Annotated in this window: 44 protein-coding genes, 2 tRNA genes and 2 pseudogenes; 35 read left to right on the top strand and 13 right to left on the bottom strand. The window is 46.9% G+C overall.

Annotated features, from left to right (window positions below; translation table 11 throughout):
• Nucleotides 1-10: 10 nt before the first annotated feature.
• The gene (locus QUW60_RS10450; RefSeq protein WP_289560309.1) at nt 11-2,059 is read right to left on the bottom strand and encodes a TonB-dependent receptor; all 2,049 of its coding nucleotides are present in this window, start codon (nt 2,057-2,059) and stop codon (nt 11-13) included.
• A gap of 61 nt (nt 2,060-2,120) precedes the next feature.
• Nucleotides 2,121-2,999: a helix-turn-helix domain-containing protein gene (locus QUW60_RS10445; protein WP_289560307.1), complete on the bottom strand. Its 879-nt coding sequence runs from the start codon at nt 2,997-2,999 to the stop codon at nt 2,121-2,123.
• Between the two features lie 295 nt (nt 3,000-3,294).
• Here QUW60_RS10445 and QUW60_RS10440 point away from each other — a divergent pair, with 295 nt between their 5' ends.
• The 10 genes from QUW60_RS10440 (at nt 3,295) to QUW60_RS10395 (ending at nt 13,890) form a co-directional block, all read left to right on the top strand.
• Nucleotides 3,295-3,864, top strand: coding sequence for a YqiA/YcfP family alpha/beta fold hydrolase (locus QUW60_RS10440; protein WP_289560306.1), 570 nt, complete (start codon nt 3,295-3,297; stop codon nt 3,862-3,864).
• Between the two features lie 363 nt (nt 3,865-4,227).
• A complete protein-coding gene (locus QUW60_RS10435; protein ID WP_258338539.1) occupies nt 4,228-4,974 on the top strand; it encodes a DUF5036 family protein in 747 nt (248 codons plus the stop codon).
• 377 nt (nt 4,975-5,351) lie between these two features.
• Nucleotides 5,352-6,632, top strand: a complete 1,281-nt coding sequence (locus QUW60_RS10430) for a site-specific integrase (protein WP_005795594.1) — start codon at nt 5,352-5,354, stop codon at nt 6,630-6,632.
• Between the two features lie 66 nt (nt 6,633-6,698).
• The gene (locus QUW60_RS10425) at nt 6,699-7,991 is read left to right on the top strand and encodes a PDDEXK nuclease domain-containing protein (RefSeq protein ID WP_122334452.1); all 1,293 of its coding nucleotides are present in this window, start codon (nt 6,699-6,701) and stop codon (nt 7,989-7,991) included.
• 10 nt (nt 7,992-8,001) lie between these two features.
• On the top strand, nt 8,002-9,021 hold the full coding sequence (locus QUW60_RS10420; RefSeq protein ID WP_118442040.1) for a hypothetical protein: 1,020 nt from the start codon (nt 8,002-8,004) through the stop codon (nt 9,019-9,021).
• 223 nt (nt 9,022-9,244) lie between these two features.
• Nucleotides 9,245-9,553: a DUF3853 family protein gene (locus tag QUW60_RS10415; RefSeq protein ID WP_007842330.1), complete on the top strand. Its 309-nt coding sequence runs from the start codon at nt 9,245-9,247 to the stop codon at nt 9,551-9,553.
• Nucleotides 9,554-9,567: 14 nt separating this feature from the next.
• The gene (locus QUW60_RS10410; protein ID WP_289560302.1) at nt 9,568-10,644 is read left to right on the top strand and encodes an AAA family ATPase; all 1,077 of its coding nucleotides are present in this window, start codon (nt 9,568-9,570) and stop codon (nt 10,642-10,644) included.
• Nucleotides 10,645-10,860: 216 nt separating this feature from the next.
• Nucleotides 10,861-11,820, top strand: coding sequence for a DUF8464 domain-containing protein (locus QUW60_RS10405; protein ID WP_289560300.1), 960 nt, complete (start codon nt 10,861-10,863; stop codon nt 11,818-11,820).
• Nucleotides 11,821-12,044: 224 nt separating this feature from the next.
• The gene (locus QUW60_RS10400; RefSeq protein WP_122334454.1) at nt 12,045-13,448 is read left to right on the top strand and encodes a mobilization protein; all 1,404 of its coding nucleotides are present in this window, start codon (nt 12,045-12,047) and stop codon (nt 13,446-13,448) included.
• A gap of 88 nt (nt 13,449-13,536) precedes the next feature.
• The gene (locus QUW60_RS10395) at nt 13,537-13,890 is read left to right on the top strand and encodes a nuclear transport factor 2 family protein (protein WP_004308780.1); all 354 of its coding nucleotides are present in this window, start codon (nt 13,537-13,539) and stop codon (nt 13,888-13,890) included.
• A gap of 445 nt (nt 13,891-14,335) precedes the next feature.
• Here QUW60_RS10395 and lnu(AN2) read toward each other — a convergent pair whose 3' ends face one another.
• The 4 genes and pseudogenes from lnu(AN2) to QUW60_RS10375 form a co-directional block, all read right to left on the bottom strand.
• The gene (gene lnu(AN2) / locus QUW60_RS10390; RefSeq protein ID WP_009038171.1) at nt 14,336-14,848 is read right to left on the bottom strand and encodes a lincosamide nucleotidyltransferase Lnu(AN2); all 513 of its coding nucleotides are present in this window, start codon (nt 14,846-14,848) and stop codon (nt 14,336-14,338) included.
• A gap of 24 nt (nt 14,849-14,872) precedes the next feature.
• Entirely contained in the window at nt 14,873-16,078 is a 1,206-nt protein-coding gene (gene mef(En2) / locus QUW60_RS10385; protein WP_005786079.1) for a macrolide efflux MFS transporter Mef(En2), read from the bottom strand.
• A 327-nt stretch (nt 16,079-16,405) separates the two neighbouring features.
• A tRNA-Ser gene (locus QUW60_RS10380) sits at nt 16,406-16,492 on the bottom strand.
• A gap of 191 nt (nt 16,493-16,683) precedes the next feature.
• A pseudogene (locus QUW60_RS10375) lies at nt 16,684-17,247 on the bottom strand (transposase); the annotation flags it as partial.
• Between the two features lie 258 nt (nt 17,248-17,505).
• Between QUW60_RS10375 and QUW60_RS10370 the strand changes: the two are divergent.
• Both QUW60_RS10370 and QUW60_RS10365 read left to right on the top strand, forming a co-directional pair.
• Complete coding sequence (locus QUW60_RS10370; RefSeq protein WP_289560295.1) at nt 17,506-18,909, top strand: coiled-coil domain-containing protein; 1,404 nt, start codon at nt 17,506-17,508, stop codon at nt 18,907-18,909.
• 74 nt (nt 18,910-18,983) lie between these two features.
• Nucleotides 18,984-19,748, top strand: a complete 765-nt coding sequence (locus tag QUW60_RS10365) for a response regulator transcription factor (RefSeq protein ID WP_258338542.1) — start codon at nt 18,984-18,986, stop codon at nt 19,746-19,748.
• 294 nt (nt 19,749-20,042) lie between these two features.
• On the opposite strand, the gene QUW60_RS10360 is transcribed toward QUW60_RS10365, so the two are convergent.
• Nucleotides 20,043-22,370, bottom strand: coding sequence for a TonB-dependent receptor domain-containing protein (locus QUW60_RS10360; protein WP_289560292.1), 2,328 nt, complete (start codon nt 22,368-22,370; stop codon nt 20,043-20,045).
• Nucleotides 22,371-22,599: 229 nt separating this feature from the next.
• A tRNA-Ser gene (locus QUW60_RS10355) sits at nt 22,600-22,684 on the bottom strand.
• Between the two features lie 147 nt (nt 22,685-22,831).
• Here QUW60_RS10355 and QUW60_RS10350 point away from each other — a divergent pair.
• Nucleotides 22,832-25,351 carry an endonuclease MutS2 gene (locus tag QUW60_RS10350; protein WP_258339433.1) on the top strand — a complete coding sequence of 840 codons (2,520 nt, stop codon included), beginning with the start codon at nt 22,832-22,834 and terminating at the stop codon, nt 25,349-25,351.
• A gap of 507 nt (nt 25,352-25,858) precedes the next feature.
• Here the strand turns inward: QUW60_RS10350 and QUW60_RS10345 are convergent.
• Nucleotides 25,859-27,514 carry an IS1182 family transposase gene (locus tag QUW60_RS10345; RefSeq protein ID WP_289560290.1) on the bottom strand — a complete coding sequence of 552 codons (1,656 nt, stop codon included), beginning with the start codon at nt 27,512-27,514 and terminating at the stop codon, nt 25,859-25,861.
• Between the two features lie 13 nt (nt 27,515-27,527).
• Between QUW60_RS10345 and QUW60_RS10340 the strand changes: the two genes are divergently transcribed.
• Nucleotides 27,528-27,695, top strand: a complete 168-nt coding sequence (locus QUW60_RS10340) for a hypothetical protein (RefSeq protein ID WP_289560288.1) — start codon at nt 27,528-27,530, stop codon at nt 27,693-27,695.
• Here QUW60_RS10340 and QUW60_RS10335 read toward each other — a convergent pair.
• Complete coding sequence (locus QUW60_RS10335) at nt 27,676-30,468, bottom strand: hypothetical protein (RefSeq protein WP_289560286.1); 2,793 nt, start codon at nt 30,466-30,468, stop codon at nt 27,676-27,678. The genes QUW60_RS10340 and QUW60_RS10335 overlap by 20 nt on opposite strands.
• Nucleotides 30,469-30,723: 255 nt before the next feature.
• On the opposite strand from QUW60_RS10335, the gene QUW60_RS10330 reads away from it, so the two are divergent.
• From QUW60_RS10330 to QUW60_RS10285, 10 genes are all read left to right on the top strand, one after another.
• A complete protein-coding gene (locus QUW60_RS10330) occupies nt 30,724-31,098 on the top strand; it encodes a helix-turn-helix domain-containing protein (RefSeq protein WP_258337618.1) in 375 nt (124 codons plus the stop codon).
• 106 nt (nt 31,099-31,204) lie between these two features.
• Nucleotides 31,205-32,413, top strand: a complete 1,209-nt coding sequence (locus tag QUW60_RS10325; protein WP_258337617.1) for an L-serine ammonia-lyase — start codon at nt 31,205-31,207, stop codon at nt 32,411-32,413.
• Nucleotides 32,414-32,721: 308 nt separating this feature from the next.
• Complete coding sequence (locus QUW60_RS10320; RefSeq protein ID WP_289560283.1) at nt 32,722-33,576, top strand: calycin-like domain-containing protein; 855 nt, start codon at nt 32,722-32,724, stop codon at nt 33,574-33,576.
• Nucleotides 33,577-33,599: 23 nt separating this feature from the next.
• Nucleotides 33,600-34,268 (top strand): HmuY family protein, encoded by a 669-nt coding sequence (locus QUW60_RS10315; RefSeq protein WP_258337615.1) that lies wholly within the window; start codon nt 33,600-33,602, stop codon nt 34,266-34,268.
• Between the two features lie 19 nt (nt 34,269-34,287).
• Complete coding sequence (locus QUW60_RS10310; RefSeq protein WP_289560280.1) at nt 34,288-36,435, top strand: TonB-dependent receptor; 2,148 nt, start codon at nt 34,288-34,290, stop codon at nt 36,433-36,435.
• 37 nt (nt 36,436-36,472) lie between these two features.
• Entirely contained in the window at nt 36,473-40,894 is a 4,422-nt protein-coding gene (locus QUW60_RS10305) for a cobaltochelatase subunit CobN (RefSeq protein ID WP_289560278.1), read from the top strand.
• A gap of 1 nt (nt 40,895) precedes the next feature.
• The gene (locus QUW60_RS10300) at nt 40,896-41,618 is read left to right on the top strand and encodes an HmuT family protein (RefSeq protein WP_289560275.1); all 723 of its coding nucleotides are present in this window, start codon (nt 40,896-40,898) and stop codon (nt 41,616-41,618) included.
• 15 nt (nt 41,619-41,633) lie between these two features.
• Nucleotides 41,634-42,227 (top strand): MotA/TolQ/ExbB proton channel family protein, encoded by a 594-nt coding sequence (locus QUW60_RS10295; protein ID WP_289560273.1) that lies wholly within the window; start codon nt 41,634-41,636, stop codon nt 42,225-42,227.
• Entirely contained in the window at nt 42,224-42,568 is a 345-nt protein-coding gene (locus QUW60_RS10290) for a DUF2149 domain-containing protein (protein ID WP_289560271.1), read from the top strand. The genes QUW60_RS10295 and QUW60_RS10290 overlap by 4 nt, the downstream gene beginning before the upstream one ends.
• A 63-nt stretch (nt 42,569-42,631) precedes the next feature.
• Nucleotides 42,632-42,961 carry a hypothetical protein gene (locus QUW60_RS10285; protein WP_258337609.1) on the top strand — a complete coding sequence of 110 codons (330 nt, stop codon included), beginning with the start codon at nt 42,632-42,634 and terminating at the stop codon, nt 42,959-42,961.
• A gap of 597 nt (nt 42,962-43,558) precedes the next feature.
• Here the strand turns inward: QUW60_RS10285 and QUW60_RS10280 are convergent.
• Both QUW60_RS10280 and QUW60_RS15120 read right to left on the bottom strand, forming a co-directional pair.
• Nucleotides 43,559-44,920, bottom strand: coding sequence for an MFS transporter (locus tag QUW60_RS10280; RefSeq protein ID WP_289560331.1), 1,362 nt, complete (start codon nt 44,918-44,920; stop codon nt 43,559-43,561).
• A 23-nt stretch (nt 44,921-44,943) separates the two neighbouring features.
• Nucleotides 44,944-46,174 (bottom strand): annotated as a pseudogene (locus tag QUW60_RS15120) (TolC family protein); the annotation flags it as partial.
• Between the two features lie 365 nt (nt 46,175-46,539).
• Between QUW60_RS15120 and QUW60_RS10265 the strand changes: the two are divergent.
• The 3 genes from QUW60_RS10265 to rpmA all read left to right on the top strand — a co-directional run bounded on the left by QUW60_RS10265 (nt 46,540) and on the right by rpmA (nt 48,002).
• A complete protein-coding gene (locus QUW60_RS10265; protein ID WP_289560265.1) occupies nt 46,540-47,178 on the top strand; it encodes an HAD-IA family hydrolase in 639 nt (212 codons plus the stop codon).
• 215 nt (nt 47,179-47,393) lie between these two features.
• Nucleotides 47,394-47,711 carry a 50S ribosomal protein L21 gene (gene rplU, locus QUW60_RS10260; RefSeq protein ID WP_258337606.1) on the top strand — a complete coding sequence of 106 codons (318 nt, stop codon included), beginning with the start codon at nt 47,394-47,396 and terminating at the stop codon, nt 47,709-47,711.
• 21 nt (nt 47,712-47,732) lie between these two features.
• Complete coding sequence (gene rpmA / locus QUW60_RS10255) at nt 47,733-48,002, top strand: 50S ribosomal protein L27 (protein WP_258337605.1); 270 nt, start codon at nt 47,733-47,735, stop codon at nt 48,000-48,002.
• 90 nt (nt 48,003-48,092) lie between these two features.
• Here rpmA and QUW60_RS10250 read toward each other — a convergent pair whose 3' ends face one another.
• Nucleotides 48,093-48,971 (bottom strand): AraC family transcriptional regulator, encoded by an 879-nt coding sequence (locus tag QUW60_RS10250; protein ID WP_289560262.1) that lies wholly within the window; start codon nt 48,969-48,971, stop codon nt 48,093-48,095.
• A gap of 172 nt (nt 48,972-49,143) precedes the next feature.
• Here QUW60_RS10250 and QUW60_RS10245 point away from each other — a divergent pair, with 172 nt between their 5' ends.
• From QUW60_RS10245 to susR, 8 genes are all read left to right on the top strand, one after another.
• Complete coding sequence (locus tag QUW60_RS10245) at nt 49,144-50,172, top strand: aldo/keto reductase (protein ID WP_289560260.1); 1,029 nt, start codon at nt 49,144-49,146, stop codon at nt 50,170-50,172.
• Nucleotides 50,173-50,182: 10 nt separating this feature from the next.
• Nucleotides 50,183-50,689, top strand: a complete 507-nt coding sequence (locus tag QUW60_RS10240; protein WP_289560258.1) for a PPC domain-containing DNA-binding protein — start codon at nt 50,183-50,185, stop codon at nt 50,687-50,689.
• Nucleotides 50,690-50,695: 6 nt separating this feature from the next.
• Nucleotides 50,696-51,280 carry a DUF2271 domain-containing protein gene (locus QUW60_RS10235; RefSeq protein ID WP_289560256.1) on the top strand — a complete coding sequence of 195 codons (585 nt, stop codon included), beginning with the start codon at nt 50,696-50,698 and terminating at the stop codon, nt 51,278-51,280.
• A gap of 136 nt (nt 51,281-51,416) precedes the next feature.
• Complete coding sequence (locus QUW60_RS10230) at nt 51,417-52,019, top strand: FKBP-type peptidyl-prolyl cis-trans isomerase (protein ID WP_258337600.1); 603 nt, start codon at nt 51,417-51,419, stop codon at nt 52,017-52,019.
• Between the two features lie 15 nt (nt 52,020-52,034).
• A complete protein-coding gene (locus tag QUW60_RS10225) occupies nt 52,035-52,880 on the top strand; it encodes an ATPase (RefSeq protein WP_289560253.1) in 846 nt (281 codons plus the stop codon).
• A 16-nt stretch (nt 52,881-52,896) separates the two neighbouring features.
• A complete protein-coding gene (locus tag QUW60_RS10220; protein WP_289560251.1) occupies nt 52,897-53,598 on the top strand; it encodes an SIMPL domain-containing protein in 702 nt (233 codons plus the stop codon).
• Nucleotides 53,599-53,759: 161 nt separating this feature from the next.
• Nucleotides 53,760-55,541, top strand: a complete 1,782-nt coding sequence (gene rpsA, locus QUW60_RS10215) for a 30S ribosomal protein S1 (protein WP_258337597.1) — start codon at nt 53,760-53,762, stop codon at nt 55,539-55,541.
• A 172-nt stretch (nt 55,542-55,713) separates the two neighbouring features.
• Nucleotides 55,714-57,372 carry a SusR family glycan utilization regulator gene (gene susR, locus QUW60_RS10210; protein ID WP_258337596.1) on the top strand — a complete coding sequence of 553 codons (1,659 nt, stop codon included), beginning with the start codon at nt 55,714-55,716 and terminating at the stop codon, nt 57,370-57,372.
• Nucleotides 57,373-57,671 lie beyond the last annotated feature (299 nt).

Raw genomic sequence — 57,671 nt, 5'->3', positions numbered from 1 at the left:
ATCCGGCCTGTCAGCGCAGAATGCCCGCATCCGTATCGACTTTCGGCTGTATTCCCCGCTTTATTTCCCGAAATTTCCGCCCTTTCGAGATCCGCCAGGAAATGCTGACGCTGACCAGATTGCCCAGGTCCGGACAATGAAGCATGGTGGTTTTGCGCACATAGCGGTTGTACACATCCGACAGGAACTGCCTGTTGAGGCCGGCGAAAGGCTGCTGCCAACTGACAGAAACATTCAGATCCTTATGGCGATACGAGGCAGAAAACTGGGCAAACGAACCATTGAAGCTTTCGGTTTCGCCCTCCATAAAACGCCAGCCGCTGTCAAAGGCAGCCGAGAAGGAGAACTTTCCCCAATACGCCTGCATATTGGCGCTTCCCATATAAAACGTGCGGCAATGCGTATAGTCGTTGCCGAAATTAAAGCACCTGAACATCGTGCCCGAAGCACCCAGCGACAATTTCTCAGGAACAACCCAGCAGTTGGCATAAAGCATCAGATGGAGCACGTCGATTTCTTTCTGGTTGATCTGCGTATAGACAAACTGGTTGTCGCTCGTGGGAATGTAGGTAGCCATGTTCGGGCGGCGGCAGATTTTCCCATATGCATGGACAAACGACTGAAACCGCGGGCGGGTGTAAGACACCTGAAAAGTATGCTCCTGCTCACTGTTCGGACGGATATCCGGATTCCCCAATGTCCACTCCATGCTGTTGTTCCGGACAGCCGTATTGCTGATCATCGCCACTTGCGAAACATGCTCGCTGATCTGGAAATCATACTTCAGCTGCAGTTCCCGGAAAGGACTGTAGCCGACGGTAACCTTCGGACGGAAGAGCCAGAAGCGGTACGAATGCTCCTGCTGGCGATAATCGAGGTAACTCCCTCCCAAGCCCGCCACGTAGCTGAAAGGACCGGCCGTCCCCTTGATTTCCGCAAAAGCGTATGCCTTGCGGTTGTGCATCGGATTTGAAGACGTGACGTCCCCCGAATATGTATTGGCCGTATACTTCAGCATGCAGTTCACCCCGGCGGTAAAAGAAAAAGGCTTGAAACGGTTTTCATAGACAGCCTCACCCGTCAGCGAACACGTCTTGCCGTCTACATTATATATATAGGGCGAGCCTTCATCGTATCTGCTCTCAAACGAAGTGGATATATACGTTCCGACAGCACTCAGAGTCAGGGACTGGCGGGCGGAAAGCTGCTTGAAGAAATACAGATCAAGCGTCGGAGATAAGCTGGCATCATCTTTATACTGGGTGGCAATATAAGCCTCGTCCCCGTCTGCAACCTGCTTGCGGTTGAAGTTGTCCGGAACATGCGAAAACCGGGCGCCCAGCGAAACCTGGAAAACATAACCGGCAGAATCGGCAAGATTATACTTCAACTGCAAGTCGTTGCTGAAACTCCGGCTGCGCGAAGTGATGTCATTGCGCCGGATGGCATATGTTGAGCCGTCATTGAGGCGATAGTCCGCCGTTTCGCTCATGCGGTTTCCCTTAAAGTCCTTATATCCGAAGCTGTAGCTAAGAGAAACTTCACTTTTCTTCCTGTTCCATTTTCCATAAACCAGATCATTGCCGATTTTAGAGGTAAGGGCGTTGGTCAGACTGACTCCTGCCGTATAGCCTTCATCATCACGCCTGGTGCGGATGTCGATAACATACACAATCCCTTCACCGTATCTCACCCCGGGATTATCAATGAAGTCGATCCGGGTTACAGACGAAGGATCTGCAGCCAGCATTTCATCACGCCCGACGATGATTCCGTTGATACGCAACTGTACGGTCCCTCTCCCGTCGACGGCCGATACGCTGCACGAGGTTTCATCCACCCGGATGTTCGGCAGAGCCAGCTTCTGAAGAATGCTGTAACCGGACGAGGATGAGTTTTTCTGCACTTCCGTAGGATAGATTGTCTGGCGGTCAGCCTTGCGGATGACTCTTGCCGCTTTCACCTCCACTTCCTGAAGGGATATTTCACGGTCGACGTGCTGGGCCGGCAAATGAACGGACAATGCCAGCAGCACATAAAGCATACAAGTACGTTTCATTGCGCTTCTGTTTTTATGATTCAGCGCAAAAGTATGTCCTTCTTCCGCAGAAAGTCAGAAACTATACCGACATCTTCCTGACATTTTCCTGACAATCGGACAGCTGTTTGATTTCCAGCGAATAGCTCCGTCCCCTGTAAGCCACAATCCTCAGGTCGCTGCAACCTTCTATCACCGGCTTCAGACGCTTCACAAGCGTGTAGAGCGTATCGCTGGCATCCTCTTTCTTAGGCCATAAGGCCGCACATATCTCTTCTTTGGCAAGCGAGTGCGAAGGAGCCTCCCACAGCATCAGCAGAAGCCGCTGCTGCATCGGGGTAAGGCGGACAGGCATGTGGCAAGCGTCGCGGAAACAGCAATCTTCAGAAGAATAATAGATTCCGCCATAGACGGCCGAATCCGCCAACACTTCTGCTCTCCGTCTGTGCAGGACAACCCACGAACAGAGCAGCCATGCCAAGGCAGACAGCGCAAGAGCAAACGACAGACGCTGGTCGGACAGGCTGAACACGGAGGCAGCCGAAAGACGGACATACCCTTTGACAGCCAAGGTGTCGCCCGTAGCCTTGTCGCTGACCAGCATGGTGTCGCCGGCAATGACGCCTGCTTCCTGCATTCCGTTCAGACAATGTCTGTCTGCAGCATCAAAAGCTATAAAAGCTTTCTTCCTCAGCCGCCCGTCAATAAGGTTTCTGCAGAAACGTTCGTCAGCCACGGCAAACAAAACTTTCCCCTTCGCCGTTTCACGAAGACATCTATATGCCCTGATTGTATCTTGAGAAACAAAATTATCACGTTTTTCTTCCAGTGTGCGGACCAATGCTTGATTCAGGTCTGCCGCTATCGCCTCTTTGGCGCAACAATATCCATGATGCCCAGCCAGCAATGACGAAAGCATCAAGGCCATAAATACTCCCGCTGATAAGAACCTGCCATTCATATTCTGTTGGTTTTATTGAACACTGCGAATATACGGATTTTTCTCCACTAAACTTTCAATCGGCCGATTTCCTTTTCCAAGTCGTCCAGAAAAACGGCTGGATGCGCCCCGTCCATCTGATTCATCCGGCTTTCGGCCACTTGCAGCCATGTCCGCACACCAGCTTATCGAACTTCAGCTTCTTCCGCCGGCTCACCCCGCCAAATGTTAAAAAACAGATTTCACGCAATTTTCTTATAAAGATTGAATATAATTACAGAAAAATCAAGAAACCATTCAAACACAACGCCGATACATGAAAAACAAAATATTGTACATCCATGGGCTGTCCTCATCTGGAGCATCGTCCACCGCACAAAAACTGCGGGAAGACCTTCCCGATTTCAATGTCCTGTCCCCCGATCTTCCCATACACCCCGACGAAGCGCTGGCATTGCTGCATAGCGTATGCGAAGCAGAGAAGCCTCAAATCCTGATAGGCACTTCCATGGGAGGAATGTTCGCACAGCAAATCAGGGGATTCAAGAAAATACTGGTCAATCCGGCCTTCCACGTTTCCGACATCATGCGCACCCAGCCAGGACCGCACCCGTTCCTTTCTCCGCGGCAGGACGGAGAAACCACGTACACCATCACACCGGAACTGTGTGAAGCGTACCGGGAAACAGAAGCGAACCAGTTCACAAACATTACCGACTTTGACAGGGAAAACACACATGCGCTTTTCGGCACTTACGATACCCTTGTGCACGGCTACAACGAATACATCAGGCATTATCGGAACGCCGCATGGTTCGAAGGCGAACACCGGCTGAACTTAAAGAACATCCAAACGGTCGTCATCCCCCTGATCAGGCAAATGTAAAAGACTGATTCAAGAACAAAAGGCTTGCAGGATACAATGCGCCAAAGAAAATCATAGTAATGACAAAAATATCTCGCAGAAATTGGCTACCTTTGCAGTCAGCTGCGGGACGACCCGCCTAAAGACATAAGAAAGAAAAGAAAAAGAAGCGTTATGCTTATCTTGTAAGTGAAAACGTAGGAAATTTTCAGACCGATGCAAGAGATAGCATAGTGGTTCTCCCGCATATAGCGTGAGCTGCTATCGTTACATCTGCATCAAAGGTTTCCTACGACCTTCACTTAAGAGGTGGCATAGCTGGCTCACGCTTCTGCAATATAACCCTAACATCTCAGCAGAGCCGGTAGAGAAACAAAACAAACTATGAATAAACTTGCAACTACATTCCTGTTCATGGCTGCCCTCTTCATTTCAGCCTGCAGCAACGACGACGAACCGCAAATTCCGGCCAATGCCATCACGGTCAATCTGGTAAATAATGATCAGCAGAAAACCATCGGAGGATCTGATGTGTACATCAACAACGCGAACAATTTTACAACCAATGAGTGCGGCATCGTTGATTTCGGCAGCAAAGGCGGCTTCAACCAAAATCCCAATCTTACACAAATAGCGCAAGAGGTAGCCGTAACTCCCGGCAACTATTACCAAATCGTTCTCGCCAGCGATGTAAAAAACATTGCCGGACAACGCGCCTATCCGATAAACACGAATTTCTACAATGTATTTGTAGACTCGTGGATTTACAATGCCGACAACGAAATATCCGGAGCAAAGATTATGTATGCTGAATGTTATCCCGACAAGAAAGAGCTTCCGGAATGGGATTCTGCCATCAACGTTGACTTAAAACCGGTCACGCATGAAGAATATGTTGAGTCTGTTGCCTATTCGTTTGCAAACGGCGTGAAAATTGACTCCAATTATGACATCTCTGACTTTGAAGGTTCGGAACTCAGCAGGTATATGGATATTGACATACAGGACAACACAATCACTTTTTCTTCACGTTCGGCATTCGGAGCCAGCGGTAAAACAGAAATCATAGCCTTTGTCAGACACGAAAGTGTTTTTTCACGCGTCCGCTTCATTGTCAAATCGGCACAATAAAATAGTTATGCAAAAGGAAAATACGGGATTCAGAAATAAGTTCCGTATTTTTTTATTCTGTCATCTATACAATTCAAGAAGAGGAGAATCCCTCAGGTTTTTACGTTGATCCACAACGCCACAAATCCGTCTTCCCGAACAAAAAAATAGGAATCAAGTTTTCACGCTTAATTCCTATAACTTGCTAATCTCTAAAAGATTATCAGCGGAGAGACAGGCTCTCGAACCTACATATTCAAGAAATATCATAAAATTGCAAATCATTAATAATCAAGCACTATTTGGAGTACATAGTAAATCTAAATCTTTCTGAATATCTTTTGCTATTCCAAATATTGGGTGTATATTTGGGTGTAGAATTTCAAACACACCCAATTATGAATATCAAACGAAACATCATTTTTGCATTGGAAAGCCGGAAGAAGAACGGTGTGCCAATCGTGGAGAACGTGCCTATCCGTATGCGTGTCATATACGCAAGTCAGCGTATTGAGTTTACAACGGGTTACCGCATTGATGTAGCCAAGTGGGATGCTGACAAGCAGCGAGTGAAGAACGGGTGTACCAACAAACTAAAGCAAAGTGCATCTGAAATCAATGCCGATCTGCTGAAATACTATACCGAAATTCAAAACGTGTTCAAGGAATTTGAGGTACAGGAAGCCATGCCCACTACCCAACAGCTAAAGGACGCATTCAACCTGCGGATGAAAGATACAAGTGAAGACCAGGAAGACGTAAAGATAAGTTTTTGGGAGGTATTCGATGAATTTGTAAAAGAATGCGGCAACCAGAATAACTGGACTGAATCCACATACGAAAAGTTTGCAGCCGTTAAAAATCACCTCAAGGAGTTCAAGGAAGATTTAACCTTTGAATATTTCAATGAATTCGGACTGAACGAATATGTCAATTTCCTGCGCGACAAAAAGGATATGAGGAACAGTACCATCGGTAAACAAATGGGATTCCTCAAATGGTTCCTGCGGTGGAGCTTCAAGAAAGACTATCACCAGAATATAGCATACGATACGTTCAAACCGAAATTGAAAACCACCCCCAAGAAGGTAATCTTCCTGACATGGGAAGAACTGAACAGACTTAAAGACTATCAGATACCCAAAGACAAACAGTATCTGGAACGTGTCCGGGATGTTTTCCTGTTCTGTTGCTTTACCAGTCTGCGTTATTCAGATGTTCGCAACCTAAAGAGAAGTGATGTCAAGTCCGACCATATAGAAGTCACCACCGTTAAAACGGCAGATAGTCTGAGTATTGAACTGAACAAGTACAGTAAAGCCATACTTGAAAAATACAAGGACATCCATTTTGAAAACCACATGGTATTGCCTGTTATCAGCAATCAGAAAATGAATGATTATCTGAAAGAACTGGGAGAACTGGCAGAAATTAACGAACCTATACGTGAAACCTACTATAAAGGGAATGAGCGCATAGATGAAGTTACCCCGAAATACGCATTGCTCAGTACTCATGCAGGAAGAAGAACATTCATCTGTAATGCGCTGGCTCTAGGTATTCCGGCACAGGTTGTAATGAAATGGACAGGACACAGTGATTATAAAGCCATGAAGCCCTACATTGACATAGCCGATGATATTAAGGCTAATGCAATGAACAAGTTTAACCAACTATAAAAGTATCAGTCTGTTTCACAGATTATCCATTATTAGAGTTATCTTTGTTAAGTAATAGTTAGTAATATGGAAAATAACAACGAACATAATATAAAGAAAGGTCATTTTGATGCCTTTGTCCATGCTGTCGGTTCGGAAATAGAACAGGCACAAGTCCGGCTCATTACCGCAGCCAATGCCCAGATGTTGTTCCATTACTGGAAAATGGGCAATTATATACTGTACCACCAAAACCTGCATGGCTGGGGTGGTAAAATTATCAAGAAGTTGGCACAGGCAATCAGATTCAATTATCCTGAAAAGAAGGGATATTCGGAGCGTAATCTTACTTATATGTGCCAGTTTGCCCGTTTATATCCGTTAAATGTACTTCGTAGTTTTATTGAAACAGATTCAATACTGTCAGTCCCTAATATTCAAAACATTACTAATGAAGTCCTTAAACTCAACAGCGGGCAATTTACGCAGGAGCTTACTGCGCAAATACAATCAGCTGATAATCAATCTTTAGAAATTACGCAGGAGGTTCCTGCGCAATTTCAGAATGTAGAAAAAACAGTAGCAACCATCTATAAAATAAAAATAGAGGATATAGAAGATTTATTCTTGGCGTCACCGATTGCAAGAATAAATTGGGCAAGCCATATGGTCATACTCAATAATCCGCTACCATTAGGTGTAAGGTATTGGTATATGAAACAATCTGTAGAAATGGGTTGGAGCAGTAATGTGCTGAAAATGCAGATTGAAAGTAATCTGTATGACAGACAAATCAAGAGTAACAAGGTAAACAACTTCACTGCCACACTTCCGGCACCTCAAAGCGATCTTGCCAATTATCTGTTAAAAGACCCGTATATCTTTGACTTGGCAGGAGCAAAGGAAAAGGCTGACGAAAGGGATATAGAAGAACAGCTGGTAAAGCATGTAACCCGTTACTTGCTGGAAATGGGTAACGGCTTTGCTTTCGTTGCCAGACAGAAACATTTCCAGATTGGGGACAGTGACTTTTTCGCCGACCTGATCCTATATAATATCAAGCTCCACGCCTATGTCGTCGTGGAATTGAAAGCAACGCCATTCAAACCGGAATATGCAGGGCAGTTAAATTTCTATATCAATGTTGTAGATGATAAACTGAGGGGAGAAAATGATAACAAGACCATCGGTCTTTTGCTGTGCAGGGGTAAGGATGAGGTCGTGGCACAATATGCCTTGGCTGGATATGACCAGCCGATAGGTATCAGCGACTATCAATTGAGCAAGGCAGTACCCGAAAATCTGAAATCTGCCCTACCGAGTATAGAAGAAGTGGAAGAAGAACTGACCTTATTCCTTGACAAGGACAAGAACCCATAATATAAAGTATATGGCAGGAAAGATACAGACGATGATTCCCCAATATGGAGAACTCAACAGAATATACAGAGACTATATAGATAATTACGCTTTTTCTTTTGACAGGCAGAAATTCATATCGGATTTCTATCAGGAGTATAATGACATGAAATCCTTTGAAGCCGCTATCCTTGAACTGGTGCTTGACAAGCAAAAAGAGCAATACACCTTGATACTCAACAGCCTGAAAACTGAAATAGAAAAGAGCATACAGGCTTATGAGATACGCCCGTTAAGTGACAGAGCCATAGAACGTGCTTGCTATCAGCACATGGAAAGGTATTCTCAGGAAATTGAAGCCCAGCTGGATGTTACAAGAAGTCTGAGCAAGCCGCTGAATGAAGCCAACAACAGGTATGATTCCATTGGTTACAGGGAGCATACAGCCGAAGAGGAAAAACAGGCAGAGAAAGAATATGAACGCTGCAAGGCTGAATATGACAGGGAAAAAGCCAAACTGAACAAACTCTATGATCAGCAAAAGGCTGCAAGAACAGAGGCATTCCAATACATGAAGAACTGTTGTGCGGACATATACCGTCAAAGCTGCCTTTTTCTGGATATATTGAAGAAATACATTCCTGACGGAAAGCAAGAGAATAAATCAAGCGAGCCAATCAGTCAGCAGGAAACGACAGAAGAACAACAGGAATATTTCAGCATGAAATTACTTTCGCTCATTCATGAGGTGTGCATAGGAGAACAGTTCGAAGAAATTTCCGCACCGGATTTCTATGCCAATATGAATCTTCACCCCTGCAACTGTAAGCTGAAAATAAAACCGAGAGAGAAAATACGTGTATGCTATCTGATATTCCTGATGAGCGAGAAACTCTCCAAACAGGACAGGGACAAATGGAAAGACAGAATACTGAAACTGCTGGATATTGACGACAGCTACTACAAATCCAAGTACAAGGAGCCTGTTTCAGATTTCCCCAGTGACAGCAACCAAAATTTCGCCAAGGAAATGGAACATATATTCAGATAATCCGTGATATATCCTGATACTTTACGAAAGTTCCACTTTTACCACTCAAAATAATTTTTGAGTGGTATTTTTATTTTCTGATATTCAATAAGATACAATGATATTCAGTTTGTACCGTCCCCATCCTTACCACTCATAACCCTACCTAATTTTGCATCGTTCGAGAACAGAAATAACAGCCAGTGCGCAGGGCTGATTGTTTAACGACTAAATAGATTGGACGATGACAAATATCCAAGAATTATTATCAAAACCCGTCTGGCAGATGACAGGCGAAGAATTCATATTCCTGAGTAAGCACGCTTCAGGTCAGGCCGAAGCATTGCCGCAACCCGTTACAGACACGGAAAAGAAGTATGTGTACGGAATACTCGGTATAGCCAAACTGTTCGGGTGCAGTCTGCCTACTGCCAACCGCATAAAGAAAAGCGGTAAGATAGACAAGGCGATTACCCAGATAGGGCGCAAGATTATCGTAGATGCGGAATTGGCTCTTGAACTTGCCGGGAAGAAAACAGGAGGACGGAAATAATGGGAGGTATGCTTATGGACTATATGAAAGAAATAAAGGAGATTTCGGCAGAACAGGCAATAATCCTTTGGCAAGCTTCACGCCTGAGCCTGTCGAAAATCTACGAGAAAGCACCTGAGATTCTAAAAGTGCAAGGTTCGGTCATTGGTACACTGGGCAATTTCAGTGCATCCATCGGCAAAGCCAAGAGTAAAAAGACTTTCAATGTATCGGCTATCGTAGCCGCCACATTGAAAAACGGTACGGTACTGCGGTATGTTGCGGAACTACCGGAAGAAAAAAGAAAGATTCTTTATGTGGACACAGAACAAAGCCATTATCACTGTCTGAAAGTCATGAAACGTATTTTACGGCTTGCTGGTCTTCCTGATGACAGGGACAATGAACATCTGGAGTTTCTTGCTTTGAGGAAATACACGCCCGAACAGCGTATCAGGATTGTCGAACAGGCTATCTATAATACACCGGACATAGGGCTTGTAATCATAGACGGCATCCGCGATATGGTATATGACATCAACAGTCCAGGAGAATCGACACGCATTATATCCAAATTGATGCAGTGGACGGATGACAGGCAGATACACATCCATACGATACTCCACCAGAACAAAGGCGATGAAAACGCAAGAGGGCATATCGGTACGGAGCTGAACAACAAGGCGGAAACCGTTCTGCTGGTGGAAAAGGACAAGAGCAACGGGGATATAAGCAATGTTTCAGCCATGCACATCCGTGCAATGGATTTCGAACCTTTCGCTTTCCGCATCAACGGCAATGCATTGCCTGAGCTCATAGAGGGGTACAGACCCGAAGCGAAGAAACCCGGAAGACCGGAAGAGGAAAAGTTCGACCCTTACAAGCATATTACCGAACAACAGCACCACATAGCACTGGAAGCGGCTTTCGGACTGAAAGAGGAATACGGTTACAAGGATCTGGAAACCGCCTTAGTCAAGGCATATATGTCGGTAGGTGTAAAACTGAACCATCAAAAAGCAGTATCACTTATCACCATGCTCCGGAACAAACGGATAATAGTACAGGAGAACGGCAGGAAATACACGTTCAAGTCAGACTTTCACTATTAGACCGTCTAACCTGTAATCACTTCACTTTATTTGGCAGGTCTATATATTAAGGATAAAGCGAAGCGGTTGCAGAGAATGTAAAACCGCTTCACTTTATTACCGTATCCTATATATACGAAAATAAAGTGAAGTGATTATACAGACCGTACTTCATAAAAAGGTACGGGCGAAAAGAGAAATAAATATTCCAATCATTATTCAAACACTCATCTTATTATGGATATACAAACAGCAAAACAAATCAGGATAGCGGATTTTCTGTACAGTTTGGGATATTCTCCCGTCAAGCAGCAAGGTATTAACCTGTGGTACAAATCCCCGGTACGGGAAGAGACAGAACCCTCGTTCAAAGTAAATACCGAGCGCAACCAATGGTATGATTTTGCAATTGGTAAAGGTGGAAATATCATTGCACTGGCACAGGAACTTTACTGTTCCGACTATGTGCCTTATCTTCTACAGAAAATCGAGGAACAGACACCACACATACATCCCGTGTCTTTCTCTTTTGGCAAGCAATCATTTTCCGAACCGAGTTTTCAGCAATTGGACATTGTGCAGCTGACTTCTCCTGCCCTGCTTGCCTATCTACAGGAAAGAGGGATAAACACGGCACTGGCGAAAAGAGAATGTAAAGAAGCCCGTTTCACCCACAACGGCAAACGTTATTTCGCCATTGCTTTTCCGAACATATCGGGTGGATATGAAATCCGCAACCGATATTTCAAGGGATGTATCGCACCAAAAGAAATATCCCATATCAGACAGTCAGGAAAGCCAAGGAGTGCATGTTACGTTTTTGAGGGATTTATGGATTACCTTTCCTTTCTGACCTTAAGACTGGAAAGCTGTCCGCAATCACCAGACTTCGACAGACAGGATTACATAGTTCTTAATTCCGTAGCCAATGTTCCCAAGGCACTCTATCCGTTGGGAAGCTATGAGCGCATCCACTGTTTCTTTGACAATGACCGTGCAGGAATGGAAGCAATACAGCAAATCCGAAAGGAGTATGATGCTACCCGGTATATATGTGACGCCTCGCAAATCTACAGTGGATGTAAAGATCTGAACGAATATTTACAGAAACGAATAGCCGATAGGAAAGAGCAAGCGCAATCTGTCAAAAAGAGGAATGATACGCTATCCAAGAAACCGAAAGGCTTCCGGTTATAGCCCACTATAACTACACGCTTCGCTTACGTAGTTGTGGGCTCTCCCGAGGGGATTAGGGTTTTACCCTAATAACCCACTCAGGGCGTTTCTCCCCTGAGAACCCAGAGCAAAGAGTGACCCTCTCTTTGCAATCTCCGCTTATGGGTTACACCCCTAAGAACCCTGTGCGGCTATGAGCGGACAACAGAATATTTTATCAACAATCCGAATCAAAATTTAAGAATATGGCAACAAAGTCAAGCATACATATCAAGCCCTGCAGAGTTACATCAAGCGGGGCTCATAACCGGAGAACTGCCGAGTATATGCGCAATATCGGCAAGTCTCAAATCTACATCGTACACGAACTGACTTCCAATAACGAGCAGTGGATAAACCCGGGCTTCGGCAGTCCTAACCTGCAGACGCACTATGAAAACATCAAACGGATGGTCAAGGAAAAGACCGGACGAGCGATGCAGGAAAAGGAGCGTGAACGCAAGGGAAAGAATGGGAAGATTATAAAAGTAGCTGGATGCTCACCAATCCGTGAGGGAGTATTACTCATCAGACCGGATACGACACTGGCAGACGTGCGTAAATTCGGTGAGGAATGTCAAAGACGCTGGGGTATCACACCGCTGCAAATCTTCCTGCACAAGGACGAGGGACACTGGCTTAGTGGACAACCCGAAGCCGGGGATAGGGAGAGTTTCCAAGTCGGTGAAAAGTGGTTCAAGCCGAATTATCATGCTCATGTCGTATTCGACTGGATGAACCATGAAACTGGAAAGAGCCGAAAGCTCAATGACGAGGATATGGCAACCATGCAGACCCTTGCTTCCGATATTCTCCTGATGGAACGTGGACAGGCAAAAGCTGTCACAGGTAAAGAGCATCTGGAACGAAATGATTTCATCATTGAGAAGCAGAAAGCCGAACTGCAACGTATAGAGGAAACCAAGCGACACAAGGAACAACAAGTAAGCCTTGCCGAACAGGAACTCAAACAGGTAAAAGCAGAGATACGCACGGACAAACTAAAGAAAACAGCCACCAATGCTGCTACCGCCATAGCAAGCGGTGTAGGTTCTCTTTTCGGAAGCGGTAAGCTGAAAGAACTGGAACATCACATCGAGCAGCTACATCAGGAAATTACCAAACGGGACAAAGCTACTGATGAATTAAAAATTCAGATACAACAAATACAGGAACAGCATAGCAGACAAATTCGTAATCTTCAAAGAATACATAATCAAGAACTTGAAGCCAAAGACAAGGAAATATCACGATTGAGCACCTTGCTTGAAAAAGCCCACAAATGGTTTCCCATGTTCAAAGAGATGTTGAGAATGGAAAAATTATGCGCTGTTATCGGGTTTACCAAAGACATGATAGAAAACCTCTTGACAAAGAAAGAATCCATACAATGTAGTGGCAAAATTTATTCCGAAGAACACAGGTGGAAATTTGACATCAAGAATGATATTTTTAGGGTTGAGAAACATCCGATGGATAGTGGTAAGCTTATGCTGACCATAAACCGACAACCCATAGTACAATGGTTTAAGGAACAATGGGAAAAGTTACAGCAGAATCTACGTAACTCGGTGCAGAGAGAGCAAAAATCCAGAGGATTTAGAATATAGAATAGCCTATTATTAATAAAATCAAGTATCTATGCATCCAAACAGATTGTTTTTATTACAGAATCAAAATCCTAAGAATTTATAAAAAATGAAGCCTAAAGAAGTTTTGGAAAAATGGATAGATTGCTTTAACAAAGCAGATGCTTATCATATAGCAGAGCTGTATGCTACTAATGCAGTAAATCATCAAGTCGCAAACGAACCAATAATAGGTAAAGAATCAATCTACAAAATGTTTGTGAATGAATTTGCCACTGCTAAAATGGTTTGTATGGTGGAAAATATTTTTGAAGATGGCGAATGGGCTATCATGGAATGGAAAGACTCTCTTGGACTTCGTGGATGCGGATTTTTTCATGTAAAAGATAACAAAATCGTCTTTCAAAGAGGGTATTGGGATAAACTTTCATTCTTGAAGCAACACAATCTTCCAATTGAATAAGTACTATCAGAATACGGACTGGGAAATTGAAATACCCAGTCCGAGTTATATAATGAATTTTACTTGTTAAACTATTTAAAGTCAGTTGGATAACAAACCATACCTTTCACATTCTCAGTAGCTCCAGGTATTAATTCAGCCACCATGCAATATTCATGAGAGACTTCGAAAGGAAATTCAATTCCTAAATCGATAGCCTTGCGATAGCCAAATCGAGGATAATACTCTTTATGCCCCAATACGACTGCTGTGCCGTAACCCAAAAGTGCTGCCCTCTGATGGGCTTACTGAATCAACATCCCCCCCAATTCCCTTACGCTGGAATTCCGGCAAGACTGCCAATGGAGCTACACTCAGGGATGTGACAGACTGGGTGTCACTGTCTATCTTTACTTCTGTAAGTAAGATATACCAGACAATTTGTTTTTCTGTCATTTTCTTGTTCTTATCTAATTGTTAGGCTCATTGTTGTTATACATTGTTTAATTATAGATAAATCGTGAATATCCTTCTCTCTTAAATCGTAGCCCGAATGGAATACTTGTTGCCCTTTTGCAGAAATGCAAGGGATGCTTCTGCCTTCAAAGACTGCTGTTCCAAAATAGTCCGGTTGAAATTCATACCAGCCTCCATCCAAGTCGGCTTGTTTGGAAGTGCCGTCCGCATTCAAGACAAAAGGATGGATATCAATATAGCCTAATTCTTTGCTATACAGTTCCATACGGGTGGGCAACCAATTTGTTTCAATTTGATATCCTCTCTCCTGCAAAAGATCAAGGAGTTGGTCTGTATAATTGGCATCAAAATCAATGTCAATATCTCTATGCAAGCGGGTTTGCTGTCCGTACAAGACATCCACTCCCCAGCCTCCATCCAACCAAAACTGCATGTCCAGGCTTTCCAACAAGTCCAAAACTTGAAATAACTCTGTAATCGTAGTGTGTTCTTTCTTTGTCATATAATAATTCTTTAATAAATAATACTATGCGTAATTATCCAACTGCTTGATTGAAGAAATAAAATTTGCACCCACTCCAATCAGAAAGATAACCCATCCGCTGATCATAAAGACGGATGTGATACCCCATGCTTCCACCCAATATCCTGAAGCTACGATACCCAGCATTGATGGAAAGGTACTCAAACTAAAGATGAGAGAAAAAGTCCGTCCAAGCATGTCCGAAGCCAAGTTCTGCTGAATAATAGCGATGAAAAGCGCATGGTAAATGGAATAGGCTATGCCTCCTGTAAATGTTAGGCAAACAAAACCTATAAATGCGCTTGATGGTAAATAACTGGCGCTAATCAGATACAATCCCAATATCACATAAGCCGTATGCATCACTAATGTTTGCTTGCTTTTCAAAGCCTTACAGGCAAGTACTAAACCGCCCAACAATGCCCCTGAGCCCCAACCCATTTCCACAACTCCCATTTGCAAAATGTTTCCGTTGAAATGCAGAAGCGTCATAAAAGGAAATAACGTAAAAACAGGCATAAGGACAAAAGTCACCAGCGTAAAGCATACGAATAAAGGCAAAATGCCCATTGTACGCCGCAAGGTATGCCAACATTCCGTCAGTTCTTTTTTGAAATCTGGAAGAACTTTCGTTTTTTGAAGAGAAGGAATCTGGACACAAAGTAAGGTCAGACAAGCAGCAACAGCTCCGATCACATCTATGAGCAGAATATACTGTATGGGAAGCCAAACAACGAGGCTTGCCCCTACAACGGGAGCTATCACCTCACTGAAGGATTGAATGGAATGGTACAAACCTGATACCCTGACAAGATGGTGCTTGGGAACCAGTAGAGGGATGCTTGCCTGTAAAGCAGGTGCATGAAACGTACTGCCTATTGAACGACAAGCAGTCAATAGATAAAAAAAAGAAAGGTCTTTATAACCCTTGGTTATCACAATAAAAAGACATAGGGTACAGAACGCGATGAACAAGTCCGAATAAAACATCGTTTTCTTTCGATTCCATCTGTCAACATAGACCCCGGCAAACAAGCCTAATACAAATTGTGGTAAAAATCCAGCTAAAATAGCCAGAGATAAAGCTGTCGGGGATTTAAATTCGTTGCTAATCCAAAAAATAATGGAGAAGCCAACAATCGTACTTGTTAAAATAGATATGAGTTGGCCTATTCCTATCACGGCCAAAGTTGATTTCCAATGATTCATTGTGCTAATATTTCATGCGTTTATAGATAAGTACTTTCGTACATTAAGCAAAACGAAATTCTATCCACACAAAAAACTTGTATTATAATCCACTCCTGACGTTGGAATACAATAACAAATACTTTCAGGACGATGTAAAGTCCTGAAAAATCAAACTGAATGGATAGATAAATATTAGTCTTTTCTCATCGGATTCTTTTAATATCGCTACTCTTTTATTATGTAGTGGTTGTATTATCTTAAATAAAACAAAAACACCCGACCTTACATTCTTGGGTGTAAAACTGGGTGTTTGTTTTGCAATTTGCTGATTTTCAGCGTTTGTTGCGGAGAAACAGGGATTCGAACCCTGGGAACAGTTACCCGTTCACCGCATTTCGAGTGCGGCCCGATCGACCACTCCGGCATCTCTCCAGTTCCATGCTTTTATTAAAGCGGTGCAAATATGCTGCATTTTTCTCAATCAGTCAAGTATTGGAGCACTTTTTTTCATGCCGAAAACAATTTTTTACCAATAATTGACACAACCAGCCATTTTCCAACGAACTACATCCCATCTTCTCAAATCTTCATATCAAACTTCTTCCTTAAACCCAAATCGGTCATTAGGATTTCCCAGTGTTGTATGGCAATGAGAAGTCCTTTAATTTCTCCCAGATGGACAGGAAAGACTGCCTTGTTTTTAAAGACCTTGCCATATAGAGGATATGCTTGTCCTTTGTTTTGCCCAAATAAGCCGGCGTTGAGATTAACTCGTATCGGATAGTTTTGAGGAACTTCTTTTTGTCGGAGTTGATAAGTGCATGACGGAACAGCGACATGAAGTTATATGCCATGACAATAAAGCCCCCACATGCTTCAGTCGCCCAGAAGTTGTTCGTAGCAAAGTCATCAATGGAGAAGTCATGCTTTAATTCCTTGATTCTGTTTTCGGAATCCGCTCTTCCGCGATACGAATCGTACACAATCCTGGCGGGCAGTCCGAGATTGGTGACAAAGCAACTGTAACGGTATCTGCCAAAATCGTTCCCGTCCTCGAAAAGTTCCAGTTGCCTGACCCGTTTGCCGGCAGCTTGCGAACGTTTTTCAATTTCCTGTCTTACCATTACTATACGTCTTGGCTTGTCCCAGCTGTCCGCCTTATATGTCGTTTCGGATATTTCCAGACCACTATCCAAGAAACCGAAAGGCTTCCGGTTATAGCCCACTATAACTACACGCTTCGCTTACGTAGTTGTGGGCTCTCCCGAGGGGATTAGGGCTTTGCCCTAATGACCCACTCAGGGCGTTTCTCCCCTGAGAACCCCGAGCAAAGAGTGACCCTCTCTTTGCAATCTCCGCTTATGGGTTACACCCCTAAGAACCCTGTGCGGCAATGAGCAGACAACAGAATATTTTATCAACAATCCGAATCAAAATTTAAGAATATGGCAACAAAGTCAAGCATACATATCAAGCCCTGCAGAGTTACATCAAGCGGGGCTCATAACCGGAGAACTGCCGAGTATATGCGCAATATCGGCAAATCTCAAATCTACATCGTGCCCGAACTTACTGCCGATAACGAGCAGTGGATAAACCCGAACTTTGGCAGTCCTGATCTGCAGGTGCACTATGAAAACATCAAACGGATGGTCAAAGAAAAGACCGGACGAGCGATGCAAGAAAAGGAGCGTGAACGCAAGGGAAAGAATGGGAAGATTATAAAAGTAGCTGGATGCTCACCAATCCGTGAGGGAGTATTGATCATCCGACCGGACACCACATTGGCAGATGTACGAAAGTTTGGTGAGGAGTGCCAAAGACGCTGGGGTATCACACCGCTACAAATCTTCCTGCACAAGGACGAGGGACACTGGCTTAGTGGACAACCCGAATCCGGAGATAGGGAGAGTTTCCAAGTCGGTGAAAAGTGGTTCAAGCCGAATTATCATGCCCATATCATTTTCGACTGGATGAACCACGATACAGGCAAGAGCCGAAAGCTCAATGACGAGGATATGACAGAAATGCAGAGTTTGGCATCCGACATTCTCCTGATGGAGCGTGGACAGTCAAAAGCTGTTACAGGCAAGGAGCATTTGGAACGGAACGATTTCATCATTGAGAAACAGAAAGCTGAACTGCAACGCATGGATGCTGCAAAACGGCACAAAGAAGAACTGATAAATCTTGCTGAGCAGGAGCTGAAACAGGTGAAATCAGAAATACGCACTGACAAGCTAAAGAAAACAGCCACCAATGCAGCCACCGCCATAGCAAGCGGTGTCGGTTCTCTTTTCGGCAGCGGAAAGTTGAAAGATTTGGAACAAGTCAATGAAAAATTGCGTCATGAAATTGCCGAGCGTGATAAAGGCATTGATGAATTAAAAGCCAAGATACAACAAATGCAAGAACAGCACGGAAAACATATACGCAATCTTCAAGGAATACACAATCAAGAGCTTGAAGTCAAAGACAGGGAAATATCCCAGCTTAACACCTTGCTTGAAAAGTCATTCAAGTGGTTTCCGATGCTTAAAGAGATGCTGAGAATGGAAAAATTGTGCGCTGCCATCGGCTTCACCAAAGACATGATAGAAAGCCTCTTGACAAAGAAAGAAGCCATACAATGTAGTGGCAAAATTTATTCCGAAGAACATAGACGTAAGTTTGACATCAAAAACGACATTTTCAGAATTGAGAAAAGTTCGGTTAATGAAAATAAATTGGTACTGACAATAAACAAGCAGCCAATAGGCGAATGGTTCATGGAACAATGGGAAAAGTTAAGACGAGGTTTGCGACAGTCAGAAGAGGAGCCAAGAAAAAGTAGAGGATTCAGAATATAAGTGAAAAAGTACAGACCATTTTTATTATAGTCTGTACTTTTTATAATTTTGCGAAGGGAATCAGAAAATCAATTATGCAACAGAATATTATAAACAATTTCTTCCAGCCTATAAATACAGACCTACAAATACCAGACAGTGATTATTCAAAAACCGATGTATGTATTGCCATGGCCAACGCTCTGGCACGCAACACAAATCACAGTTTGTATATCATAGACTATAACCGCAAGAACTTCCTTTACGTATCGTCCAACCCGCTTTTCCTCTGCGGTCATTCACCGGAAGATGTGCAACAGAAAGGTTATGCCTTTTATTTTGATGTCGTTCCGTCTGACGAGATAAACCGTCTTATGGAAATCAACGAAGCCGGATTCCGGTTTTACTATGACCAGCCGGTAGAAAAAAGACTTGACTTGTCTATCGAGTATAACTTTCATATCCGCACTTCAGAGAAGCACTCGCACCTTATCCACCACAAACTGACACCTGTCTTGCTGAGTGACAAGGGTGATATATGGCTGGCTTTATGTACAGTTTCACTGTCACCGGAGAAAACTATCGGAGATGTAATTATTTCAGACCATACATGTACTGACAGGTATTTCTACTCGTTCGAGGGAAGACGATGGAGAAAACAGCCTGAACTGATTCTTTCCGACCGTGAAAAAGAGATTCTCCAACTCTCCGTCAAAGGACTGTCGAACACGGAAATTGGAGAAACTCTCTTTATTGATGCCAATACCGTCAAGTTTCACAAGAAGAAACTATTTGAGAAACTACACGCAGAAAACATCACTGAGGCCGTGGGTATCGCAGCCAATCTGAGACTGATTTAGGAAGACGATATAGAACTTCGGTAAAGTAGCTACAGGTGGATGTGAGATGGCGTATTCCTCAATTTTTTTTCGTCCAAGTTCGATTATTTTCTCATCGTCACATCTGTTCATCTTTTCTTTGTCAATATAAGCAATATGCCAAAATGCCAGATAACCGACAACATATCTTTCAATGGTAACTTCTATCGGTTCGTTGGAACGCTTCATGGATTGAAGGCAGTTGTGGACATCCTTATCGATGATGCCCACAACTGCCCATGAGAGATTTATATAAGATATTGATGCTGTCATAATTTACATACGGTTTTTCTGGCTGTCTCCAGCTCCTGTTCCTTTATACTTGCTCTTGGCTGTATTGAATTTGTATCGTACCGTCATACCGAAACTGCGGCGTGATTCCGGCTGAAGTATTGTAATTCGATTACCGCTGTACATCAGTATGTCTGAGGATGAAGTATTGAAGATGTCGTTGGCTTGCAGTTGAACAGCCAGTTTTCCGTTCAAAAATCCTTTATATAAAGAAATGTTGACCGAACTACCGGGTTCAATTATACGGTAGCTGCTGTCTTCTCCTCGTGTGGAAGTCTCCAAATCTATATTCAACTGAAAATCCTTAGGTAAACTGAATGTATTGTTCCATTGGAAAAATCCGATAGGATTATTAAGGTTTCTGGGACCGTCCGGTGTATCCATCACAAACCATTGCTGGCTGTACATGGCTGTGAACTGCGGTGACCATATACCTATTGTCGGCGATGCTGACAAGGTGGCATTCAGCTTGTCCACCTTAGGAACATTGGTATGCGTGAACAGAGAAATAGAAGGATCTGCATCCGAATAGGATTGGCTTACCTGTATCTGCATATCCTTGATGCAACTGTAATTCATATTGAAATAAAGCCATTTCCATGATGCATTAAGTGACAGGGTATTCAGTATTGAAGAACGCAGAAGCGGATTTCCACTCTCGTATGTATATTTATTGCCATAGGTTACTGCACTTGACAGCTTATAGTAGCTTGGTCGTTCTATATTGCCTGAATAACTTATCATCAGTTGGGTTTTACCTATAGGATATGACAGGGATATGGAAGGAAATACATTGTCATACTTACGGCTTTGCTCATCCATTCTTTTCCCGAACTCATAATAATCGGAATTCAGATGCTCATATCTCACACCTGCCTGAGCTTGCAACTGGCCGAAACTGCGTGCGTACATAGCAAATGCGGATACAGCACTTTCCCTGATTTTGTTGTCGTTGTCAGGTATAATATTCTCATCGTTTGCGTATTGGTTGGTACGGCTGCTGTAGGTATATTCACTGCCTATGGAGAAGCTACCCTCCCATAACGGGTGCTCCATTACAAGTTTGGCAGCATAAAGTTCATTTCTGTTCTTACCCAGTGTATGGATAGTGCTGTTTACTTCCGTATTGTCCGATTGCTTGACGTATTCTTCAGCTACGATAGGATTATTACTATCCGACCACATTCCATCCATATTCAAATCCACATTCCAATCATTGAAATTGCCATTATAATAAGCATTTACGGTATGCCTGTTGTTTGTGGTTATTGAATGGGTGTTACTTTTACTTTCTTCCTCTAATAGATTATCCACATGAATGGAAGAGTTCATATCCAAACACATCTCAATCTGAGGATTTCTGCTAAAATCATACCTTACACCCATCACATGATTTTCGTTGAACTGATAATTCAATGAAAGCATGGCAGCAATATTCTGAGTGTGAAACGGACTTTTCATATCCGAATTTTGTGTCCATACTTTATCAAGGTATGTTTTCTGTGTCAGTATCTTGTTCTCTTCAAACTTGTTGTCTCTGCCGAATAACATTCCTCCGAGATCAAAACCTCCCTTGCGGTAATTAAAGTTAAACTGGTCGAGCAAAGCAAGGTCATACTGGTATCCCACGTATGCACGATTGTTGAAACCGAATCCTTCTCCTTGTGTTTTCTTAGTTATGATTCGTACAACAGCTTTTACTGAAGCATCGTATTTGGCACCTGGATTACGAAGGACTTCTACGCTTTTTATATCGTCGGACGACAGTTGGTCAAGCTCCGAACTGTTTCTCATTTTTCTTCCGTTGATGTAGATTTCAGCTACTCCGCTTCCGAATACATTCACTGAGCCGTCTTCGGCAGACAACCCCGGTATTTTGTTGAGCAGATCATTTCCTGTTCCGGCTTTTTCAAGCACACTTCCTGCAACAGTTGTAACCATTGCATTACCTTTTACGCGTGTTTTAGGTAAGTCTGCTTTTACAACAACTTCCCCCAATTGTTGTGCATCCGGTACGAGCTGTACGATACCGATATTGGCTGGAGATACTGGCTTACACACGGGCTTATATCCGATGGATAATATTTTCACTATCTGGTTTACCGATGTTGCCTCCAGTGTGAATGCTCCATCCTCACCGCTGATAGTTCCACTAACAAATGCCGAATCCGGCAAGGACAGTAGTACCACATTGGCGTAAGGCAAAGGCTGGCTGTTCTCGTCAATAAGTTTTCCGCTTACGGTCTGTGCGGACAAACTGATAGGTAGTATGATACCAATAAGTCCTAATAAGAATACTTTAATTAATTTCATTGTATGATAGTATTTAGTTTTCTGCTGCAAAGTTCCATACTTCGCGAGACTTTTCCACTACCCTGTAGGGTAGTTCTAATTACAGAAACTAAAAATGAAATATAATAAAGTTAAGAAGGAAATGAATAGGATTACCAAAAATAATGCATATAGACTACACCCCGTAGTTGACTTTTGGGTGTAAAAAAGGGTGTAAATCTTGCAAATGCTTGATTTACACCCTTTATTGCGGAGAGACAGGGATTCGAACCCCGGGTACCTCGCGGTACAACGGTTTTCAAGACCGCCGCAATCGACCACTCTGCCACCTCTCCAAAACTCTTTTCAGGAGTGCTTCCTTTCAAAAGCGATGCAAAGGTACGCATATTTTTTGAATATGCAAATATCTGACCGCTTTTTTTGATTCTTTTTTCTCATTGTCGTAACTTTGCAGCAGAAATCAAAAGAACAAATGTTTATTCATGATATACCCGCAGAACTTTGAACAGAAAATAGGATTCAACCAGATCCGCGACCTGCTGAAAGCAAAATGTCTTAGCACATTGGGCGAAGAACGAGTGGATGAAATGGCTTTCTCTGACAATTTTGAGGAAATCAGCACCCGACTGGCGCAGACAACGGAGTTTGTACGGATCATCCAGGAGGAAAACAGTTTTCCCGACCAGTATTTCTTTGACGTGCGCACGCCGCTCAAACGCATACGTGTGGAAGGACTGTACCTGGACGAACAGGAGGTGTTCGACTTGAAGCGCTCGCTTGAAACAATACGCGACATCGTGCGCTTTCTCCAGCAAACCGAAGAAGACGAGGATCCGGACGGCAACGGAACGGAAAACACCAAATCCCCCTATCCCGCACTGCGTGAGCTGGCAGGCGACATCATCGTGTTTCCACAGATCATAGCACGCATCAACGGCATTCTCGACAAATTCGGAAAAATCAAGGACAATGCCTCGGCAGAACTGCTGCGCATCCGGAGAGAGCTGTCTGCCACGGCAAGCAGCATATCACGGAGCTTGAATTCAATCCTCCGGAACGCTCAGTCTGAAGGATATGTCGACAAGGATATCACTCCGACCGTACGCGACGGGCGGCTTGTCATCCCCGTCGCTCCGGGCATGAAACGGAAAATAAGGGGTATAGTCCACGATGAATCGGCCACCGGAAAGACCGTATTCATAGAACCGGCGGAAGTGGTGGAGGCAAACAACCGCATCCGCGAACTGGAGGGAGAGGAAAGACGGGAAATCATCCGCATACTCACCGAGTTCTCCGCAGCAATCCGCCCCCAGATACCGGCAATCCTGCAATCTTACGACTTTCTGGCTGAAATAGACTTCATCCGCGCCAAAGCTTTGTCCGGCATCGAAATGAAAGGGATAAAGCCAGCGTTTGAGGACGCACAGGTCATTGACTGGAGCGAAGCCGTTCACCCATTATTGAGAATGTCGCTTGAGAAACACGGGAAAAAGGTAGTGCCGCTAGACATCGAACTGGATGCAGCACGCCGCATCCTGCTCATATCCGGACCGAATGCCGGCGGAAAGTCCGTCTGCCTTAAAACCGTCGGACTGCTTCAGTATATGCTGCAGTGCGGAATGCTTGTTTCGATGAGCGAAAGCAGCCATGCCGGCATATTCAGCCATATCTTCATCGATATCGGCGACGAACAGAGCATTGAAGACGACTTGAGCACCTACTCTTCGCATCTGACCAACATGAAGATGATGCTGAAATACTGCAACCACCGGAGCCTTATCCTGATCGACGAGTTTGGCGGAGGAACGGAACCGCAAATCGGAGGCGCCATCGCCGAAGCCGTCTTGAAACGGCTGAACAACAAAGGTACCTTCGGGGTCATCACCACGCACTATCAGAACCTGAAGCACTTTGCGGAAGACCACGAAGGGGTGGTAAACGGAGCGATGCTTTATGACCGGCACGAAATGCGCCCGCTGTTCCAGCTGCAGATAGGAAACCCGGGAAGTTCGTTTGCCGTAGAGATTGCACGGAAGATCGGCTTGCCCGAAGAGGTGATAGCCGACGCCTCAGAAATCGTAGGAAGCGAATACATACAGAGCGACAAATACCTGCAGGACATCGTGCGCGACAAACGGTACTGGGAAACCAAACGCCAGAAAATCCACCAGAGGGAAAAGCAGATGGACGCAGTCATCGAAAAATACCAGCGCGAAATCGAAGAACTGGAGCGGAGCCGGAAAGAGATTCTGAAAAAGGCGAAAGAAGATGCCGAACACTTGCTGAAAGAGTCAAACGCAAAAATCGAGAACACAATCCGAACCATCAAGGAATCGCAGGCGGAAAAAGAGAAAACCCGGCAGGCACGCCAGGAACTGGAAGACTTCAAGCGCCAGGTGGAAGAGGCGGAAAAAGCAGCCGCAGAAGAAAAAATCGCACGCAAGATGGAGCAGTTGCGCCAGAAGCAGGAGCGGAAAAAAAACCGGAAAGAACAGCAGAAGGCCGAAGATGCAGCCCGGGAAACGCCTAAAGCAAGGCCTATAATGGCAGACGATTACGTGCGGATCAAGGGACAGACCAGCGTAGGACAGGTGCTCGAAACAAATCCGAGAAATACGGTAGTCATGTTCGGACTGATGAAGACGAATGTCAAGACAGAGCGTCTGGAGCGCGCCGAAGCCCCCAAACCGGCCGCCCCGGTAAAGTCGACCTTCGTGAGCAGCGAAACGCAGGAACTGATGCACAAGAAGAAACTGAATTTCAAGCAGGACATTGACGTGAGGGGCATGAGGGGGGATGAAGCCATCCAGGCGGTCACTTACTTCATCGACGACGCCGTTCAGGTGGGCATCAGCCGCGTCCGCATCCTTCACGGAACGGGAACCGGCATCCTGCGCACACTCATCCGGCAATACCTTGCCACGGTGCCGGGAGTCGCCCATTTCCAGGACGAGCATGTGCAGTTCGGAGGGGCCGGAATCACAGTGGTCGACTTGAAATAAGACGCACGGCCTGCCAGGATGCACATTGCGGGCAAATCTTTCACATCCGGCACAAAGCCCTGCACCCGTCCGGATTTCATGCCGTCATCTTTACCCCTTCACTCCAGGTGATACGATCGAATCGCTGGAGTGAAGAGAACGTATCACTGGAGTGAGGCGATCGTATCACTAAAGTGACGGGCTGACGCATTACTAAAATCATTGATATTCAGAGTATCTGATATTTAGAGATATACTAAAGCCTGATAAAAAGGCTGTTTTTTACCTATAAAATCAGTATATGCTGAATAATAAGTATTTAATAATCAATATTCTTTTTAATGCGTCAGCCCTGCTAAAGTGAAGAGACAAGTCCAGCGGGGCATCTTCGCCGGCAGGTCACGCAGCATGCGGAACTCACCTCCACGCCTTCCGTTCCCGTCCCGAACATCTTGCAAAAAAGAGGGTGTGTCGTAATGCACGATGCACCTTCTTTTTTTGTTAGCCCTAAAAATCAGTTCATGTACTTTAAGCTGCGATATTTTGGGGATATCTCTGATTTATGTGTCCCCAACATCTGAATATGGCGGCGGCAAGCCCATAAAGCAGTTCAGTCAGCCGGCCAATACATTCTTTTTCCATCCTTGCACACATCTTTTTTATATTGAAGGCAATGGCAAAGAAGGAAAAGTCCATGAAGACCTTGTCCATCCCAAAATGGCGGAAACGCTTGTAGTTCATATTGTTTTTCATTTGTCCGAACACAGCTTCCGGTTCTATACATCTCTGTCCCCTGTGTTTCAGACCTTCCCCGGAGCAGAGCAGCCCTTTGGCTTTTTGCCGGTATCTCCTGAGCCTGTGATTCAGTTCAATCGTCCTGTTCCCCTTTGCTTTAAAGCATCGGCATCTTAGCGGGCAACCCTCACATCTGACGGCCCTGTACCTGGCATTCTCGCTGACATATCCGGATGCGGTTTTCACGCGTTTGGTCCCTATCCTCCGCATCTTTTGTCCCATGGGGCAGATGCAGAAGTCATGCTCTTCATTGTAGTAGAAGTTTTCTGACTTGAACGGGTCCGGATTGAATCTTGGCCGCTGTTCCATGTGAAAGCGGCTGTATTTGACGTAGGCTTCCATGCTGTTCTCTTCCATGAAGCGGTAATTCTCCTCAGAGCCGTACCCTGAATCAGCGACCACCGTACGGGCTGGTCTGCCATATCTGTTTGAGAAGGACTGCAGGAAAGGTATCATGGCCAGTGTATCCGTAGGATTGGGGAAGAGTGCAAAATCGGTAATGAACTGGTTCTCGGTACCGATCTGAAGGTTGTAGCCGGGCTTCGTCTGACCGTTGCGCATGGCATCCTCCTTCATCCTCATAAAAGTGGCGTCCTTGTCGGTCTTTGAATAGGAGTTCCGCTCTTGCAGGGTCTTCAGATGATTGTCGTATTCCTGCAGCTTGTCCCTGTGGCCTTCCAGTTCTTTCAGCTGCCTGCGTGTCTTTTTCAGCGCAGCCTTTTCCTCTTTGGTGGAAGGTTCGGGAACCTGCTCAAGCGCACTGCGCAATTCTCCCGCCATTTCGGTCAGCATGGCCGGAGTGAACGCTATTTCCTCATCGCTTTCCGATGAGTTCTCCCGGGCGATGGCATCGTCTATCTGTTCCAACAGGACGTGGATCTTCTTCATCAGGCGTTCACGGTTCCGCTCAACCGTTTTTCTCCAGACGAACGTGTACCTGTTGGCCTTGGATTCAATCTTTGTCCCGTCGATGTATTCCACGTTCAGGCTGATGAAGCCCCTGGAAGAGAGCAGAAGTACGACCTGGGTGAACACTTCGTTGATTTCCTTCTTCACCCGGTTGCGGAAACGGTTGATGGTAATGAAGTCCGGTTTCTCGTATCCGGCCAGCCAAATATAATGGATGTCACGGTGAAGGAGGCTTTCTATCTTCCGGCAGGAGTAGACGTTGTTCATGCAGGCATACAGAATGACCTTGAGCATCATCCTTGGATGGTAAGGGCTGCGCCCGCATTCCTTGTATAACTTCCTGAAACTTTCAAGGTTCAGGCTTTCAACCAGAGCGTTAACCATACGCACCGGATCGTTTTCTGCAATATCCTCATCTATTCTTTGAGGAAAAAGCACTGTCTGGTTGGAATTGTAAGGACGAAAATGTATCTTTGCCATAGTGGAAATTATTATGCCTAAAGATACAAAATCTTTAGGTAATAACAAAGCCCCAGCTTGTGAAAGTCGGGGCTTTGTGCGTAAAAAAGAAGGTGTGCTTTTTGACACACCCTCTTCACAAAAGCCTAAGTATCAGAAATTACATCTTGCACTTCCCGGCATCAGTCGGCCCATTGCTTAACCCGCACATTGAGCGTAACCACATTGTTCGGAACAGTGCCCCATATAGAAGTAGCCGTAACCTTCACCTGAACGGTAATATCGCCTGCCACCGACTCCAGACTGGCCTGATCGTCGGTCAGCTTGATAGTACCTGCATTCTGGTCGACAATAAATTTGCCGGCATTTTCGCCTACAGGAACCATTTCTACATCCAGGCCATAAAGGTGCAAAGCATCGCGTCCGGCAAGAGAAGAGCCAAATGCATTCTTGTCTATTGCAGGCCACATCTCGCTGCCTCTATAGTCTGTCCATGAGAAAGCCCATTTTTCTCCGCCGGTTGTGCCGGAAGTCAGGGATGCAGACTGATATCTGTCTTCAATGACAATCTCTCCTGCGACAGGAACAGCCCATGTACCAGACAAGTTTATGTCATCGATAAACTTGAATACAACCGGGATTGTTTCCACCACATGATCGTCGCCAAACTTCACCACTACGTCCATCTTCAGCTTTTCCGCCAGATTCTCACCGCTGCCAAGGTAATCGTTGACATCAACAATGTATTTGTTTCCTCTCATTTCGCCAACTTCGGGCTTGAACTCAATCGTACCGCCTGCCTTTGCTACAACAGCAGCTTCTACGTCTGAATAGTTGCTGAATATCCTCGTGATGTCATCAAAGCCGATGTTTACCTGTGATGCCTGCGCTGCGTCTACAGCTACCGGAAGATAAACCACATCACCGTCCCACATTTCAGCCTTCTTCGCAAGCTTGTCAACCTCCGGATAAGCAACGTTTGCCACGGCTTCGATTGTGATGGAAAGCGTTTCGGTCACTTTGATGCGGGCAACAGCCTTTCCGCCGTTCGTACCCTGTTTCACGATCAATTTCAAGTCATTGTCAGCACCGCCAACGAAAGCAAAATACGCGTCACCGTCCGCGAAATCGAAAACGCTGGCATTGTGCGCCAGTCTGTTGAACTCTTCTTTGGTCAATCCCGCAGCATTGTAAACGGCATCCATCTCATCAGCAGACAAAGCGTAAGAATTTTCAAAACCGCCCACATTATTCCATTCAAAATCAAAATTGCCGATATTTGCAGCACCTACCCTGCGGACAATCGTAACCTTATCGTCATATGTGCCGGAATAAGGAGAGCCGGAAGCATTGTCTACCGCAATTTCATAGCCCATCGTCACAGACTTGTTCACGGAGCTTGTCTGACCCACATTGGCTACCTTCAGTACACCGGCCGCAGCATCCAGACTGAAATAATTGATGTCGCCGGAAACCTTAAACGTAAGATGGAACAAATCCATGTCAATGCCCAATTCGTCACTGGCCTTCTCCCATCCAAAAGTTCCGGTTTTCGAGTCTGACACATAAAGTTCATAATGCCCTCCGGCCAGGAAATCCAACGAAGCATGCTCTTCACCCTCTCCGGCGTTGTAAACCAGTTCTCTTTCCGTTTCGGCTGTTTCATACTTCACGTTCTTCATGTATTTTTCAACCGCCACCACATCAAAGTAATCCGAAGTGACATCGCTCACAAAATCAGAAGCACCTTCCTGACGCTTGCCGGTCACATGCAGACAGGCAGCACGGTTGCCCGTCAAGTTGTCGGCGCTCAGCTTCATTGCCACGATACCCAAGTCCGCATCCGCCACAACCACACTTCCTTCTTTAACCGCCAGAGGCTCATCAGCACGCGATTCTACCTCCAGGCTCTGTATTTCCACCTCATAGTTCTTAACGAAATTCTGAACGGCAGAGGCCGGAGAAATGCGGAACTTCACCTCCACTTCCTGACTGCTTGATATCAGATCCCAATCACTGCCGCTGGCAGGTTCCGCATAGAGCGTTGTGAACTGAACCTTCCCATCTGCATAGGCCGGCACATACACAATGCTCTGAATCATGCCCTTGATAGCCTCCACATCAATCCCCAGCTTTTCAATGTCGCTCTCAATGGTTTTAATCCGGCTGTCTACCGCTCCTATTTCCCCGGCAACGATTGCCTGGACAGCATTGTACGCTTCGCCTCCCGGCACAAACAAAGATGCCGCCAAGGTTCTTGTTTCCTCAATCTGGTCCAGCACATCAGCAAATGTTTCATACTGCCCGTTTCCGTTCTCAATGAACTTCTCGATATAGGCCGCATAGGATTCCAGTCCGGATACTCTTTTCAGCAAAGCCTCGTCGCCGTTTCCCGTAATGTACTTTTCAAAGTCAGCCTGCAACAAGGTCAGCGAACCCGCAGGACCCACGATTGCAGCCAGTTCGGCGTTCAGCCTGTTCAGGTCTATCAAAGCTCCTGTCTTTACAGCTTCTTCAATGTAGGCAGCGATGGCCCCGCCGTTTCCGTCAAGCGCATCCGTAATTTTTTCGTTAATAAAAGCGTTCAAGCCTTCTTTCGCCTGATATGCAGCCAGCGAACCCGTTTCGGCATACTCTTTTTCAGCCAGTTCCAGCTCATCAAGACGGTTCTTTATGCCGTCCAGTTCAGCGATCTTACGTTCCAGTTCCTGCACCTTGGCTGCCAGTCCCGAATCGTCGCCACTGCCGGCAAGCTGTTGCTCCAACTCATCCAACTGCTTCTGCAAGTCCCCCTTTGCCGCATCTACAGCAGCCTTGATGTCATCGGCTGTCACAGGATTTGACGATGTAATCTGGTCGATCTGCGTCTGCAGATTCTGGATTTCGTCATCATAGTCACTGCAGCTTGTCACAGACGTACCCGCTGCAAGCACCAATGCTCCGAAGAGCATCGCACTAATAAATCTTTTTTTCATAAAATAAAGCAATTAAACAATTATACATTAATCAAAAAATGATCAAACCCTGAGATTGCACGGACTGCAACATTCCCCGATTCCCCACTGCATAAATCCGTGCCAAAACAAATAAGTATAAAAAAACAAAGACTACAAACTCCACTTCTTACCATTTTTTTATAATTTAGCTACATAGAAAATGAAACACAGTGCAAATATCAAACATTTATTTTAAACAACAAAATATTTGATTGATTTTTTCTAGGAGATTTTATGGACATAATTGAAAGACTACAAGAATTAATTACGAGTGAAGGACTTACAGTTTCAGGATTCGCTAAGAAATTAGGTGTTGTTGATCAAACGATTAGAGGAATTGTAATACAGAAAAGGAACAAGCCAAGTTTTGACCTCTTAGTCAAGATCATTCAAACATTTGATTGGATAAACGCCGAATGGCTTCTGACCGGAAACGGAGAAATGAGAAAATCCGGCAGAACCACAAGTTCACCGGACTTGTTTGAACTTATACAGTATTTGCGTGAAAAGGACGAAAAGATAGAAAAACTGATCGAAGAAAAGACCGAACTGAAAATCAAATTCGACATAGCCAGCCAAAAACTAAAGATGACAGAAAAAACTGACTAGAACAAGAGATCAGCGCAAACTGAAAATCCGACCGGCACAAAAACATCTAAAAAATGAAACAACTGGCATATATTTCATATTTTTGCAGAACATAAATAAAGCGCAAATGAAATCAATCAGAGAATTGTACCGTATCGGAACAGGACCTTCCAGCAGCCATACCATGGGGCCGCGGAAGGCCGCAGAGATTTTTTTGGCCAAACATCCTGAAGCCGCATCGTTTGAAGTGACCTTGTACGGCAGCCTTGCCGCTACCGGGAAAGGACACATGACCGATGTCGCCATTCTGGATGTACTGCAGCCGCACGCTCCAGTCGAAATTGTCTGGAAACCCCATGTATTCTTTCCATTCCATCCCAACGGAATGACTTTCAAGTCATTCGACGCTGACAGGAAGAAAACGGACGAATGGACTGTGTTCAGTGTAGGAGGCGGGGCACTCGCCGAAGAGGGACACGACAACACATCCACTCCCGACCTGTACAACATGAGTACCATGAGCCAGATTCTGTATTGGTGCGAACATACGGGACGGGGCTATTGGGAATATGTAGAGCAATGCGAGGGAAAAGAAATCTGGGATTATCTGGCCGAGGTGTGGAAAACAATGCAGGAAGCGATACACCGGGGGCTGGACGCAGAAGGAGTGCTGCCCGGACCGCTGAATCTCCGCCGGAAAGCTTCTTCCTATTATATAAGATCGAAAGGATACAAAGACTCTTTGCGGTCGAGGGGCATGGTGTTCGCTTATGCGCTTGCCGTAAGTGAAGAGAATGCTTCGGGCGGAAAAATAGTAACGGCTCCTACATGCGGAGCGTGCGGAGTGGTTCCTGCCGTGCTGTATCACCTGCAAAAGACACGCGAATTCAGCGACGCACGCATCCTGCGCGCTCTTGCCACCGCCGGACTGGTAGGAAACATCGTGAAACACAACGCGTCCATCTCGGGAGCCGAAGCCGGATGCCAGGCCGAAGTGGGAGTGGCATGTTCCATGGCGGCGGCAGCGGCAAGCCAGCTTTTCGGAGGAAGTCCCGCACAGATCGAATATGCGGCCGAGATGGGGCTGGAGCATCATCTGGGCATGACATGCGACCCTGTATGCGGGCTGGTACAAATACCCTGCATCGAACGGAACGCATATGCAGCGGCACGTGCCCTTGACGCCAACACCTATTCGGCCTTCACTGACGGACACCACCGCGTATCATTCGACCGTGTCGTTGAAGTAATGAAAGAAACCGGACATGATCTTCCGTCGCTGTATAAGGAAACCAGCGAAGGAGGACTTGCCAAAGACTACAAACCGATGGAGTGACTTCGGTCACTCCATTCTTACGCTCCGAGAAGAGCGGCATCCAGCCCGACGGTCCAGGCTGGATACTCACTCCAAACTAACAAAATATAGGTATCAAAAAAGGAATCCGCTCTTTCAGGAGCTTTCCAGGCATCCGCCGAATACCTAAAAATAATCAGTCACACTCCGCACGCATCGGAAACCGTGCGCTATTTCACCCCTCTTTTTTCATAAAAATTAGGTATTGATTGATTTTTTTACCGGATCTAACTTTGCACCGACAAATAAAAAAATCAATCAGAACCATGAACTTAAAAAACTTTTTTGCAATGGCTGCTATCGCATTATTTGCGGTGGCATGCGGTAATGACGACACGACAACACCGGAACAGGAAACGGCAAAAGCCGTAGAAGGAAGCTACAGCGGACTGATGTCAATGGCTGTATCAGGAACCGTTGCCAGTGAATCGGAAACAAGCGTAAAAATCACTGCGGAAGCAAACGGAACCGTGACACTATCATTTCCGGCAATGGGAAACGGAGGTTCAATGCAGCTGGAAGCGTTTGATGTGACCGGAGTGTCTGTAGCAGCTTCCGAAAGCGGAACGTATACGCTGAGCAAGGAAAGCTTCTCTGCCACTTCCGGCAGCATAAATCTCGAAGGAAGCAACCTTGCCGGAACAGTCAGCAACGGAGAAGTACGCATCACAATGGACGTCAAGCCGGGATCCATGCCATTCGCCATCACCTTCACATTCGACACACAGGCTGAACCGACACCCGAAACCGCTTCACCGGCAAGCGAAATAGCGGGCGAATACAAAGGTATCATGGACATGTCTGTCATGGGAAGCTCGCAAGGCACAAGCGAAATGACACTGAATCTGACCGAAGCGGAAGACGGAACAGTCACCATATCCGTGCCGGCCATGGGCGAAGGAGCAATGTCAATGGGAAGTTTTGACATAACCGGAGTGGCCGTAAGCAAATCGGAAGATGGCACCTGCACCTTGTCGCTGGAAAGCTTCGAAACGCTTGCAGGCAGCACAAATCTGAAAGGGAGCAACCTTACCGGAACAGTCAGCGATAAAAAGCTGAACATGACAATGGGAATCCAGCCGGGAGCCATGCCGTTTGCCATCACCTTCACTTTCACGCCGGAAACGACAGAAGCAGCCGAATAAACCAACCACAGACCATAAAGCAGATGAAAAGAATTCGGTTTCATGCTGCCGTCTTGCTGGGAGCGACACTCTTGCCGCTCCCGGCCTGCGACGGCATATTTGACGGCATATACGATACTTACCAGATCGTTACGGCCGAGAACTGCGAGTCAATTACCGTAGACGGCACGGATTATACCAGATGGAACTATATCAGCCTGAAGACACAGAAAACGACAGCCGTCCGCATCCTCAACCAGGAAGGCGATGAAGAGCCGTGGGACCAAGAGGGAAGCCTCCCTGCCGAGTGGGATATCGCCATCCACCGGTATGACGTAAAGACCAACGGAGGTGCCGTGCTGGAAACGTCTTATGCTAGCATGGACGAACTGCTCGATTCCGGAAGCATCCCTGCGGGAGAATATTCGGAAGACATCGAAACAACCGACCGGATCGCCATAGACATGTCGGACATGATGAACGGAAACATCATCTACGCGAAATCTTCATACAACGAAGTGCTGAGCAGATGGCTGAATGTAGACACAAGCACAATGCCTCCCATTTATACGATGTCAAACAAGATCTATATCCTCCGCCTGCAAGACAATACGCATGCGGCCATCCACCTGCTGAACTATATGAACGAAAAAAATGTGAAAGGACACATGACATTTGAATATCTATACCCGCTTGAAAAGGCATTCCAATAAAACCAAACAAAAAATGACTATGCGAAAAATACTGACCGCGCTTTGTGTAGCCGCCGGATGCTGCCTGTCTGTCTTGCCAGCCTCTGCGCAACGCTTCATTGCAGGAAAGGTGGTCGACACAAACAACGAACCGCTGGCGGGAGCTGCCGTATTTGTAAAAGAAAAAAGAAGCGTCGGCATGACTACCGACGCGCAAGGATGCTATCGCCTCCGGCTGCCCGACAACGGCGAATACACCCTGCAGGCTTCTTACATCGGATACATAACTCAAAGCTGCAGGATAAAGCCTCAGCAAAAACAGCACGACTTCAAGATGGAAGAAGATGCCATCGGCATGGAAACGGTGGTAGTAACAGGAACGCGAACGCCGAAACTGCTGAAAGATGTTCCCATCGTCACACGAGTCATTACCGCCGACGACATCCAGAAAGTGGATGCGACCAACATCGGAGAACTGCTTCAGGCGGAACTTCCCGGCATTGAATTTTCCTACTCGATGGACCAGCAGGTTTCGCTCAACATGCAGGGATTCGGAGGCAACGCAGTGCTGTTTCTGGTGGACGGCGAACGGCTTGCCGGAGAAACACTGGACAACATCGACTACAGCCGGCTGAACCTGGACAATGTGGAGCGCATAGAGATAGTGAAAGGCGCAGCCTCTTCACTCTATGGCTCCAATGCGATAGGCGGTGTGGTCAATATCATCAGCAAAGAGTCGTCTGAGCCATGGACACTGAATCTAAACGGAAGATACGGTTCGCACAATGACCAGCGCTACGGCGGAACATTCACATTCAAGGCAGGAGGTTTAAAAAACAGCATCAACGTGCAGCACACGTCGACCGATCCGATTGAAGTGGGTTCCGTGGGCAAAGACGGAGAAGAAAATGCTTTCAGCAAAGTATACGGGAACCGCACATGGAACTTCAAGGAACGGCTTGTGTACACGCCGCTTGAGAATCTGAAACTGACCGGAAGGCTTGGATATTTCTTCCGCGAGCGTGACAAAAGCGCATCAAGCAAAGACCGCTACCGGGATTTCTCCGGAGGGCTGCGAGGGGACTACTCGTTCGGAAAGAATAACAACCTGGAACTTTCCTACAGTTTCGACCAATACGACAAAAGCGATTTCGATGCCGGACAGAATCTGGACATACGGGATTATACCAATGTGCAGCACACAGTCCGCGCCCTGTACACCCGCTCGTTCAACAAGAACAACACACTGACTGTTGGAGGCGACTTCATGCGGGACTACCTGATGAGCTACCAGTTTACAGACAACGGAAACTACAAGCAATATACGGCCGACGCTTTCGCACAGTATGACTGGGCGCCGGTCAAGAATTTCAATATTCTGGCCAGCATACGCTATGACTACTTCTCAGAAGCAAAGGCACAGAACATCTCGCCGAAAGTAAATTTCATGTACAAACTGGGAAGCTGTTCGCTGCGCGCCTCTTATGCGGGAGGATTCCGCGCCCCTACCCTGAAAGAAATGTATATGGACTTCAACATGGCCAACATTTTCATGATTTACGGCAACCCGGACCTGAAACCGGAACGCAGCCAGAACTTCTCACTGTCTGCCGAATACATGAGAAGCCGTTACAACGTAACCCTTACAGGATACTTCAATATTGTAGACAACCGGATCAACACAGCCTGGAACCAGGCTTTGAACGGCATGGTATATACCAACATGAGAAAGATGAACATCTCCGGACTAGATGCAACCGCAGCGGCAAAATACCCGTGCGGATTCGGCATGCGGGTTTCGTACGCCTTCACCCACGAGCACGTGAAATACGGACAGCCTTACACGTCAAGCACACGTCCGCATTCGCTGACAACCCGCTTTGAGTATGGCAAAGACTGGAAAAGCTACGGATTCAACATCGCGCTGAACGGGCGTTTCCTGTCAGAAGTCACAACCGACGAGTATATTTCCGAAAACTCGTTCGAATCAACGGAAGCTGTCACCTATCCTGCATATACAATATGGAAGCTGAACATTTCACAGAAAGTATATAAAGGCATCAATGTCATCGTCAACATTGACAACCTGTTCAACTACCGTCCGGACCATTACTACAGCAGCACGCCCTCCACAACAGGCACAACCTTTACAGCAGGCATTTCGCTTGATGTGGACAAGCTGTTTTAAAGAGAAAAAGAAGAGAACCTGATAAAAAACAGAGAAAATGAAAAAGAAAAAAAGAATCATCCTGCTTGGCGGCCTGACAGTTGTGATTGTTCTGCTTTTCGTGGCATGGAACTCTTGGTTCAGTTCCACAAAAGTAGGCTTCATCAACTATCAGGTGATAAATTTGGGAGAAATCTCAAAAGCCAACGACAATCCATTCATCAAGCTGGGCGAAATAAGCACCGATGACTTGGATAAATTGAACAGCTACGACATGGTTTTCATCAATGCGATGGGATTGCGCATCACAGAAGAGCAGCGTGCAGTCATCCAGAAAGCAGCAGACAAGGGGTTGCCGGTACTCTCTACAGCAGTCACCAATCCGGCAAACAACATCTGCTCGATAGACTCTGCCACTGCCGCTCCCTTGCGCGAATATTTAGGAAACGGAGGCAGACGCAATTACCGCAGCATGCTGAACTATGTCCGCAAGGCCATTGACAGAAAACTCACTTCCGTGCATGAACCGGAAACAGTACAGAAAGCGGCAAGCGAAATGCTTTACCACACGGATCCGAAGAATCCGGATGAGGAAGCGATGGGATTCAATACAATCAGCGAATACAACCGTTTTTTAAAGGACAACGGCTTATGGAAAGAAAACGCGCCGCGCATCATCATTACCGGACAGATGGGTGAACCGACCGGTCTGATAAAGAAACTGGAAGAAACCGGCAACGTAGTTTATCCGGTGCGACGGATGAAGAGCTTCATCACCCGCCATCAGATTGATTCGGTGCAGCCTTCTGCCGTAATCAACATGGCACATGGACGTATGGGAGATTATATCGTAAGCTACCTGTCGGAACAGAATATACCGCTGTTTGCTCCGCTGAACGTGAATACATTAGTAGAAAACTGGGAAAACGATGCGATGGGCATGAGCGGAGGCTTTCTATCCCAAAGCGTAGTGACTCCGGAAATTGACGGAGCCATACGTCCGTTCGCCTTGTTCGGACATTACGCAGACGAAGAAGGAATGCAGCATGCGTTTGCCATCCCGGAAAGACTGGAAACATTCGTACAGACAGTCAACAACTACATCAGCCTGCAAAAGAAGCCGAACTCAGAGAAACGCGTAGCTGTCTACTACTATAAAGGTCCCGGACAAAATGCACTGGCCGCTGCCGGAATGGAAGTGGTTCCTTCACTCTACAATCTGCTGGCACGCATGAAGAAGGAAGGATATAAGGTAGAACTTCCCTCAAGCAGCGAAGAACTCGGCAAGCTGATTCAGGAACAGGGAACTGTTTTCAGCACTTATGCGGAAGGTGCCCTTGACAAGTTCCTGAAAGAAGGAAACCCCGAACTGATTACAAAGGAACAATATGAAGCATGGACAAAGCAGTGCATCCGTCCGGAAATCAACGCTGAAGTGAAAGCTGCCAACGGAGAATTTCCGGGCACCTTCATGGCAACCGAAGACGGCAGGCTGGGTATAGCACGCATCCGGTTAGGCAACGTGGTCCTTCTTCCTCAGCCGGCGGCAGGAGCAGGAAACAATTCGTTCCAGATCGTACACGGGACTAACACTGCACCTCCCTACCCTTACATCGCCTCTTACCTGTGGACACAATACGGCTTCAAGGCGGATGCCATGATTCATTTCGGCACACACGGAAGCCTGGAATTCACGCCCAGAAAACAGGTAGCGCTGTCAAGCAGGGATTGGCCCGACCGCCTGGTAGGAGCACTTCCCCACTTCTACATCTACACAATCGGCAACGTGGGCGAAGGAATCATCGCCAAACGCCGTTCGTATGCCGGACTCCAATCCTATCTGACTCCGCCGTTCATGGAAAGCAACGTGCGTGGAGTATACCGCGAACTGAACGAAGCCATCAAGAACTACAACAATCTGCTCGGTGAAGGCAACCGCAGCAAAGACATGATCCGCAAAGCTGCCCGCAAGGTAAAAGAACTGACAGTGAAGATGGGCATCCATCGCGAACTGGAACTTGACAGCATCCTGACGCGCCCTTATACGGAAGATGACATAATGCGCATAGAAAACTTCGCAGAAGAACTGGCGAACGAAAAGATTACGGGACAGCTCTACACCATGGGCGTACCTTACGAAAAGGCACGCATTGAGTCGAGCGTTTATGCCATGGCGACCGAACCGATAGCCTACAGCCTGCTTGCACTCGACAAGCTGAAAGGCAAGGCCGATCCTCAGACCGAGAAACATCGCACGCTTTTCACCCAGCGCTATCTGAACCCGGCACGAACGCTGGTAGCTCATCTGCTGGCCAATCCGTCAGTGGCGACCGACGAACTGACTTGCCGCACAGCCGGCATCAGCATGGACGAGCTGAAAGAAGCCCGTGAAGTGGAAGCCTCGCGCAAGAATCCTGACGGACTGATGGCAATGATGATGGCTGCTGCGGAAGAAATGGCAGACAATCCTTCCATGAAGAAAATGATGAAAGGCATGGCAGAAGGAAATGAAAAACAAGCCGGCCTTCAGGCATCAGGAAAGATAAGCGAAGGCATGAAGGCGCAAATGCGCGAAGCCGCCAAAGGCATGGACCCGGAAAAAGCACTGGCCATGGCCAGGAAAATGGGTGCCGACTCAACTGCCCTGCGCAAAATGGAAGCGGCCATGAAACATCAGAAAACAGCTTCTTCGCCTGCCCCGAAAGCCCCGGCAGGAACAAGCATGGCCGACATGATGAAGAAGATGACGCAAAAGAAAGCATACTCGAAAGAGCAAATAAACAAAGCGCTGGCCATCATGGAGGTAGAGCGCACCATCAAGAATGTGAACAACTACCGCAACGCATTGCTGGAAAGTCCCGAAAAAGAGCTGGCCAGCATGATGAATGCGCTCAACGGAGGATATACGCAGCCCTCTCCGGGAGGAGATCCGATCGCCAATCCGAACGCACTTCCCACCGGACGCAACCTCTACTCCATCAATGCGGAGGCAACTCCCTCGGAAGCTGCATGGGAAAAAGGCATCCGCCTGGCAAACAACACCATCGAGATGTACAAGAAACGGCATCATGATTCCATTCCGCGCAAGGTCAGCTACACGCTCTGGAGCGGCGAGTTCATCGAAACGGAAGGAGCCACTATCGCCCAGATCCTGTATATGCTTGGCGTAGAGCCGATACGCGATGCCTTCGGACGTGTAAGCGATATCCGGCTGATTCCTTCCGAAGAGCTGGGACGGCCGCGCATTGATGTCGTGGTACAGACCAGCGGCCAGCTCCGCGACCTTGCGGCTTCCCGGCTGTTCCTCATCAACCGGGCAGTAGAAATGGCTGCTTCGGCCAAAGACGACGCGTATGAAAACCAGGTGGCGGCAGGCATCGTAGAAACGGAACGCACGCTCATCGAAAAAGGGCTTACGCCGAAAGACGCACGCGAGATGTCAACTTTCCGCGTATTCGGAGGTGTCAACGGCGGATATGGAACGGGCATACAAAGCATGGTGGAAGCCGGCGACCGGTGGAACGACGAAAAGGATATAGCCGATACCTATATGAACAACATGGGAGCTTATTACGGAAGCGAGAAAAACTGGGAAGCATTCCGCCAGTATGCTTTCGAAGCCGCGCTAACCCGCACGGACGCCGTCATCCAGCCACGCCAGAGCAACACCTGGGGCGCATTGAGCCTTGACCACGTATATGAATTCATGGGCGGCATGAATCTGGCCGTACGCAATGTGACGGGGAAAGACCCGGATGCCTATCTGAGCGACTACCGCAACCGGAACAATGTGCGGATGCAGGAAGTGAAGGAAGCGATCGGCGTGGAAAGCCGCACCACGATACTCAACCCTGCCTACATCAGGGAAAAGATGAAAGGAGATGCCAGCGGAGCAAGTTCCATCGCTGAAATCGTGCAGAACACGTACGGATGGAATGTGATGAAACCGAAAGCAGTCGACCAGGAACTTTGGAATGAAATCTATGACGTGTACGTAAAGGACAAGTACAAGCTGGGGGTTCAGGATTATTTCGAAGGAAAGAATCCGGCCGCTCTGGAGAATATGACCGCCGTAATGCTGGAAACCGCCCGCAAAGGATACTGGAAAGCATCGCCCGAACAGCTGAAAGACATTGCGGGACTTCATACGGAACTGGTGGACAAGTTCGGCACTTCGGGAGGAGGCTTCTCGGACAACAACGCCAGATTGCAGGACTTCATTGCCGGCAACGTAAGCCAGCAGCAGGCATCAGCCTACAGGCAGCGCATCCATGAAATGAAGGAAGCTGCCGTTTCGGAAGAAGGAAACCGGAAGGGAATGACTTTAAAAAAGAACACGGTAGGGAGTGTTGAACAGCCTGCCGGAGAGAAAAACAAGCTGAGCGGCACGCTTGCCGCGGTCATTGTGCTGGCGGCGTTCGTGGCATTGCTGGCTATACTGAAGAAAAAGCGTTCGCAACAAAACGACAAAAAAGAATGACATGGAACAAATAATTCTCATACTCATGCTGTTCATCGCCATAAACTGCGCGTTCAAGCTCAGTTTATGGAAATGGTGGCAGGCAGGAATCTACAGCCTGATTGTAGCCGCATTCACCCTGCTGGCTTGTCCGTATGCCATCCTGCAATCAAAAACCCAGATAGCCGACTACCTGCAAAACACGGAAGCCTTGCAGAACATGGCGGTCATCATCACGCTGGAGTCTGCGCTCTGCTTCGGCTTCTGCGTGACATACCTGCGGGGGCTTTACGGAAAGAAGAACCCGTGGTGGGCGGAACTGCTCTGGTGGTATCCGAGCCTGCTGCTTTTCCCCGTCGTGTTCTGCTGCCTTACAGAGGCAATCTTCACTTTTGTGGGAATGTCATTCACTACGATAGCCTGCATCGTTGCAACATCTGTGCTCGTACTCATTCCGGTACTGGCATGGGCGGTGAAATACTTCGTTCCGGAAAAAGACCTGCGCCTGGAGATTCATTTCCTCGTCAGCCTCTTCGTCTGTATCCTGGGACTGCTCACCACCGTCAACGGGAAAACGGTCTATGCAGCGGTAGACGAGCCGGTCAACTGGAATGCGGTGATACTCGCACTGTCCCTGTTTGCAGGGCTGTTCATCGTGGGATACGTATGGAGCCGCATCAAATATCCGCTCATCCAGAAGCGGAACAAGAAAAAGGAAAGAAACAAAATCACTATTAACCAATAATCATTCGTTATCATCATGGAATTTATATCTAAAATGCTTTTCTGGGTAGCCAACAGCCTGTTGATACCCGATGTTGTCATTCTGCTCTTTCTTTTTGTACGCGCCCTCATCCTTATCGGAGGCACCTACAACATGTATATCACCAAACGCAAGAACGACAGGGCATTCGACGACCTTATCAGGGAGGGGAAAACCGAAGAACTGAAGCAGGCGCTTCCGGAAAAGGACAACTCGCTTTACGTAAGCTACCTGCGCGATATGCTGAACCGTCCGGTGAACGAGGATTACGCCGACTTCGTCTTGTCGAAGTTTGAAGTGGAGGCCGAAAAAGACGTGGCGCTCTCGAAGATGCTTTCCAAGCTGGGACCGGTATTGGGACTGATCGGAACGCTGATTGCCATGAGCCCGGCACTCGTCGGACTTTCTACAGGTGACATTGCCGGAATGGCCTACAACATGCAGGTGGTGTTCGCCACAACCGTAGTCGGTCTGGTTATCAGTGCCGTGGGACTTGTTTCCCTGCAGTTCAAGCAACGCTGGTATGCCAAGTGTGTCAACAACCTCGATTATGTATCACGTGTGCTGATAGAGAAAGGAGGGCAGGCATGAAAAGACGGAGCCGCCGCGTGAGCTTCTTCAGGAAGGAAGAAGACTCCGACCCGTTGAGCGTAGTCGTAAACCTGTTCGACGTGGCCATGGTATTCGCCGTATCGCTCATGGTAGCTATGGTGATGCACATGAACATGACCGAAGTGTTTACCGACAAAGACTTCACCATCGTGAAGAATCCGGGAAAAGACAACATGGAAATCATCACAAAGGAAGGAAAACAAATCAACCGTTATACTCCGAGCCAGGACCAGTCGTCTAGCGGAAAGCGCGGGAAGAAGGTGGGCATCGCCTACGAACTTGAAAACGGCGAGATTATCTACGTTCCCGAAGGAGAGTAAACGCAAGAACTGATACATACCGGGGGGGGGGGAACAATTGTCATATTAAAAACAAAAGCCACAATGAAACCTGCTTATCTTATATTGACAGCCATTATTGCCGTCATTTGCACATCTTGCTCGAAAGAATCACTGATGGGAAAACTGCACGTGCGCTTCGATTCGGAGGACAATGAAAGACTTGTCACGATATGTGCCGTAGAAAATCCAAGCATCGTCCTCATGGAAAAAAAGGTTCCGAAAGAAAGCGATTTTGAGCTCTGCATCGGAAATTACGTAATAAGCATATTCAATGCCGACATCCTCTATTCAGATGTGGGGGTGCAGATAAGGCCAGACAAAACCACAAATGTTTCTTATTCAGCAGAGGGAATTAGCAGTGTCAGCTATTAAACGACCGCTGACATTATGGTAGTTCAAAGCCTTGAGAACGGCGTTTTCAGATGCCAGGCAGGAGGAGGCGGGAAACAGCGCAGGCTGATGCGCCCGCAAGAATGCAGCATGTCAGCAGATAAGGGAAACTGAAAGCAAAATAAGCATCACATTGCGGATTGTTGGACATGACAGCCGGAAAATCCTGCCATAGCCTGCCATTCTAACAAATCAGAAACGGTTGCCGGAACCGCGCTTCCAGACAAAATAAAGCCGCATTTCATGCCACACAAATAAATGTTTCGTCATCCGAATCAAAATGTCCCGTCATTTCAGACAAAATACCTCGGTGTTTTGCCCGGAATGACGGGACATTTTTCGGCTATAACCGCCTTGTTTTTCCCATTTTCCTCATCCTTTATCCCTTTCAGAAGGCTTTCGGAGGGATAAATGCCCTGCATTTACCTTCAAAAGCCCTCTGGAAGAAAGAAAAATCACCAGATGCGGTTCAGAGAAAACGGCGTTTCCGCAACATTCTGAAAGCAAACCGGACATATCCGCATCACAAAGGCATACGCTCCCGAACGACGCCCGCCTGTATACGGTATGCCGGAAAGACTATGACGCATCCTGCTTTCCCTTAAAAGAATCCGCTATTTCTTTCCTTAACTTCCGCCAATACGGCATCCGTTTGAGTTCTCTCCGTATCGGCGCATCGTAAAGAAGGAAAAGCAGCAGCAGAAAAAGGCAGGCATAAATGACCCATCCATATATCTGCTTGATGCTCACCTCCATCATGCGCGACATGAAACCTTCCATATACTCACCCAATGCAAAGACGGCGGAGCATCCGGAAGACACATTGTCGATGGCCGCGCCGTAGCGTGCCAGATTGTCTGACACGTAGTGCGAAAAGGCTTCGGTGCAAATGGCAGCCCCCAGCACTCCTCCCACCACCATGTGCAGCATATTGAACACGCTCAAGGCTTGAAAAAAGTGCTGGAATGTCATGATTTCTTCCAGACAAACCATAAACGTCGCACTCAACACCGCGTATGCAAATCCGCGGCACGCCACCGGCAAATAGAGCTGCGAAATGTGGATGTCGGCAGAAAGCGTAAAGTAAAAGCCGACAAGATAGCACGTCAGGAAAGCGATGCCGACTGCAATCAGACGCAGGTAGCTGAAACGCCTGACATGCATCCACCAACAGGCAAACAGGCATCCGGCAACCGCTCCCGCCAGAACCAGCCAGTCAAGGCGGACACTGACAAGCGCTTCGTAGTGCATCACGTCTTCGTAGAACACTTCTTCAAGCACATGTTCCGTGGCAAGAAAAGCCTCGACCAGGGTAATGAGCGCAAGCACCGGAAGCAGGTTGCGGTAGGTCCACATCTTAGGCTCGAGGAAAGGATGGCGCACATGAAGCATACGCCCGACACACACCGCAAGCGTCAGCACAATGACCGCGGCCAGCACACGGATGACGGGGCTGTTCCACCAGTCATACCAGTCGCCATAACAGAAGAAAAAGGCCACCTCCAGCAGGAGCAAGGCCCAAAGCAGCCCGCCAAGCCAGTCGATGCCGAAGAGCGGAAACTTCTTCACGACGCGGAAATGCCGCGTGCAGACGGTGATGACCAGCAAATCGACCATCATCAGTCCCGCCACGAACCAGTGCATATACGTCCAATGATAATGATACATCAGATGGGTGGCGAGAAAATCGGACACCTGCATGCTGCCCAGAATAACGATATGCAGCATCGGGAAAAATACCGTAAAGTCACGCTTCGGCGTCATCCACAGCTGGATGTTCGACATGCACTCGAAAGTTCCCTGTATCTTGCAGATTCCCTCCACGAAACAAATCGCCCAAAGCAAAGGCAGAACCGTGACATGAGGAGCAGCCAGGTTGCACGCCAGCACGCCCGCAGCCGCCGCCGAAAGCAACGTCTTGTTGGTGAAGCGGAACTTCATCCGGAACAGCAGGGGGAAATTCAAATGTCGGCACTGAGCTTGGTGTTTCCGGCATCCAGCATGTCGGTCAGCAACGCCAGATCGTTCCGGTAACGGTTGCTGGTTACACTGTAGTTTTCATTGGCAAGCTGCACATTCTTTTCCTGTGTCTTCAGTTCGGTAAAAGCCGTCAGGAAATCAGTATAGCTCGCCTGTACGGTATTCTCCACCTGTTCTTGCGCCAGTTCATGCGTTTCCTGCGCTCGACGTACATTCAACTTCGCCTGCTTCAGCTTACGGGCATTCTTGAAGAGCGCCGAAAAGTTGTAGCTCACATTCACTCCCACATACCAATAGTTGAAGTTGTTGTCCAGCACAGGCACTTCGATGGTTATCGGTCCGTCCAGGTGTTCGGCTGCAAAGAGCGAGATTTTCGGCAGCCGTTCCGAACGTTCGCGCTTCGCCAGCTGCTTGTTCACCTCAATGTCCGTTTCCGTCTGTTTCAGGGTGATGTTGCTCCGCATGGCAAGTTCCTGCCAGTCGTGCCTGCACCTCAGCTTCCAGCAGCGCGGAATCGGGCACCACAAGTGTTTGTTCAGACAGACGCAAGGCGGTCACCAGCCTGTGGTTCATGATTTTGCATGCGTCAGTCACCCTTGCCAGCTGCAGTTTCAGACTCTCCTGCTGAAACTCGTAACGCGTGATGTCATTCCGCAAGACAGTCCCCTGCCCACGCCTTGCCTGCATGTCTGCAATCACCTGCCGGGCAAGCTCAAGGTTCTTTTCCAATACCTTCGCCTGATTGTCCAGCTTATACAGGTCAAGATAATATCCGAGAAGCTGGAAGCGCACATCCTGCCGGTTCTTCTCCCAGTCCAGTTCCGCCTGCCGCTTTCCAAGCGAAGCCAGTTCGATGCCTCTGTTGACTGCACCTCCGGTATAGATCATCTGCTGCACTTCGAGTGAAAAATTATTTCCCCAATGAGGCATGTCTATCTTCATCGCATTACCGAAATCTCTGTCCCAAAGCTTGCCGTTTCCCCAGTAACTGCCTGAAACGGAAGCTGTGATATCAGGCAGCCGCTGATTTCTGGCAGCTTTCAAAGCCTCGGATGCAGCTTCTTTTCCCGTTGCATACACCTGCACGCTCCTGCTGTTCTCATCAGCAAGGCGGAACATTTCTTCAACGCCCATAACACGCGGCTGGGCACATAAATTCTGGCTGCATAGCGCTGCGACATACAACAGCACTATGAGCCTGTTCTTTTTGCTCATAAAATTGTATTGATTATATTAAAGAATGAATGAATAAGGCATAGCGAAAGAGGCTTGCGACTAAATCAAAGCCGCAACGCCCCAGAAGTGAAATTCGTGAATTTTATTCTTATAACGGACTATATTGAATCTCATATCGCCTTTAAATCTTTTGCGGGGCGAAATTAGCCAAAAAAGAAATCAAACGTAACTTTAGAAGCTTTCGTTTTTTGTCTATTTTAACAGTTTCAGCATTCCTGTTTAACTGTAAATAAAGACAAGCGCGAAGGCGCATTTCTTCATCTTCACGAGAGCCTGGCTTTTGAAGTTCGCCTCATTTTCCGTAACTTTGCCGGCCGAAACAAGCTTAACAAACCTAAAGACAAATGAAACGCTATCACACTTATCTTTTCGATTTCGACTACACGCTTGCAGACTCGTCAAAAGGCATCGTCATCTGTTTCCGAAACGTGCTGGAACGGCACCGCCACACAGGCATCTCAGACGAACAGATCAAACGGACCATAGGCAAGACTTTGGTGGATTCGTTTTCCATACTTACGGGCATCGGGGATGAAGCCATACTTGAAGAATACCGCAAGGAATACGTGAAAGAAGCCGACCGGTTCATGACCGCAAACACGCGTCTGTTTCCCGAAACGGTATCCGTATTGCAGGCTCTGAAAGAAAAAGGAGCCAACATCGGAATCATCTCCACCAAATACCGCTACCGGATCATGGAGCTGGCCAAAGACACTGTTCCTGAAGGCATAATCGACCTTATCGTCGGAGGAGAAGACGTGAAAACCGCCAAACCTTCGCCCGAAGGCGTTTTTCTGGCTCTCGAAAATCTCGGAACAGACAAGGACACTACCTTATATATAGGCGACAGCATTGTAGATGCCGAAACGGCGCAGGCAGCCGGAATGGATTTCGCCGGCGTACTGCATGGAGCCACAACCGCCGAAGAGCTGGAAGCCTATCCGCATGTTGCCATAATGAAGGATCTGACCGAACTGCTTTAACCTGCACCTGCATACAACAGACAGGCAACACGGAATGCAAATAAGAACCCGACCCGGAAGAAAAAGCTATTTGAAGCATTTTTTTCGCCGCAACCTTTTGCCAAATCAAATAAAAAGCCTAACTTTGCAGCCGATTTATTCCGTGGAGGTAGACGAAGCAGCCGGAGAGAACGGTTCACCTTGCGGAGAAAAACCGTTTAAACAGATAAAATAAAATGTACGTAATTGCAGAAATTAACGGTCAGCAGTTCAAGATTGAAGAAGGCAAGAAACTCTTCGTTCAGCACATGCAGGACGTAGAAGCCGGAGCAACTGTTGAATTTGACAAGGTTTTGTTGGTTGACAACAACGGTACTGTTACAGTAGGCGCTCCTACCGTAGAAGGAGCCAAAGTGGTTTGCGAAGTAAAATCTCCGCTGGTAAAGGGAGACAAGGTGCTCGTGTTCCACAAGAAGAGAAGAAAAGGTTACAAAAAATTGAGAGGTCACCGTCAGCAGTTCACTGAGTTGACTATCAAACAAGTTATTGCTTAATCATTTAAAACGTAGAAGAAAATGGCACATAAAAAAGGTGTAGGTAGCTCTAAGAACGGCCGTGAGTCAGAAAGCAAAAGATTAGGCGTAAAGATATTCGGCGGATCTGCATGCAAGGCCGGCAACATCATTGTCCGTCAGAGAGGAACTGTCCACAATCCGGGCAACAACGTAGGAATGGGTAGAGATCATACGCTTTACGCATTGGTAGACGGAACTGTATGCTTCAAAAAGGGAGGTCCCAATAACAGAAGCTTTGTTTCTGTAATTCCTTTCGAAGCTGAAGCATAAATTTTTCGGAAAAGAAATTTGAAAAGAGGTATGCCACGGTTCAATTCCGGGACATGCCTCTTTTTTTTGCCGCTCCGCCCGTTCCTTTTCTCACAGCTTCATCTGCGCCCTGTATTCGGAAGGAGTGCGTCCGGCAATCTTTTCAAATTGGGAAATGAAATGCGTCACGCTATTATACCCCGACTCGTAAGCTATTTGCGATACGTTCATCCCCGAATAAACCAGCAGCCTGCACGCATGTTCGATGCGTATTTCCGCAAGGCACCGGAAAATGCTCTTGTCCGTGCGCCGCTTGAAATACCGGCACAACGCCGCGGGATTCTGCCTGACATATTCCGCTATCTCCTCCAGCGTAATCTTTTCCTTGAAATGGTTATAAAGATACGCGTATACCATGTCGACAGGCTCTTCCATGTCCGGAATGTGATTGGCGCGGTTGTATGCCGTACCGGAAAGCAATTCCACATGCCGGCAGCTGTGCAGCCTTTCGAGCATACGGAACAGGCAGATAAGGCGCGAGGTGTATCCGCACGAGTCAAATGCTTTCACCATCTCCAGCATTTCGGCAAACAGCCCTTTGTCATAAAACCGGAGTCCGTACTGGCTCTTCTGCAACAGGTCATAAATAAGCCGGTAATCCGGCAGCTCTCCCATATTCCCGGGAAACACATCCGGCCTGAACTGTATGGCTTCGCCGGCACACCACTCGTCTTCCTGATTCCCTACAGAGGAAGGACGCAGCTTGGAATTGCACAAATGCAGATGCGGCACATTGCTCCCGATGAGAGCCACGTCGCCCGCCTTGTAGTCTGACACCCCTTCGCCCACAAACTGCTTGCCGCTTCCCCGGGTAAACAGCATGATCTCGAACTCCACGTGCTTGTGCAAAGGAAGGAGAAAGCGGGGATAGGACACATGGCTGCACGAAGTCGCCATGTCATGTATGATCTTACGTTCTAATACAGGCATACTCATTTTTTTATCAGCATGTAAATATAATGAATCATACTGCAAATATAGTGGAATCCGGTTTCTTTTTTTTATCCTAACTTTGCAATGTCAAACAGCAAACGGCAGGCAGCGGAAACGCCGGCAACCGCTGCCTCCCCATGCCTGGCAGAACTTTTAAACGCTTACAATTATGGAATATCGCAGATTGAACGGCTCCGGACTTTTTGTCCCGGCCTTGACTTTGGGAACTGGAACATTCGGCGGATCGCACGGCTTTGAAGGCTGGGGGCACACCGGCACTAACGAAGCTGCCCGGATGATAGACATGTGCCTGGATGCCGGACTGAACATGTTTGATACGGCAGACATCTACTCGCGCGGACTTTCTGAAGAAATCTTGGGAAAGGCTATCGCACAGAAGAGAAACAGACTGCTCATCGCCACCAAGGGAACTTTCCCCATGGGGGACGACCCGAACAGCAAGGGTGCCTCGCGCTTTCACCTGACAGAAGCCTGTGAGGAAAGCCTGCGCCGGCTCGGCACGGATCATATCGACCTTTACTACATCCACGGTTTCGACTCGAACACGCCGGTCGAAGAAACGTTGAGAGCTTTGGATGATCTGATAGCAAGCGGCAAAATACGCTATATCGGCTGTTCTAACTTTTCCGGCTGGCAGCTGATGAAGTCCTTATCCATCTCCGAACGCTACGGCTGGAGCCGATATATTGCGCATCAGGTATATTATTCGCTCCTGAACAGGGACTTCGAGTGGGAGCTTATGCCACTTGGAATCGACCAGCAAGTGGGCACTGTGGTCTGGAGTCCGTTGGCCGCAGGACGGCTCGGGGGACGTTACCGCCGGAACTGCCCCGCCCCGGAAGACGGACGGGTGGCACGCGGAGGTGCGCCGGTAAGGGACAACATCGTGTCATACGAACGGCTGTACAATATTGTGGACGTGCTGGATGAACTGGCGGAAGAAACAGGGAAGACCGTAGCGCAAGTCGCTCTCAACTGGCTATTGCAGCGTCCCACGATATGCAGCCTTGTCATCGGAGCCAGCACCGAGGAACAGCTCCGCCAGAATCTTGGAGCCGTAGGCTGGACGCTCACACCGGAGCAGGTAAAGCGCCTCGATGCAGCCAGCCGGACACAAAAGCCCTATCCCTACTGGCACCACGACCAGCGGCCGGAGTTTTCATCCCAACTCTTTTGATTCTACCTGCATGAAAAAAATATCAGTATTCACCATGCTGCTTGCCGGACTGCTGTCTGCTTCGGCAAGCGCGCAAAACCTGCATGACATGTATACATACAAACAAATCGGCAACAGATATGTCGTCAGCATCCAGAACCGCAAAGAAATCGTCCGAGCCTTGACAGCGTTCTGCGATGAAAAAGGCATCAAATCGGGAACAGTCTGCGGCATAGGCGCAGTCAACGAACTGACACTTCGGTTCTTCAACCCGGAATCAAAGCAATATGAGGACAAAACGTTCCGGGAACAGATGGAAATAGCCAATCTGACCGGAAACATTTCGGCAATGGACGGAAAAACCTACCTGCACCTGCATGTGACTGCAGGACGCAGCGACTATTCGGCACTGGCCGGACATCTGCTTTCCGCCACGCTGAACGGAGCGGGAGAGTTTGTGGTGGAAGATTTCAAAGAAACCGTCACACGCACCTACAACCCTGCCATCGGACTGAACTGCTACAAATTTGACGAATAAAAAGATATGAAAGCCAGATTATTAGCCGCAATGCTATTGCCTGCCTGCATTTGCATACAGAGCTGCACCCCTTCTTATGCAAAAGAAGGGGCACTTGAAAACACGTCCAAAGAATGCCTGGACATTTCGTTCAGATTCCAACGGGGAGGCATTGCCTCCAGCCAGTACGCCATCTGGATAGAGGACGAAACCGGCAGGCTGGTCCGCACGCTTTATGTCACATCCTTTACAGCCAAGGGCGGGTATGCCTATCGGAAGGATGCCGTTCCCGCATGGGTCCGCAAGGCAAAGCCGGCAGAAATGCCTGCCGACGAGATTGATGCCCTCACCGGAGCCACTCCACGCAACGGAACAGTAAACTACACATGGGACGGTACGGACGACAAAGGAAACCCCGTACCGAAAGGTACTTATACGGTCTTTGTGGAAGGCACGCTGTATTGGGAAAACAGGATTGTCTATTCCGGCAAAGTGAACTGGGGAAGCCAGACACAGCAGTCTGTCCCCATAACCTCCCGACGCTACGGCACTTCTCCAACAAACAAGGACATGATAACAGACTTGAAGTTTTTCCACGCCAGGAAGAAGTGATGCGGGATTGGGTTCCAAACCGTCCCCTGCAGCCTGATAAGAATGCTCAATTTTGCTCAAACTTTCCTTTCATCCCATTATTTTATGGCAAAATTCGTATATTTGCGCACGAAACATTTTTAATTCAGATTCATTCATGGAAAATAAGTACATCACGGTGGCATACAAGCTCTATGCCATCACTGACGGGAAAAAGGAACTGCTGGAAGAAGCATCCGCAGAACACCCTTTCCAGTTCATCTCAGGACTGGGATATACATTGGACCGTTTTGAAAAGGAAATTCTGGCACTGAACAAGGGTGACAAGTTCAACTTTACCATCCCTTGCGCTGAAGCATATGGCGAACGCGACGAAGACAACGTAAGACAGCTTCCGAAATCCGTGTTCAACGGACCTGACGGCAAGTTCGACAGCGACAACATATTCGAAGGCAACATCATCATGATGAACGACGGCGAAGGAAACCGCTTCTATGCAAACGTAGGCGAGATTACAGACGACAAGGTGGTAATCGACCTGAATCATCCCCATGCTGGAAAAGACCTGATATTTGAAGGTTCGGTAATCGAAATGCGCGACGCAACCAACAAAGAAATCGAACAGATCGTCAGCGCGATGAGCGGAGGCTGCGGAGGAGGATGCGAAGGCTGCGGAGGCGGTTGCGGCGATCACGAATGCGGCGAAGGACATCACAACGACGAAAGCTGCTGCGGAGGAGGATGCGGCCATTGCCACTAATCAGAAGATGAAGATATGATACTCATAGCCGATAGCGGCGCAACCAAGACAGACTGGGTGTTCGGTGACAGCGTCACCGGATCCCAGCCTATACACACACAAGGAATCAACCCCTTTCACCTGACAGAACAAGAGATTCGCCTGATCATTTCCGAGCAGCTGGTCGGACAACTCCCCTTCTCTCCGGAAAATATCTCTCACATCTTTTTTTACGGAGCGGGATGCACTCCGGAAAAATCCGCCGGCATCTTGCGAAGCCTGAATGACCTGTTCCCTTCGTGCCATGCTATCGAAGTGCAAAGCGACCTGCTGGGAGCCGCAAGAGCCTTGTGCAAGAACCAAAAAGGGATCGCCTGCATCCTCGGCACCGGCTCAAACTCATGCCTGTATGACGGAGAGAAGATTCTAGACAACATCCCGCCTCTCGGCTATATTCTCGGCGACGAAGGCAGCGGCGCCTGCCTGGGCAAACGGTTCATAAGCGACTGCATGAAAAGACAGCTCCCTCCGGAACTGCTTGAAGGACTGCTGGCCGAATTCAATCTCACCCCTTCCCTTCTGCTGGACCGCATCTACCGCGAACCTTTAGCCAACCGTTTTCTCGCCGGATTTACACCTTACATATATAAATATAGAAAAAATATACAGGTACATCATTTTCTCATCAGATGTTTTGATGATTTCTTCAAAAGAAATGTCTATCTTTACGGAAAAGAATGGCCGGTATCCTTTACGGGATCTGTCGCATGGTTTTTTCAGGAAGAAATAAACGAAAGTGCCGGAAAGTCTGGTTTCACCACCTCGCTCTATCTGAAAAACCCCATACAGGAACTGGCCAGGTATCATTTTAAAAACATTTAAACAAACATTTATCGTTATGAAAAGCTGGAAAATTGAAGCCTCTATACTGGCTCTGGGATTCCTCCTGCTAGGAGTGTTCATCAATTGCGGACTAAACAACTTCTCTGAAAAAGACCGCAGCGTAAACGTAAAAGGACTGGCCGAAATGGAAGTCCCTGCCGACAAAGTGACATGGCCGCTCGTGTACAAAAGTCTGGGCAATGACCTGAACGCGCTTTACACGGACATCAAACGTTCGAACCAGACCATTCTGGAATTTCTGAAGGAAAAAGGAATAGATGAAAACGAAATCAGCGTAAATGCTCCTGACATTATCGACCAGAAAGCAGAACGCTACAGCAACAACGATTCACCTTTCCGCTATAATGTTACTTCAGTCATCACCGTAACGTCAAACAAGGTGGAACTGGTGAGGAAACTGATAAGCGAACAGGGAGAACTGCTCAAACGCGGCATCGCAATCACGGGCGGCGACTATCGCTACAATGTTTCATACGAATACACGAGCCTCAACAAGATCAAGCCGGGAATGATTGAGGAAGCCACCAAAAACGCACGCGAAGCCGCCGAAAAGTTTGCAAAGGACTCTGAAAGCAAGCTCGGAAAAATCCGCCATGCCAACCAGGGACAGTTCAGCATCAACGACCGCGACGCCAACACACCCTATATCAAGAAGGTCCGTGTAGTCACTACGGTAGAATATTCGCTGAAAGACTGAACCTGAAACCGACAGGCGCACTCCGAAGCGCAAAAAATGCCGGAAAGAAGAAAAAAGGCTGCAAAGGTTTTAATATTCAAGAAATTGTTATACCTTTGCAGCCGATTTAGATCAATATAAAGTCTAACACAATTAGTTATTTAACAACTTATTTTTATTTAATGGAAAACTTAAAAGACGTACATCCTATTGAAGACTTCAACTGGGATGCTTATGAAAACGGTGAAACACTGTCAAGCGTAAGCAAGGAAGATCAGGAAAAGGCTTACGACAACACCTTGAACAAGGTAGGCGACCATGAAGTGGTTGACGGCACAGTTATCGCAATGAACAAACGCGAAGTTGTAGTCAATATCGGCTACAAGTCAGACGGTATCATTCCGTTGAGCGAATTCCGTTACAATCCGGACTTGAAAGTCGGTGACACTGTTGAAGTGTACATCGAAAACCAGGAAGACAAAAAAGGCCAGCTGGTTCTGTCACACAAGAAAGCGCGTGCAACCCGCTCTTGGGACCGTATCAATGCTGCGCTTGAAAACGAAGAAATTATCAAGGGTTACATCAAATGCCGCACGAAGGGCGGTATGATCGTTGACGTATTCGGCATCGAAGCATTCTTGCCGGGTTCTCAGATTGATGTGAAACCGATCCGTGACTACGATGTATTCGTAGGAAAGACAATGGAATTCAAGGTTGTCAAGATCAACCAGGAATTCAAGAATGTGGTTGTTTCTCACAAGGCTCTTATCGAAGCCGAACTGGAACAGCAGAAGAAAGAAATCATCAGCAAGCTCGAAAAAGGCCAGGTACTCGAAGGTACTGTCAAAAATATCACTTCTTACGGTGTATTCATCGACTTGGGCGGCGTAGATGGTCTGATCCACATTACAGACCTGTCATGGGGCCGTGTAAGCGATCCGCATGAAGTTGTACAGCTCGACCAGAAGCTGAACGTAGTTATCCTTGACTTCGATGACGAAAAGAAACGTATCGCTTTGGGTCTGAAACAGCTGACTCCGCATCCTTGGGACGCTCTCGATCCGGACTTGAAGGTAGGCGACCACGTGAAAGGCAAAGTAGTCGTTATGGCTGACTACGGAGCATTCATCGAAATCGCTCCGGGCGTTGAAGGTCTGATCCACGTTTCAGAAATGTCTTGGTCACAGCATCTGCGCTCTGCTCAGGACTTCATGAAAGTGGGCGATGAAGTAGAAGCTGTCATCCTGACACTCGACCGCGAAGAACGCAAGATGTCTTTGGGTATCAAACAGCTGAAAGCGGATCCATGGGAAACTATCGAAGAGAAGTATCCTGTAGGCTCTAAGCACACTGCTAAAGTACGCAACTTCACTAACTTCGGCGTATTCGTAGAAATCGAAGAAGGCGTTGACGGTCTGATTCATATCTCTGACTTGTCATGGACCAAGAAAATCAAACATCCGTCAGAATTCACTCAGATCGGTGCTGACATCGATGTAGTGGTTTTGGAAATCGACAAGGAAAACCGTCGTCTGAGCTTGGGTCACAAGCAGTTGGAAGACAATCCTTGGGATGTATTCGAAACCGTATTTACGGTAGGTTCTATCCACGAAGGTACTATTGTAGAAATGCTGGATAAGGGTGCTGTAGTGGCTCTGCCTTACGGTGTAGAAGGTTTCGCAACTCCGAAACATCTGGTAAAAGAAGACGGCACTCAGGCTCAGTTGGATGAAAAGCTCCCGTTCAAGGTGATCGAATTCAACAAGGACGCAAAACGCATCATCCTGTCACACAGCCGTATCTTCGAAGATGCAGCCAAGGCTGAAGAAAAAGCAGAAAAGAAAGCAAAGAAGGCTTCAAAGAAAGAAGAAGCTCCGCTGATCCAGAATCAGGCTGCCTCTACTACTTTGGGTGATATCGATGCACTGGCTGCTTTGAAAGAAAAGCTGGAAGGCAAGAAATAATCGCTAGGATTATTTGACTGAAACATAATTGCCCGGCCATCCGTTTGCAGACGGATGGCCGGGTTTGTTTTTATAAACAAATCCAGCCTATAAATGAAACAGCAAATATCTTTCTAAATATATCTTGTTTTTCATATTTGTTTCTAACTTTGTATTTCAAGATTAAACAAAGATGAATAAAAGACTTTTCATAACCTTAATATATCTGACTCTCTCCATCTCTTTGTCTGCAAACGAAGAAATTAAGACATTGTTGCATGAACTGGATCAGGCATTGCAGCAAAGGCATATCTATGTGGAAAACAAAGAAAAGCAATTGTCATATTTGCAAGCCCGTTTCGAAGAATCGGACACTCAGGAACAACGCTACAAGATTCTTTCGAATTTATATGAAGAATATCGACTGTTCAACGCAGACTCGTCACTACATGTAGTAAGGGAACTTTATGAAACAGCACAAAGGACTTCAAACAAGGAATACATAGTCAACGCACGTTTAAACATGGCAGAAGTTTTGGGAGTCGCCGGCATGTTCACAGAAGCCCTAGACATACTCAAGGATATTCAAGTCCCCAATCTCCCCAAACATCTGCTTCCGTATTATTACCATATTTGCAGAACAATTTACGGATACATGGATGATTATGCCGTCACCCCTTCCCAGAAAAAATTATACAACGAACAGACCGACTTGTACCGCGACTCAATACTTACTGTAAACGACCCGGAATCAATAACCTTTCAGATTGTAAAAGCGGACCAATACAATGTACACGGCAAATGGGATGAAGCCATAAACTTGCTGGAAGAATATTCAAGAACGCACCCATTGCAAATTCACGAAAAAGCTATGCTCATGTTCACGCTTTCTGAAGCATACAAACTGAAGAAGGACAATGAAAATCGCAAACGCTGCCTGCTGGAATCATCCATTGCCGACTTGAAGTCGGCCGTTCGCGAATATTCGGCATTACGTGAACTGGCTGTCATACTCTACAAAGAAGGGGATATCGACAGAGCATATACATGCATAAAACTTTGCATGGAGGATGCCTCTATATGCAATGCACGCCTGCGGATCGTAGAGGTACTGGAACTTTTTCCGGTTATCAACGATACATATCAAAAAGAAAAAGAAGCACAACAGGAGAAACTGAAAATCATGCTATACGTAATCTTTGCGCTGGCCTTATGCCTTTCGGGAGGCATTTATTATCTATACAAACAAATGGAAAGGCTGGCTCTGGCACGCCGCCAAGTTATCGAAGCCAACAACAAACTGACACAGGCAAACGATAACCTGCATAAGTCAAACTCCAAACTTCAGGATGCAAACCATTCGCTTGCAGAAAACATAACCCTTAAAGAAGTATATATAGGCAGATACATGGACCAGTGCTCCGCTTATATAGACAAGATGGATGAATACAGAAAAAGTCTGGGGAAAATAGCAGCGTCCGGCAAATTAGAAGAACTGTTTCAGAAACTGAAGTCGTCACAGTATATAGATGACCAGCTAAAAGATTTTTACGAGAACTTTGACGACACCTTCCTGCAACTTTTCCCTCATTTCGTGGAAGAGTTCAACAAACTGCTTGTCGAGGATGAACAAATTCATTTAAAAAACCCGCACCGGCTCAATACCGAATTACGCATTTTTGCACTTATCAGACTCGGCATAACGGACAGCATAAAAATCGCACAATTCCTTCGCTATTCGGTAACGACTATATATAACTACCGAACCAAGGCACGAAACAAGGCGAAAGGCAATCGCGAAGAATTTGAAAAAAACGTCATAAAGATAGGCTACAAACAAGAACCTGTATGAAAGCATATCTTCAGCCTAAAGACATATATCTCCATGTTATATATATCTGGCCTGAATATTTATATATTCAGGTTAGATATACAGAGCTCTCACAAACTGTCATTCTTTTCAGGTGTCTTTCTGCTATTTTCGCAAGCAATCTCTCCCTTTTACCGCCTAAACCCACAACATTCATCAAAAAAGCATTCCGCAAAATTTCCAATGCTTAAACTTTCTCTTTTTTCTAGCCCACAGAATCAGACTGAGAAAAGATTTCTCAGAAATGTTTGAGAAAATGCTACAAAGGAACTACTTTTTTC

It is taken from the genome of Bacteroides gallinaceum, from assembly GCF_030373775.1.
Lineage (GTDB): Bacteria > Bacteroidota > Bacteroidia > Bacteroidales > Bacteroidaceae > Phocaeicola > Phocaeicola excrementipullorum.
This window is presented reverse-complemented; position numbering and strand designations above follow the sequence as displayed.

Bases quoted from the DNA above. Each gene is read 5' to 3' on its own strand.
- QUW60_RS10445 (WP_289560307.1), bottom strand. From the start codon at position 2,999: ATGAATGGCAGGTTCTTATCAGCGGGAGTATTTATGGCCTTGATGCTT.
- rpsA (WP_258337597.1), top strand. From the start codon at position 53,760: ATGGAAAACTTAAAAGACGTACATCCTATTGAAGACTTCAACTGGGAT.
- QUW60_RS10395 (WP_004308780.1), top strand. From the start codon at position 13,537: ATGAAGCCTAAAGAAGTTTTGGAAAAATGGATAGATTGCTTTAACAAA.
- QUW60_RS10430 (WP_005795594.1), top strand. From the start codon at position 5,352: ATGAATATCAAACGAAACATCATTTTTGCATTGGAAAGCCGGAAGAAG.
- QUW60_RS10415 (WP_007842330.1), top strand. From the start codon at position 9,245: ATGACAAATATCCAAGAATTATTATCAAAACCCGTCTGGCAGATGACA.
- QUW60_RS10225 (WP_289560253.1), top strand. From the start codon at position 52,035: ATGATACTCATAGCCGATAGCGGCGCAACCAAGACAGACTGGGTGTTC.
- QUW60_RS10250 (WP_289560262.1), bottom strand. From the start codon at position 48,971: ATGCCTGTATTAGAACGTAAGATCATACATGACATGGCGACTTCGTGC.
- QUW60_RS10245 (WP_289560260.1), top strand. From the start codon at position 49,144: ATGGAATATCGCAGATTGAACGGCTCCGGACTTTTTGTCCCGGCCTTG.
- QUW60_RS10320 (WP_289560283.1), top strand. From the start codon at position 32,722: ATGGCTGCTATCGCATTATTTGCGGTGGCATGCGGTAATGACGACACG.
- QUW60_RS10335 (WP_289560286.1), bottom strand. From the start codon at position 30,468: ATGAAAAAAAGATTTATTAGTGCGATGCTCTTCGGAGCATTGGTGCTT.
- QUW60_RS10305 (WP_289560278.1), top strand. From the start codon at position 36,473: ATGAAAAAGAAAAAAAGAATCATCCTGCTTGGCGGCCTGACAGTTGTG.
- susR (WP_258337596.1), top strand. From the start codon at position 55,714: ATGAATAAAAGACTTTTCATAACCTTAATATATCTGACTCTCTCCATC.
- QUW60_RS10370 (WP_289560295.1), top strand. From the start codon at position 17,506: ATGGCAACAAAGTCAAGCATACATATCAAGCCCTGCAGAGTTACATCA.
- QUW60_RS10340 (WP_289560288.1), top strand. From the start codon at position 27,528: ATGCCTAAAGATACAAAATCTTTAGGTAATAACAAAGCCCCAGCTTGT.
- QUW60_RS10410 (WP_289560302.1), top strand. From the start codon at position 9,568: ATGGACTATATGAAAGAAATAAAGGAGATTTCGGCAGAACAGGCAATA.
- QUW60_RS10345 (WP_289560290.1), bottom strand. From the start codon at position 27,514: ATGGCAAAGATACATTTTCGTCCTTACAATTCCAACCAGACAGTGCTT.
- QUW60_RS10435 (WP_258338539.1), top strand. From the start codon at position 4,228: ATGAATAAACTTGCAACTACATTCCTGTTCATGGCTGCCCTCTTCATT.
- QUW60_RS10330 (WP_258337618.1), top strand. From the start codon at position 30,724: ATGGACATAATTGAAAGACTACAAGAATTAATTACGAGTGAAGGACTT.
- QUW60_RS10360 (WP_289560292.1), bottom strand. From the start codon at position 22,370: ATGAAATTAATTAAAGTATTCTTATTAGGACTTATTGGTATCATACTA.
- QUW60_RS10290 (WP_289560271.1), top strand. From the start codon at position 42,224: ATGAAAAGACGGAGCCGCCGCGTGAGCTTCTTCAGGAAGGAAGAAGAC.
- QUW60_RS10405 (WP_289560300.1), top strand. From the start codon at position 10,861: ATGGATATACAAACAGCAAAACAAATCAGGATAGCGGATTTTCTGTAC.
- QUW60_RS10350 (WP_258339433.1), top strand. From the start codon at position 22,832: ATGATATACCCGCAGAACTTTGAACAGAAAATAGGATTCAACCAGATC.
- rplU (WP_258337606.1), top strand. From the start codon at position 47,394: ATGTACGTAATTGCAGAAATTAACGGTCAGCAGTTCAAGATTGAAGAA.
- QUW60_RS10400 (WP_122334454.1), top strand. From the start codon at position 12,045: ATGGCAACAAAGTCAAGCATACATATCAAGCCCTGCAGAGTTACATCA.
- QUW60_RS10235 (WP_289560256.1), top strand. From the start codon at position 50,696: ATGAAAGCCAGATTATTAGCCGCAATGCTATTGCCTGCCTGCATTTGC.
- rpmA (WP_258337605.1), top strand. From the start codon at position 47,733: ATGGCACATAAAAAAGGTGTAGGTAGCTCTAAGAACGGCCGTGAGTCA.
- QUW60_RS10295 (WP_289560273.1), top strand. From the start codon at position 41,634: ATGGAATTTATATCTAAAATGCTTTTCTGGGTAGCCAACAGCCTGTTG.
- QUW60_RS10220 (WP_289560251.1), top strand. From the start codon at position 52,897: ATGAAAAGCTGGAAAATTGAAGCCTCTATACTGGCTCTGGGATTCCTC.
- QUW60_RS10420 (WP_118442040.1), top strand. From the start codon at position 8,002: ATGGCAGGAAAGATACAGACGATGATTCCCCAATATGGAGAACTCAAC.
- QUW60_RS10440 (WP_289560306.1), top strand. From the start codon at position 3,295: ATGAAAAACAAAATATTGTACATCCATGGGCTGTCCTCATCTGGAGCA.
- QUW60_RS10285 (WP_258337609.1), top strand. From the start codon at position 42,632: ATGAAACCTGCTTATCTTATATTGACAGCCATTATTGCCGTCATTTGC.
- QUW60_RS10265 (WP_289560265.1), top strand. From the start codon at position 46,540: ATGAAACGCTATCACACTTATCTTTTCGATTTCGACTACACGCTTGCA.
- QUW60_RS10300 (WP_289560275.1), top strand. From the start codon at position 40,896: ATGGAACAAATAATTCTCATACTCATGCTGTTCATCGCCATAAACTGC.
- QUW60_RS10280 (WP_289560331.1), bottom strand. From the start codon at position 44,920: ATGAAGTTCCGCTTCACCAACAAGACGTTGCTTTCGGCGGCGGCTGCG.
- QUW60_RS10230 (WP_258337600.1), top strand. From the start codon at position 51,417: ATGGAAAATAAGTACATCACGGTGGCATACAAGCTCTATGCCATCACT.
- QUW60_RS10365 (WP_258338542.1), top strand. From the start codon at position 18,984: ATGCAACAGAATATTATAAACAATTTCTTCCAGCCTATAAATACAGAC.
- QUW60_RS10325 (WP_258337617.1), top strand. From the start codon at position 31,205: ATGAAATCAATCAGAGAATTGTACCGTATCGGAACAGGACCTTCCAGC.
- QUW60_RS10425 (WP_122334452.1), top strand. From the start codon at position 6,699: ATGGAAAATAACAACGAACATAATATAAAGAAAGGTCATTTTGATGCC.
- QUW60_RS10310 (WP_289560280.1), top strand. From the start codon at position 34,288: ATGCGAAAAATACTGACCGCGCTTTGTGTAGCCGCCGGATGCTGCCTG.
- QUW60_RS10240 (WP_289560258.1), top strand. From the start codon at position 50,183: ATGAAAAAAATATCAGTATTCACCATGCTGCTTGCCGGACTGCTGTCT.
- QUW60_RS10315 (WP_258337615.1), top strand. From the start codon at position 33,600: ATGAAAAGAATTCGGTTTCATGCTGCCGTCTTGCTGGGAGCGACACTC.
- QUW60_RS10450 (WP_289560309.1), bottom strand. From the start codon at position 2,059: ATGAAACGTACTTGTATGCTTTATGTGCTGCTGGCATTGTCCGTTCAT.